Raw genomic sequence first — 57,671 nt, 5'->3', positions numbered from 1 at the left:
ATTAAATAAATGCTTTCATCTCTTCGCATTTCTTCACTCATGGCTTCAGCAATAGCCTCTCTAAATTGAATTGTCTTCATGTATCTGTTTTTAAACGAATAGCAAAAATAATAATTATTGGTTAAAAATTAAGCTAGAATGAAATAATCAATCTATTGTTATTGGTCTAAAACTTAATAGATGTGATTTTATAGATCTATATTCCACTTTTTAATGATAAAATTTTGAATAATTGATGATTTTAAACAAAATCACTGAAGATTTAATAATCAAAATGAATAAAAATCAAATTTTCACAAAAATTTATTATGCGCGCATAGTAAAATTAGAATTATTATAATTATCTTCGTGCACTAGAAAAAATATACACTCAAAATAAATAATTTCGATATGAAAATATTAGTATGTATTAGCCATGTTCCTGATACGACTTCAAAGATCAATTTCACCGAAAACGACACTAAATTTGACACCAATGGTGTTCAATTTGTTATTAATCCAAATGACGAATTTGGCTTAACTCGTGCCATGTGGTTTAAAGAAAAACAAGGCGCAGAAGTTACTGTAGTTAACGTTGGTGGCCCAGAAACAGAACCAACGCTTCGTAAAGCTCTAGCTATTGGCGCAGACGCCGCAATAAGAGTCAACACTCAAGCTAAAGATGCTTTTCAAGTAGCAAAAGAACTCGCAAATGTGGTTAACGAAGGTGGTTATGACTTAGTGATTGCAGGTCGTGAATCTATTGATTATAATGGTGGTATGGTACCAGGAATGCTAGCAAGTTTAACTAACGCAAACTTTGTAACCAATTGCATAAACTTAGAAGTTAACGGCACGAATGCTACAGCAATGCGAGAAATTGATGGTGGTAAAGAAACTGTTTCAACAAGTTTACCACTAGTTATTGGTGGACAAAAAGGGCTTGTTGAAGAAAGTGACCTCCGCATTCCAAATATGAGAGGTATCATGATGGCACGTAAAAAACCATTATCTGTCGTTGAGCCAGCAAATGCAACTGTAGAAACGACATCTGTTAAATTTGAAAAGCCTGCGCCAAAAGGTGCTGTCACTTTAGTAGAAGCAGATAATATTGATGAACTAGTTAATTTACTACATAACGAAGCTAAAGTTATTTAATTAACCTTAAAAAGAAAAAAGATGTCAGTTTTAGTATATACAGAATCAGAACAAGGAAAATTTAAAAAAGTAGCTTTAGAAGTTGCTTCTTACGCTAAGGCAATTGCAAACCAAATGGGGACTTCAGTTACTGCTGTTGCCATTAATGCTGAAAACACTTCAGAATTGGGCAATTATGGTGTAGATAAAGTGTTAAGCATAACTAATGATGATTTAAACACCTTTAACGCAAATGCATACGCAAGTGCTATTGCTCAAGCTGCAAAACAGGAAAATGCTAGCGTAGTTGTCGTAAGTTCAAGTGCAGACAGCAAATATCTAGCTCCAATGCTAGCCATACAATTAGAAGCTGGTTATGCTTCTAATGTTGTTGAAGCACCATCAAGCACAACACCTTTTACGGTAAAACGTACCGCTTTTACCAATAAAGCATTTAATATAACAACCATAGATACAGAGACCAAAATCGTTGGTGTATCAAAAAACGCATTTGGATTAGTTGAATCAACAGGAAGTGCGACTTCAGAAGAATTCTCACCTTCAATACCTTCATCAGGAGTCACAGTCCAATCTGTAGATAAAGCTACAGATAAGGTTACAATTGCTGATGCAGAAATAGTAGTTTCGGCAGGAAGAGGATTAAAAGGTCCTGAAAATTGGGGAATGGTAGAAGAGTTAGCTGACGTTTTAGGTGCAGCAACTGCATGTTCTAAGCCAGTATCAGATTTAGGATGGAGGCCTCATAGTGAGCATGTTGGACAAACTGGAAAACCTGTTGCTTCAAACCTATATATTGCCATTGGTATTTCTGGTGCAATACAACATTTAGCTGGTATTAATGCATCTAAAGTTAAGGTTGTGATCAATACAGATCCTGAAGCACCTTTCTTTAAAGCTGCAGATTATGGAGTCGTAGGTGATGCCTTTGAAGTAGTACCTACACTCATCGAAAAATTAAAAGCATTTAAAGCCCAAAACGCATAATTTTTTTTAAATTGTGTTTTGAAAAGAGCTGTTTCAATTAGTTCTTTATACATAAATCTGCTCAAGGCAGTTGGTAAAGTCCTAATTTAAACAGTTCTTTGTGTTTTATATATTATGAGTTTAGTTAGATTAAACATAAAAGGAATTTCATATAGTCAAACCCAAAATGGCGCATATGCTTTAATTCTAAATGAAGTTGATGGTGATCGTAAACTTCCTATCGTAATTGGTGCTTTTGAAGCACAATCAATTGCTATCGCTTTAGAAAAAGAGATCAGACCTCCTAGACCACTTACTCACGACCTTTTCAAGAATTTTGCAGACCGTTTTGATATTGTAGTCAAGCAAGTGATCATTCATAAATTAGTAGACGGTGTATTTTATTCAAGTCTCATTTGCGAACGTGATAAAATTGAAGAAATTATTGACGCCAGAACTAGTGACGCTATTGCTTTAGCACTACGTTTTCAAGCACCAATTTTCACTTATAAGAACATCTTAGACAAAGCAGGAATCTATTTAAAAGTCAACCCTAAAAAAGCCGACGAAGAGCAAGACAGTATTTTGGTTGATGATTTTGTAGCAGAAGAAATCGAAGCTAGTGTTCAGGAAAATTATAAAGATAAAAGTTTAAAAGAATTACATACCCTTTTAGACGAAGCTGTTGCTAACGAAGATTATGAAAAAGCAGCCAAAATAAGAGACGAAATCTCCAAACGTTAAACATTTTCAGATGAAACATTTTTTACTAGCTATTGCAGCTATTTTTTTTGGATTAATATTACACGCGCAAGAGCTAGAAAAAAAATGGCAATTTGCCTCTGTTGAAAATGAAAATGGAACTTCATTATTTGAAATTGATAATTCCGATGTTTTTCATTTAAACTCTGGAGAATTTAATTATTCACTCAAGGCAAAAAATAATCTAAAGGCTTCTGGTGACTATATGTATCAGAATAAATTATTAGTATTGTATTATTCTCAACCCAATGACACCATTAGGAGGTATAAAATTTCAGAACTTACAGATTCTACTCTGGTTTTTGTTGAAAACAATATCGCATATAAATTCAAAACATCACAACCAATTGAAACTACTGTAATTAAAACTCAAGCATCTACTATAATCCCAAGCCAAGGCTTTTCATTTAATAGCTTGTGGAGAGGTGTCTTAGGAATGGTAACCTTAATTGTAATTGCTTTTTTGTTTAGTAGTAATCGCAAAGCTATAAATTGGAAAACAGTTGGAATTGGTTTAACATTTCAACTACTAATTGCCATTGGTGTTTTAAAAATTGACTTTATTAAATCTGTATTTGAATTCGTAGGGAAAATTTTTATAAAAATTTTAGGTTTTACACAATCAGGAAGTGAATTCCTATTTGGTGGTTTTATGGATGTAAATTCGTATGGATTCATATTTGCATTTCAAGTATTACCAACTATTTTATTCTTTTCGGCCTTAACTTCTGTATTATTTTATTTGGGAATCATTCAAAAAGTAGTGAAAGCTATGGGATGGCTTTTGACAAAAATTTTAGGAATTTCTGGAGCCAAAAGTTTAAGTGTAGCCGGAAACATCTTCTTAGGCCAAACAGAAGCTCCCTTATTAATTAAAGCTTACCTAGAGAAAATGAACAAGTCTGAAATATTACTTGTCATGATTGGTGGTATGGCTACAGTAGCAGGAGCGGTATTGGCAGCTTATATTGGTTTTCTTGGCGGTGATGACGAAGCTTTAAAATTAGTATATGCAAAGCATTTACTAGCCGCTTCAGTGATGGCTGCTCCTGGCGCTATAGTAATTTCAAAAATTTTATACCCACAAACCGAAGATGTAAATACTGATGTTACCGTTTCACAAGAAAAAATAGGTTCAAACTTCTTAGATGCTATTGCAAATGGTACCACTGAAGGCTTAAAACTCGCTGTTAATGTTGGTGCCATGTTACTCGTATTTGTAGCTTTTATTGCAATGATTAATTATGGTTTACTAAAAATTGGAACTATTGGAGGCTTAAATGAATGGGTTAGTGCGAACTCACCTTACAGCGCATTCTCATTAGAAGCTATTTTAGGAACTATATTTTATCCTCTGATGTGGCTTATTGGTGTAGCTAAAGAAGATGCAATGCTCATGGGACAGCTCTTAGGCATTAAATTAGCAGCTAGCGAGTTTGTTGGCTATATACAATTAGCCGATTTAAAGAATGTTGCTAATGCAACTCACCTAAACTACGAAAAATCAATTATCATGGCAACCTACATGCTTTGTGGCTTTGCAAATTTTGCATCTATTGGTATTCAAATTGGTGGCATTGGTTCATTAGCACCTGGTCAAAGAAAACAACTTTCAAAATTTGGTATGAAAGCGCTCATTGGTGGCACACTTGCCTCGCTTATTTCTGCTACAATAGCAGGCATGATTATTGGCTGATTTTTAATTAACTATCGTTAATAACTTTTAATATTATAAAGGCCATAATCCTTAAAGATTACATGCTAATTTTTATTTTTATTTCTTGAAAAATTAATCTACAAATTAGAGTGTTTTCGCCTTAATAAATACTGAATTATGAAGCAATACCACGACCTAGTTAAGCACGTACTAGAACAAGGAAACGAAAAAGGAGATCGTACTGGAACTGGTACTAAAAGTGTTTTTGGATATCAAATGCGTTTTGATCTAAGTGAAGGATTTCCAATGGTGACCACTAAAAAACTGCATTTAAAGTCAATTATATACGAATTACTTTGGTTTTTAAAAGGTGATACTAACATTGACTATTTAACCGAAAATGGAGTACGTATATGGAATGAATGGGCCGATGAAAATGGAGATCTAGGACCAGTTTATGGTCATCAATGGCGCAATTGGAATAGTGATGAAATAGATCAAATCAAAGACGTTATCCATACATTGAAACACAATCCTAACAGTAGACGCATGCTCGTTTCTGCCTGGAATCCATCAGTACTACCAGACACCTCAAAATCATTCAGTGAAAATGTTGCCAACGGTAAAGCAGCATTGCCTCCTTGTCATGCTTTTTTTCAGTTTTATGTTGCTAATGGTAAATTATCCTGTCAATTGTACCAACGAAGTGCAGATATTTTCTTAGGTGTTCCTTTCAATATTGCATCCTATGCTTTATTCACTTTGATGATGGCTCAGGTCTGCGGTTATGAAGCAGGTGAGTTTATACATACATTTGGTGATGCTCATATTTACAGTAACCATTATGAACAGTTAGAGTTGCAATTGTCACGAGATATTAGACCACTTCCTAAAATGAAGCTTAATCCTGAAGTAAAAGATATTTTCGATTTTAATTTTGAGGACTTTACTTTGATTGATTATAATCCACACCCTCACATTAAAGGTATAGTTGCTGTATAAGTTATTTTATGAAATATATTAACAGCTATAATCTTAAGCTGTTCTGTTTATCCACAAGAATTTGCCTTAGATGACAAGCGTTTAAAATACTTTGTATACAGAAACTGTGAGAAAACCTCAACTAATGAAGAGCTTAAGAAATGTTCTCAAAAAAATTATGAGTTTTATTAAACTGAGTTTAGATTATGATATGGCAGATTGTCTTTTCCTTAGAAAAGTGCAGTAAAAAAAGCACGCTTTTATTGAACGTGCTTTTTAAAATTTTTAAAAACTTAGATCTTTATACATTTAGAACACTATTCTCAGCAGCAGCATAATCGCTCCATGCATAAGCGTCTGCTTGATCATCGTTTGTCCATTGACCATCAACAATATATCTAAACTCGTAGGAGTTGTCTTTTTCTAAATCTACAGTTCCTTTAAAAGTTCCGTTTTTTAATTTTTTCAATTGAACTGCTTTCTTTTGATTCCATTCATTAAATGTTCCAACAACTGCTACTTTTTTTGCCGTTTCAGTTGGCACAGTAAACGTCACTTTACAAACTGGTCTACTCTTTAAATATTGCTTAGTAATTGCCATAATAATTAGGTTTTTATTTTAAGCAAATGTATAAAAGAATACATGCTGTTCTCCGTATAATTTAATAATAAACTAAAGAATTATCAATTTAATAAAATCAAGTACCATTTATTTTAAACTATCAAAAAAAATCAATCAAAAATTAATGAATCATCAAATAAAAAATCATCCATTAAATACTGATTTTCAGTGTTTTTACAACGACAACGTTTGCGTAAAACCTCTAATATTTAACCCCGTAATTATTACAACGTTTGCGTTAAAAATACTAACTTTACATTTACATTATTTATAATCATGTTCGGAAAAAAGAAAGTAAACCCTCAAATAGATCAAGAGCAATTGGCTCTTATCAAAGCCGCCGAAAAACGCATCAAACAAAAAAGATATTTGTATCTTCATTTTGTAGTATTTTTAATAGGTGCTGTTTTTCTAATTTTAGCAAATACTGTATTAGGAATTGGTAAAGACACTACTTTTTTCAATATTGATTGGTTTGTATATGCCATTCTTATCTGGCTCTTCTTGTTTTTATACCATTTTATTAATGTTTTTATAACTCATAACTTTATGGGTAAAGATTGGGAAGATCAACAACGTGAGGCATTGGTTGCTAAACAACAAGAACGTATAGAACAATTAAAGCAAGAGTACTTAAAGGAAGAAAAGCACATTGCTAAAACACAAGCCTACAATGAAACTTTAGGTAACATCTCTAGCGATCAAAAAAAAAAGACTAAGCTTACAATAATTGTCGCAGCTGGAGAAAACAATGCCATAGGTAAAGACAATGATTTAATCTGGCACTTGAGTGATGATTTAAAACGATTCAAATCTTTAACCAATGGGCATCACATTATTATGGGCCGAAAAACATTTGAAAGTTTTCCAAAACCACTACCCAATCGCACCCATATAGTAATTACGAGACAAGAAGCTTATTCTGTTCCTGATGGTGTAATTGTTGTAAACTCATTAGAAGATGCATTAGATGCCGCTAAAAAAGATATGCAACCTTTTATAATTGGTGGTGGTGAAATTTATAAACAATCTTTAGCTTTAGCAGATAAAATTGAAATTACGCGTGTACATGCAACATTTCAAGATGCTGACACGTTCTTCCCTGAAATAAACACTTCTATTTGGAAAGAAACACACAGTGAATTTCATGAAAAAGATAATAAGCACCAATATGCATTTACGTTTATCACCTATGAAAGGCGATAGTATTTAAAACATACTTGAAACTCAAAAGCGCTAAACATTATAACTATTATAAAAACTGTTAAGAAGACACTTCAGTAGACTTAAAGAATTAAGATATTATTCCTATTTTTGTCGCGTAATATTGACATCAATGAACGCATACGTATTTCCAGGTCAAGGAGCACAATTCTCAGGAATGGGATTAGACCTCTATGAAAACTCTCCTTTAGCACAAGAATTATTTGAGAAGGCAAATCATATTTTAGGGTTTCCTATTACAGATATCATGTTTGAAGGTTCTGTAGAAGATTTAAAAGAAACCAAAGTTACTCAACCAGCAATCTTTTTACATTCAGTTATTTTAGCTAAAACTCTAGGAGATAATTTCAAACCAGATATGGTTGCTGGTCACTCTCTAGGTGAGTTTTCGGCTTTAGTTGCTAATGGAACATTAAACTTCGAAGACGGCTTAAGACTTGTGTCTCAACGTGCTCAAGCCATGCAAAAAGCTTGCGAACTTCAACCAAGTACAATGGCTGCTGTTTTAGGTTTAGATGATGATGTTGTTGAGAAAGTTTGCGCTACAACAGACGGTGTCGTTGTTGCTGCAAATTACAACTGCCCAGGACAATTAGTGATCTCTGGTGAAATAGATGCTATTAATAAGGCATGTGAGTCTTTAAAAGAAAAAGGTGCTCGACGTGCATTAGTGTTACCTGTTGGTGGTGCATTTCACTCGCCTTTGATGGAACCAGCTCGGGAAGAATTGGCTGCGGCTATTGAAAACACCATATTTAGTAAGCCAAATTGCCCAATATATCAAAATGTAACTGCAAATGCAGTACATGATGAAGATACCATAAAAGCAAACTTAATATCTCAGTTAACAGCTCCTGTGCGTTGGACACAATCTGTTCAACAGATGATTGCTGATGGCGCAACACACTTCACAGAAGTTGGTCCAGGAAAAGTATTACAAGGCCTTGTTAAGAAAATCAACAGAGAAACCGAAACAGCATCTGCAACTTTTGAAACTAACGCTTAAGAGAGTTTATGAAATTATCTAGAAATGTAGGAATCATTGTATTGATTGCGGTAAACATAGCTATTGATCAAATCTCTAAAGTATTAGTGCGAGCTAATTTTGCTTACAGAGAAGTCAAACAACTTATTGGAGATACACTTGTAATGCAATATGTTGAAAACGAAGGTGCATTCTTAGGCATGGGAAGTGATATGAATCCTACCCTAAAAGTTCTATTTTTATTAGTACTACCTGTACTAGTATTGGGCTACCTAATTTATTATATTATCACAAATAAAGGCTTAGATAAAATAAGCGTAATAGCTTTGTCGTGTATTGCAGGTGGAGGAATAGCTAATGTTTTTGATCGAATCGCTTTTGGGAAGGTGACAGATTTTTTCTTTATCGATCTAGGCGGCGTTTTTAAAACTGGCATCTTTAATGTAGCAGATATGTCTGTTACTTTCGGAATGATCGTACTTTTCTACGCCTCGTTCTTTTCAAAACATAAAAGTAAAATTAACAGTTAAAAAATCTTACGTAACTGCTTATAGATTTCTAATGCGTTTTTCCCACTGCCAAGCAGAATTTACGGCTTCATCAAGAGTAGATTGTGCTTTCCAACCCAAGATATTGTTAGCCTTATCAGTATTAGCATAAGCAGATATAACATCACCATCTCTTCGTGGAGCGAATTTATAATTTAGTGACTTTCCTGAAACTTTTTCAAATGATTTGATAACATCTAAAACTGAACTACCAACGCCAGTTCCTATATTAAAAGTTTCAAAATTTGATTCATTCTTATTTTCGATGAGCCTTTTTAAAGCTACAACATGGGCTTTAGCCAAATCTACAACATGAATATAATCTCTGATACATGTCCGATCGGGAGTTGGATAGTCGTTTCCAAAAACAGATAAACACTCACGAAGTCCCGCTGCTGTTTGTGTAATAAATGGCACTAAATTTTGTGGTATTCCTATTGGAAGCTCTCCTATTTTTGCGCTTGAATGTGCGCCAATGGGATTGAAGTAACGCAGTGCAATGGCTTGAAATTTATTCGATATTCTACAGGTATCTCTAATAATTTCTTCACCAATCTGCTTCGTATTTCCATAAGGCGATTCAGCTGGTTTAACGGGTGCGTTCTCTGTTATTGGCATCTCATCTGCTTGCCCATAAACTGTACATGATGAACTAAAAATAAAATTAGAGGTTTTTAATTGCAATACAGATTTTAGAACATATACCAATGTATTGATATTATTTTCATAATATAACAAGGGTTGTTCAACACTTTCGCCTACCGCTTTACTTGCCGCAAAATGAATAACACCATTAATATCATCATGCTTGGCGAAAAACGATTCAACAGATAGTTTATCCTTTAAATCAAGTTTTTCAAACTCAGGTATATTGCCAGTTATAGAAATAATGCCTTGTAAGACTTCAATTGTAGAATTTGATAGATCATCAATAATTACAACCTTATAGCCTTCATTTTGTAATTCAACGACTGTATGTGATCCTATAAAGCCTAATCCGCCTGTAACAAGAATTTTTTTCATCTTATTTAAGCATTTACAAAATTGATAACCGTAGACGTAATAAATTCTATTTGTTCATTATCTAACTCTGTATGCATAGGCAACGAGATCACCTCTTTCACTAATTGATTGGTCACTGTAAAATCAGCTTCATTATATCTAGAATCTTGATAAGCTTTTTGTAGATGTAACGGAATTGGATAATACACACCACATGGAATTCCTTTATCGTTCAAATGTTTAACCAAAGCATCCCTGTCTGTATTTAAAACGCGAAGTGTATATTGATGAAACACATGACAATCACAAACATCACATATCCCTTGACAGCTAGTTTTTCCTGTTGGTACAATGATATTTTCTATACCTCTAAAAGCAGCACTATATGCTCTTGCAGCATTTTGTCGTGCTTTATTATAATCATCTAAACGCTTGAGTTTGATATCTAAAATAGTGGCTTGAATAGAATCTAGTCTAGAATTAACACCAACCACATCATGGTGGTAGCGCTGATACATTCCATGATTCACAATTCCTCTTATCGTGTGAGCTAAATCATCATCATTAGTAAAAATCGCTCCGCCATCACCATAACAGCCAAGGTTTTTAGATGGAAAAAATGATGTCGAAGCCACATGACCAATGGTTCCTGCTTTTGCTGTTCTTCCATCGCTATATGTGTAGGTCGAACCTATGGCTTGGGCATTATCTTCAATAACAAATAAGTGATGCTTATTTGCAATTTCCATTATGGCTTCCATATTAGCACACAACCCAAATAAATGTACAGGGACTATAGCTTTTGTCTTAGGTGTAATTGCTTTTTTAATCGCATCGATATCTATGTTGAACGTAATAGGATCTACATCTACCAAAACAGGTGTTAGTTGTAATAAGGCAATGACCTCTACAGTTGCTGCAAATGTAAAATCTGCAGTGATAACCTCATCTCCAGGCTTTAACCCTAATCCCATCATTGCAATTTGCAATGCATCTGTACCGTTCGCACAAGGGATAACATGTTTGACGCCTAGATAAGCTTCTAAGTTTTTTTGAAAATCATGAACTTTTGGTCCGTTTATATAAGCTGTAGAATCTAAGACATCTAAAACCGATTGGTCAACGTCTTCTTTTATTTTGTTATATTGACCTTTTAGGTCAACCATTTGAATTTTTTTCATACTTGACGAAATTACAAAATTCGTTACCATTAAGCAATGAATTTATTACAAAGAACAGTATTTTAGCAAGAACTTAAACAGTACCTCATTGTATAACTTAGGAATATACATACTTGATTTTTTTCTGAAAACCCTAGCTCTATTTAATACTAAAATAAAATTAGGCGTTATAGGAAGACGTAACACCTTTTTGATTTTAAATAAAAACTTAAGTCCCAACGATAAAACCATTTGGTTTCATTGTGCTTCACTTGGCGAATACGAACAAGGGTTACCCGTATTTGAAGCTGTACGGAATAACTACAGATCACATAAGATCATATTGACTTTTTTTTCTCCTTCAGGGTATGAAATTCGAAAATGTACACCAATTGCAGATATTGTTACTTACTTACCATTAGATACTAAAAAAAATGCTCATCAATTTTTAAGTGTAGTCAACCCTGAGTTTACTGTTTTTGTTAAATATGATGTTTGGCCAAATTTTTTAAATACACTTAAGAAAAAGAAATTACGTGCCATTTTAATTTCTGCTTCATTCAGAAAAGAACAATCTTATTTTAAATGGTATGGTAACAACGTAAGAAATGCACTAAAAGCATTTGAGCATATCTTTGTTCAAAATGAACATTCAAAATCGCTGTTACATGAAATTGGAATTACTAATGTTTCTGTTTCTGGCGACACCAGATTTGATCGTGTTTCAAACCAACTGCAGCAAGATAATAATCTCGATTTTATTTCAAAATTTAAAAGCAATTCTATTTGTATTGTAATTGGGAGTTCTTGGCCCGAAGACGAAGCCATACTTTTACCATATATTAATAAGAAAGTCTCAAAAAAAATAAAATTCATTATTGCACCTCATGAAATTAAGAAAAATCACATCAAAGAGATTATTTCTAAATTAACTATAGCGCCTGTTTTATTTTCTGAAAAAGCGCAAAAGAATCTAAGTGAGCATAGCGTTTTAATTATTGACACTATTGGATTACTTAGTAAAATATATAGCTACGCAGATATTTCTTATGTAGGTGGAGCAATGGGTACGACGGGTTTGCATAATATTTTAGAACCTTCAGTTTTTGGTGTGCCAATTATTATTGGTAAAAATCATCAGAAATTCCCTGAAGCCTCTCAGATGATCAACCATGGTGGCGTGATTTCAATACGTAACGAAGCACAACTGGAAAGCCAACTTGATGATTTGGTTAATTCATTAGAAAAAAGACAAAAGCTAGGGAAACTTAATTCTGATTTTATTGAAAATAGTAAAGGTGCTGTCGTCCAAATCATGGATTATATACGTATATAATTCAGTAAAATTAAAAGGAAAGCCACTTAATGTTAACAAAAAGTTAATGTTTTTTAAGGACATTTCAATTTAAGTTATTAATTTCGTGGAATATAATTAACACTAAAACTATTACAATGAAAAAACTGATTTTAAACATTGCATTGGCATTGGCACTTGTTGTGTCTGTAACATCATGTAGAGAAACTAAAGAAGGTGCTGAAGCGGCGGCAGATAATATTGAAAATGCAGCTGAAGAAGCTGGAGACGCAATTGAAGATGCAGCAGAAGCTACAGGTGATGCTATCGAAGATGGTGCTAAAGCCGTAAAAGAAGGTGCTGAAGATGCGGTTGATGCTGCTGGAAATGCTATCAAAGATGGTGCTGAAGCTGTAAAAGAAGGCGCTGAAGACATGGCAGACGATGCTGAAAAGGCTGTTAACGACGCTGCTGATGATGCTAAAGACAAAGGTGCAAAAGCATTGAATGATGCAGCAGACAAGTTGAAAAAAGACAACTAATTTATGGTCTAATCAATAATCTAAAAAAAGCCTGATTTATAAAAATCAGGCTTTTTTGTTTTTACAACCCAACCTATTATATAAATTAACTTTTGTTTAAATCTACCATCTGTGTAAAACCTTTATTTTTATTGTATGGATAAACTTTACGAAGAATATAAACTTAATTATGAGCTTAACAAATATGTTGACTGTGTTTGGAAAGAACAACATTCAAATAGTATCTCAAATCACAACAAAGATTTCTTAATAGTTCCAGACAATACAGTTGAACTTGTATTTACATCAAATACAATGTACAGAAAGTCTTCAGACACTGAAAAGATCGTAAAAATTAAAAGCCATTTGTCTGGATTGAAAACAAAAGCTCAGAATATTAATGTTACAGGCAACATTCTTTTATCTGTAAGAATAAAACCATATAGTTTATATAAATTCACTAAACAGAATCTAAAGCATACTATAGATCAATCTATTCTAATACAAGATGTTTTTGGAACAGATATTAGTATTTTAGAACATCGGTTATTTGAAGCACAAAATGAAACCCAACAATTACAACTTATTCAAACTTTTTTGATGAAAAGACTAAGTCGTATTAATAAAAACGATATGGTTTTTGATTATACCATTCAAGAAATTTTAAAGACTAAAGGGCAAATAAATTTTAAAGATTTAGCGTTCAAAACTAATACTTCATTAAAAACCATTGAGCGAAAATTCATAACTAACTTAGGTTTAACACCTAAAAAATACTGCCGAATAATAAGGCTATTTCATACTTTAAAAATCACAAATAATCATATTAATACAAAATTATCTTCAATAGGATTTGATAATGGCTTCTACGACCAAACTCATTTGTATAAGGAAATAAAACAATTTACAAGTATGAAGCCTAAGGATTTTTTTAAATCTGATAGACGCTTTCAAATTCCAATTTTCTCTTCTTAAATCATTTCCATTTAACAGAGTTTAACTTTTTCTGACGATTTTTTACTATTTTAATGTATATCCAAAATTTATTTTTAAGGACTCATTTTAAATAAAAATTGTGTTAAAAAAATTGTCCTTATTTTTCGCTTTCGTATTAGTGTTTCAATGTCAATCTCCTGAAGAACAAATATTTCAATCTATAAATAATATCCTCTCTAGCACTGAGTTCAATGGAATAGTTTACATCGAACAGAATAATGTTAAACTGTATCAAAATAAAATAGCAAATACTAATGCTAACATTCCTATACCTAATTGGGATACTAAAGTTTATTTAGCTTCCATTACTAAATTATTTACCGAAATTGTAATCGTAAAACTTATCGAAGAAAAAAAATTAAGCTTAGAAGGCACCATCAACAAATATAGGAAAAACTTCAAGCCTTCTTTCGGAAGAAAAATTACTATAGGCCACTTGCTCAAAATGACTTCAGGGTTACCTCGCGAATTAGATAAAGACAACCTCATGTCTAGCATACTATTTGACATAAACGATTTTGCAGGCCATTATCTTGATACAATACAAGACTTCAAATTAAAGTTTGAACCAGGAAGTGATATGGAGTATAGTAATTTAAATTATTGGCTTCTTGGAAGCGTTATAGAAGAAGTTACAGGGCTTAACCTCAACGAAGCGTATTCAATATATATATTTGATCCTTTAGGCATGAAGAATAGCGGCTACACTAACGAAACACCTATAGCAGGCTATATCAAAGAAGGAAATCAATGGATTGAAGGTCATCAGAACTTTAAAGCTAGATATGCCTCTGGAGGTTGTTATTCAACTTTAGAAGACTTGATAAAACTGTCTAAAGCATTAAAAAAAGACCAGTTTTTAAATGCAAATTCAAAACACATACTTTATAATTCTTCTGAAGACAAAATCATTGAAATATATGGTGCTTTACCTAACTATACTAATATGATCTATTTTAATCACAAGAACAATATAACCTTAATCGCACTCAACAATATTGGTGTTCCAGACTTAAACAAAATGTCTGAAATTAAAAGATCTGTTGAGCATATATTTGAAGTCTACCCTTCAAACAAAAAAACCAAGAAAAAAAGTATCACTCTAGTTAATCCAAATAATCTTAATGATTCTATTCCTTTAGAAGCTGCAATGAAGGTTTGGATCAACGCTATAGAAAACGGAAACAAGGATGAAATGATTGATATATACATAAACAATTCAGTTAAAAATGCTATTGAAAGAGACGATCCAACTTGGGATGAAATATTGAAGCATCGCAATTCGTTACCAAATTTTAGAGCTCATGGTTACAGATGGGTTGAAGACAAAGATTTAAATGGTATAGAGGTTTGGTTTGTTTGCGATAATGATGATCGTATTGCTTTTTTATGGATTGTAGATGAAAAAACAACCAAAAATGTTTCTACCTCTTTATTTGTTATGCCAGATAATATGACTTGGTTAGGCAAAAAATTCAATTAATTTATAACCAAGTCATACAAATGACATCTATTAATAATCTGCAATAACTCCCAGATGATCAGAAATGAGATTAGTTATGGCTTCATTATTTAAAGCAGTACCAGCCAAAGCATTATTATTCGAAACAAAATAATCATATTCTTTTAACGTATTTAAATACGTAACACTACCGCTAGTATTTAAAACGCTACCTGCTGGAATTGGATGAGCTGCATCATAAAGTGTATTAGGCTCACAATTGAAATCACCACCAATTACATAATTTGGACCTCCTGCAAAAGCAGCATTTATCATTCCACTTATGTAGGTTCTTGAAAATCCTGAGGCAACTCCAGAAGGTGCATGCATTGTATAATATGTTGCGCCTCCATGTGTCACACCTAATATTGGGCGAGTGCCTGCGGCAGCGACTACTGGATTGTGGACAACTATATTAGCTGATAAATCTTGAGAAAATTGTTGATGAGTAGCAGGATTAGCTATAGCTGCTGTACTTATTAAAACTGCAAATGAGACACGACTGTTAGCTCCCCATGCATGGTGAGCAACAAAATAACAATTTGGGTTATGATAAGTTCCAAAATTTCTTGACCCTCTTGTAACATTTGGAGGAGCTCCTGGAATTGGACCCCAACCTGGAGGTGTTATCATATTAGGAACAGTAGAGCATTCTTGAAGAAAAATAATGCTAGGTGCAGCTGGGAAACCATAAAAACCTGGATTGTTTATTCTATTGGATAATTCTTGCCACTTACTCCCATAAGTGCCCATACCACCTTGCATATTCCATGTTAACATTACTGGCATAATTATATATTTTAAAGATTAATAAAAAATAAGAAACGGAACTACAATAATTAGATTATAGTTCCATTTTCTTATTAGAACCATTATTTAATTGGTGGTGCTGGAGGTGGAGGAAGTTCACCTTCAAAAAATGTCTTCGATCTTTCAATAGATGCTTTTCTACCACCCTTAATAAACTCCTCAAATTTTTCTTTAACTTCAGGATCTTCTAGAGCTTCATAATCAAAAATTGATGCAGAATAAAGGTAGTCAAAGTTGATATCTACCTTATTATAACTAGCGCAAAAGAGTGAAAATTTATAGTTTGAACGATCAAAATTAGCACCATACGTTTTAATTTTTGGTGTATATACTATAGTATCTCCTATTTCAACTACTTCTAGAGCGCATCCAAATGTAAATGTTTCGTAAGCATCAGCATTGGTTTCAACACCAGCTCTTAACGATTCACCTTGATTAGACAGAAATGTTCTAAACTTATCCATTGCATTAGACCCTTTATCAACTACTGTGTCTAAAATCAATTCAATAAAATCAGCAGCTATTTCAATTCCTTGTGAGTGTCTTGAGTATGTTTGATTTTGAGTAGTCATAAAAGACATTAATGGGATATTAGCAATAGCTCTCTCCCATAATTCAGCGTCAGTTTTATACTCCATTCCATAAGCTTTAGCATATCGAAAAACATAGTCTGTAACAATAGATCCTATACTAATAAGAATCTTCTTCTGCTCAAGTAATTTGTCCATTACTTCTTGATTGTCTATAAGCTCACTTGCTATTATAAATTCAATCAATCCATCTTTATCAGCATAAGGATCTTCACCATCCTCTAGCTCTAGAGTTTTAGGAAGGTTAGGGTCATTAAAGAATGCATCAGCTTTAGCTAACTGTACTTTAAAATCGTTTAGTGTTGTAATCGATTTTGGTTTTTTTTCTTGTGTCTTCATTTTGTAAAATATTTTGGTTAGAAAATTGCCCAACTTAATAGGCGCTTTAAAATTGTTAATCAAATATTGCCATTATTCTAGCCAAATTTTGTTTATCTTTAGTGAACGGAGAGTTTATCGGTATAAGCGGTTAAATTTCCATCATAAGTGGAAAACGTGATATAAATTGTTACTAGCTCTCCAAAGCGTAATTATAAATTTCAAAATGATGAGTATAGAATTCAATTCCGTAAAATCAAGTCAGTACAAACTTCCTGGCGGACCATATGAAGATATGAAATGGACTACTCCTTTGGTAACGTTTATACCTCAAGGAACAAAATTTATTGTTGAAATTATTGCTCAAATACCTAATGGTCTTACTCCTATAATTAATGGCCCAACTTTATCTAAAGGCACTTTTGATACAGGTTTGGGTAAAGGTAAATATTTACACATTATTGATATTGAGTTCCCACACAGGGCAAGTTATGAACCTCCAAATTTATACTTTTTTACAATTGAATATGAAATAGAAAATTCAACAGCTAATGAAGATCATGGTGTTTATGTAAAGTATGTTGTAATTGAAGGTAAAGATAAGGGCAGACCCTTTCCTGATCCAGAATTAGAACGAGGAACTGTAACAACATCTGGAATTCCTAACCCTTAATTCCAATAAAAACCCGAGAGGTAGTAATCACCTCTTAAGCTCTCCCTTTTTAAAATTATTATTCTTATGCACTATGAAATCAAACCAAAGTAGATTTGGTAGGTTTTTGGCAGTCATTGGCGTGAGCTTATTAGTCATTAACATACCTAAATGTTATTCTCAAGAGAAACTGTTTTCTTCAGAGTTTAAGACAGAAATCCGTAAAGCATGTAATAGTTGTAATTCGAAAGATGAAGATGTTTTTATGCAACTAAACAAGGATAAATTTCACAATGCGCATGTGTATTTTTCTCGAGGTCAAATAGATTCTTCATATGTGTTGATAGCAAGAATCAAAGAGAAGAAACAGATCAAAGACTCCAGTAAGCATTATATCATGCTCACACTGAAAAGCATTGTGTTAGATGAAAAGAAACTTTATAATGATGCTGTTAAAAGTTTAACTGAAGCTATTACTATAGGCAATAAAAAACAGTATAGCTCTGTAGGCAATCTCTATGCTATTTTAGGTCAGGTCTATTTAGAACAACGAGAATTTAAACTTGGTGCAGAATGGCTAGAAAAATGGAAGGCTAGATCAAAAGTAAACTCTGAAAAACAAAATGTTAATATTCATAACCTTGGTCTTTGTTATTTACACATGGGTGATTATGAAAATGCTGAGAGAAATCTTTTGCTAGGGTTTCAACTCAATGAAAAATTAAAAGATACTCTTGGGCTTGCAAGATCATCTTTAGATATAGCTAACTTATATTATACACAATATAAAGATGACCAAGCAATTCCTTTCTTTGAAAAAGGACTTGAGTATGCAAAGCAAGCTAACGATTTAAATATATTACAGAATGCGTATCTAAATTTAGCTGTTGTTAATGAAAATGCAAAGGATTATGTAAAAGCTATACACTATCGTAAACTATATGAAAAAATTCATGACAGTATATGGAATAGAGACAAAGTATGGCAGCTTGCTAAAAAGGAAAAAGAAGTGGCTTTAGCAGCTAGTAATGAAATTTTAAAATCTGAAACACTTAAGAAGAATCTTTATAGCATTATTGGATTTTCATTGCTATTAACTTTGATAATTGGCACTTATTTTTCGTATAAAACATTAAAGCAAAAACAATTGATAACGCATTTAAACAATACCAAAGACAAACTATTCTCTATCTTAACACATGATCTAAAAACCCCTATTCATCATATAAAACACAAACTTTTTCAAATTCTATCTGATTCAAATCTTCAATCAAATTCTCAAAACTCTAATTGGCAGCTTATTACAGAAAGCTATAGTCTTTCAAAAAAAACTTCACTACTAATGGACAATACGTTACACTGGGTACTTGAAAATAAAGATCAATTATTATTTACACCAAAAAAAATAGAATTGAATGCAATAGTTGATCAAGTACTTTATGATTACCTTCCAATAATTGAAGAAAAACATATAGTCCTCAATAAAGAAATAGAAACACCAAATTTCGCGTATGCTGATCTTAATTCTGTAAAAGTCATTTATAGAAATCTTTTAGATAATGCAATAAAATTTACTCCCGAAAAAGGAGAAATCCAACTTAAAAGCTATACAGACGGAGACTATATTGTGCTAGAAATTAAGGACACAGGAAAAGGATTTAATATTGAAATACAAAGATCAAATAACAATATCCTAAGACAATCCACGCCAGACACTTATGGAAATACAGGCACTGGCTTAGGGTTGGCGCTCTGCAATGAATTGGCACTTAAAAATAAAGGTAAGCTTATCATTGAAAGCAAAATTGGCAAAGGCACTAAAGTTGCTTTAAAATTACTTATCCACAAACAGTAAAATTATTATGGAAAAGATTAAAGTCTTAGCACTCGAGGACAATAAAAGAGATATTGCACTTCTTGAAGACGCGTTAAGCGATAAACACTTTGAAATTGTTGCTATTGATAGTGAACTCGATGATGCAATTCAACACTATCAAACGTTAGAATTTGATGTGGTTATTATAGATATTTTCATAAGTAACCAGCCATTAGGTATTAAATTTGCTGAAATCATTAATACATCAAACATAAAAAAACCTTTCATCTTCCTTACGTCTTCTATTGACAAAAACGTATTCAATACGGCAAAGACATTAGACCCTAACAATTATCTTATTAAACCATTTAATAGATCAGAGTTATTGTTTGCTATCGAATTGTCTTTAGAAAGTTTTTTACATACCGAAGGTGCTTTTGCAAATAAGCAACCCGTTTTTTATAATAAAGCTTTTTTTATTAGAGACGGAAAGTCCTTGGTAAAAGTAGGAATAGATGAGATTAAATATATCACTATTGAGGGTTCATATTCTAATATGGTTACTGAAAAAGGAGATTTTATCATTCAATCCTCGTTAAACCAAATGATGAATGGATTACCCACAGATACATTTATAAAAAGTCATAGAAATTATATTGTCAACATAGAAAAAATTGATAAAATTTACACAAATGACAATCTCATAATACTTACAACTGGTGAGAACATATTATTAAGTCGTCGTAATAGAGATAACCTCTTCAATAAATATAAAGTTCTTAAATAAACCTTTACAAAACTATTTAAGATAATTTATAGCCTCTTGAAATATTTGGTCTTTAGAATTCAATACATCTTCTAATGAACTGTTTACCTCAATATCTGGCAAAACACCTCTATTTGTGAAATTTGAATTAAAAAATGGCCGTTTGATACTAATCAAAGGTATATTAACATATACGCCCGAGTTTGGTAGTTTTAACGTTGGTATAAAACCACTAACATTACCAATATAACTACCTCCTGTTTCTTGACCTATAAAAATAGCTCTTTTATGAAAATGTAACATGGCTGCAAAGTCAGAACCAGCCGAAAATGTAAACCCGTTAATTAATACAATAACACGGCCTCTAAACCTATTGGAAAATGGTATAAACTCACCTAAAGTTGGGTGGTCTTTCCATAAATATTCTGTTGCATCGTAAGTACCTTTATCGTTTTTTTTAAAGCACTTAGGGTCTATGTCATAATGCTTACCATCTGGTAAAAATTTATAATTGTTTTGCATAAAGGTAATTTCAGCATTCATAGAAAATTTGCTTTCTAATAAATACCTAAGCAAATACATTTGATAGGAGTCTTCTCCACCAATATTATTACGTAAATCAATAATTAAATTCTTATAATTTCCTTTATCTAGATCGCTTATAATATCATCTATTCTGTTGTAAAATTCTCCTTTATCATAATATGATGGATTAAAAGTATTGATATCTAAAAGAGCTGTTGCATCTAAACTGTCTATTTCCTTGAATTGTAAAGGCTCAAATTTCACTGTTCTCTTTTTCTTTTTCCCTATATAATCTTGTTGACTTAACCCATTCAAACTGTACGATTTTATTTTACCATTATCACTCAAAGTGATATTATAGGTTTCTTTTGCCATATCGAGCGCTACCAGTACTCTAGTTAAGTATGTTGTGTTTTGCAATCTTTTATAACGTACAGTTTCAATATCTCCATCACGGTGCAAATACGGTATGATTTCATCAAAAAAATCTTTAGCCTCTGTTCCATTTATGCTAATTATTTTAGCGCCTAAATCAATTTGTTGATCTGAAAAGTTTTCAATCACAAAAGGTGTCTTATTTATAAAAACAAATTTTAGCGGAAAGAACACATTACCTTCTACCACATCTAAATCTGACAAAAAAACCTGCGCATGGCCATCTCTTAACTCGGCTATAATTGGCATAACAACACCTGCAAAGGAGTTTGACGTCATTAGTTTATTTTGCTTGATTTTTGTTTTTGCAATTGCAAATTGGTTTTTTAGTTTCTCTTTGGTAGTGAAACGATAAGGATCACCATGGGCTTTAGTAATCCATGCCTGAAGTGTATCTAAATCTTTTAACAACTCTTCCGCAGAAATTTGATTTGCTGGTATATTAGTTACACTATTCTGACTTCTAGAATTGGTGCAGGTTGTAATTAATAAAAATAAAATTATAAGTTTCATGTACTAGTTTACTATATAGACTTCTAAAATAAGTGTTTGTTGCAAAAATCTGCTTTGAATTTATGTCAATATAGACTTGTTTGAATTGAATAATCACACTTAAATACCAGAGCTAGTAATAACTTATTATTGAAACTTATATATTAGATTATTAAAAAACTGTTAATAGTCTAATTAGCACAATAAATTTGTTAATTGCTTGTATCTAAAAATTTAAAAAATGATTAAATAGAATAAAAAAAGCCTCTACAAGAAATCTTGCAAAGGCTTTAGTACTGAAGACGGGACTTGAACCCGTACGTCCTAAACGGACATTGGATTTTAAGTCCAACGTGTCTACCAATTCCACCACTTCAGCATGTTAGTCAGTCTGACTAAATTGGTATATTTTTAAGGTTTAGAGCGAAAGACGGGATTTGAACCCGCGACCCTCACCTTGGCAAGGTGATGCTCTACCCCTGAGCTACTTTCGCATTAGCAATCTATAAGAACGTTCTTGATTATTGCGAGGGCAAATTTAAGACTTTTATCAGAAAAGCAAAGCCTTTTTTAAAAAAAACTCACCTTTTTTTATGCATGCTTCTTTTTTAATAACATCCGTTTTATTTCGTTAAGTTTCATCAAGGCTTCAACTGGTGTCAATGTATCAATATCTGTATTCACAATTTCTTCCTTTATTTGCTCTAATAGAGGGTCATCTAAATTAAAAAAACTCAACTGCATGTCATTCTCAAGAGTCTTGACCTTGTTTGTTAACTCTTCACTCGAATGCGACTTTTCAAGCTGTTTTAATATTTTATTGGCACGATGGATAACCTGTTGTGGCATTCCTGCCATTTTAGCTACATGGATACCAAAACTATGTTCACTTCCGCCTTCAACCAATTTTCTTAAAAATAGAACATTATCTTTTAGTTCTTTCACTGAAACATTAAAGTTCTTAATACGCTCGAAGGTTTCAGACATTTCATTTAACTCATGATAGTGCGTTGCAAATAAGGTTTTAGCTCTACTAGGATGTTCATGTAAATATTCGCTAATAGCCCAAGCAATAGAGATCCCATCATATGTACTGGTTCCTCTTCCTATTTCATCTAGTAACACTAAACTTCGATCTGAAATATTATTCAAAATAGAAGCCGTTTCATTCATCTCTACCATGAAGGTAGATTCTCCCATCGAAATATTATCACTTGCACCTACTCGAGTAAAGATTTTATCGGTTAAACCAATTTTTGCCTCCTCTGCTGGGACAAAGCTTCCCATCTGAGCCAGTAATACAATTAAAGCTGTTTGCCGTAGTATAGCCGATTTACCAGACATATTAGGTCCAGTGATCATTATAATTTGTTGTTGATCACGATCTAAATACACATCATTAGCAATATAAGGTTCGCCATGTGGTAACTGATTTTCAATAACCGGATGCCTACCATTTTTAATATCTAACTCATAGGTATCTGTAAGTGTTGGTCGCACATAATTGTTATCAATAGCCAATTTAGAAAACCCACATAAACAGTCAAGCTGAGCTATTAGTGCCGCACTTTTCTGAACAGGTTGTATAAATGTTATCATCCAATTGACCAATTCAGAGAATAACTGTTGCTCTATAGCTAAAATACGCTCTTCAGCACCTAATATTTTAGTCTCGTACTCTTTAAGCTCTTCGGTAATATAGCGCTCTGCGTTAACTAAAGTCTGTTTTCTAATCCATTCATCTGGCACTTTATCTTTATGGGTATGTCTTACTTCAATATAATAGCCAAATACGTTATTAGATGCGATCTTAAGTGATGTGATTCCTGTGCGTTCACTCTCACGCTCAAGCATTTGATCTAGATAATCTTTCCCAGAGGCTGATAAACCTCTTAACTCCTTTAATTCTATTGAAAAATCTGAAGAAATGGTATTCCCTTTCAAGATATTTACTGGAGCTTCTTCATTCAATGTCGCTTTGATACGCTCACGCAATGTCTCACAAGTATCTATTTGTTCTCCAATATATTTTAAAGCTTTATTCTTTGATGCACTTGTGAGTGCTTTAATTGGTACAATAGCCTCTAAAGCATTTTTGAGTTGAATTACTTCCCTAGGACTTATCTTAACAGTAGCCACTTTTGAAATAAGACGTTCTATATCTCCAATTTGTTTGAGTTGATGCTGAATTTTACCTAAAAGCAACTTATCTTCATTAAGAAACGCTACAACATCGTGGCGCTTATCAATAGCACTTTTATTTACCAAGGGTAATGCCAACCAACGTTTTAGTAAACGTCCTCCCATTGGAGAAATGGTTTTGTCAATTACATCTACCAAGGTTACAGCATTTTGATTTGTAGACTGATACAATTCGAGGTTTTTAATGGTGAACCGATCCATCCAAACATGCTCGCCTTTTATTAAACGCTGAATTGAGGTGATGTGTTCCAATTTGTGATGCTGTGTCTCATTAAGATAATGCAAAACTGCTCCAGAAGCTACAATACCTTCATATAAATCATCAATACCAAAACCTTTGAGTGATTTGGTCTTAAAGTGTTTTAAAAGTGTTTCATTAGCATAATCATCTTGGAAAATCCAATCTTCAATATAAAACACATGAAAATCATCGCCAAAAGCTGCGTTATACTTTAATCTATTTGGTTTAGAAACTAAAACTTCACTAGGTCTAAAGTTTTGAAGTAATTTATCAATATATTCTTCATTGCCTTGTGATATAAAAAATTCTCCCGTAGAAATATCTAAAAATGAAACACCTAATAAGTTAGACGAAAAATGAACTGCTGCTAAAAAATTATTGGCTTTAGAGTGTAAAATGTCATCATTAAGTGCTACTCCTGGGGTTACCAGTTCTGTAACACCACGTTTTACGATGGTTTTAGTTTGTTTAGGATCTTCTAGTTGGTCACAAATTGCTACCCGACAACCAGCCTTTACTAATTTGGGCAAATAGGTGTTTAAAGAATGATGAGGAAAACCAGCTAATTCAGTTTCTGTTTCACTTCCAGCACCTCTTTTAGTTAAAATAATATCTAAGATCTTAGCTGTTTTTATAGCATCTTCGCCAAAAGTTTCATAAAAATCACCAACTCTAAATAGCAATAAAGCATCTGGATACTTTGCTTTAATAGCATTATATTGCTTCATCAACGGTGTTTCCTTTTTTACTTTTTTTGCCAATGGATTACTATATTTTAAATTGTATTTTTGCCCAAACGATAAGATTGCTAATGTACTTATAATTTGAATTTTTATAAAACTCTAAGCACAGAAGTTATTTACAAAAAGCATAAGATTTTAACATGCGAAAACTAAAAAACAGCGAACTAGATCGATTAAATGTATCTGAATTTAAATCAGCAAAAAAGACACCTTTAATCATAATTCTAGATAATATAAGAAGCCTTAATAATATTGGATCGGTGTTTAGAACAAGTGATGCTTTTTTAGTTGAAAAAGTATACCTCTGTGGTATCACTGCACAACCACCTCATAATGATATTAGAAAAACCGCATTAGGAAGTACCAAAACTGTTGATTGGGAATATATTGAACAAACCATAGATATTGTTAAGCATTTACAGTCTAAACGCACCAAAGTTATTTCTATAGAGCAGACAGAACATGCAACTATGCTTAACGATTTTCAACCCGAACCCAATCAAAAATACGCATTGGTTTTTGGTAATGAAGTAAAAGGTGTTGCTCAAAGTGTTGTTGATGCCAGTGATATGGTTATAGAGATCCCTCAATTTGGAACCAAGCATTCATTAAATATTTCTGTGAGCTGTGGTGTGGTAATTTGGGATGTGTTTAACAAATTAACACTTTCAATAATTGATTAACAAATCAAAAACTCCTTGGCCAACAAAAGCTGTTATGAATCAGATTTATGAACAACATCTTTGGGGTGGAGCTACATTTGATTTTTATTCCGGACAAGGTTCTCATGACCCAAAAATTATAACTCCTTACATAAATGCAATAACTACGTTTTTTGAGTCTCACCATAATACTTTAAGTGTTTGTGACTTGGGCTGTGGTGATTTTAATATTGGAAAACACTTAACTAAATACACCAAAAAATATATAGCCGTAGATATTGTTGATAACCTTATAACAAGAAACAAAGCTAAGTTTATAGAAGATCATCTTGAATTTCATTGTCTAGATATTACTAAAGACAAATTACCTATTGCAGACTGCATCCTACTAAGACAAGTGCTTCAACACTTATCGAATAAAGAAATCTTAAGTATTGTTCACAAACTAAGACAATACAAATACGTCATTTTAACTGAACATATTCCAACGGGAAGTTTCTTACCAAATAAAGATATTATTTCAGGACAAGGGATTAGACTGAAACACAATAGTGGTGTAGATTTATTAAACTCTCCTTTTAATTTAAAAATTCTTGAAACGTCAGTTTTAAACAAGGTTGTTTTACATGAAAAAAAAGGTCAAATTGTAACGACGTTATTCACACTGTAAAGCTAGTATCGTTTCTTAAAAAAGATTTTAATCTATTAGCGAAAAAAGTTAAGAACAAATTTCATCTAATAACCATAAATAATCTTCTCGATGTTTTACAAAATCTTTTTCAGAGATATCAATGATTTTGACATTAAGTTCGTTTTGATTTTTCAAAAAGTCTAAATATCCTGTGTTTATTTTTTCGAGGTATTCGCTATCAATACTTTGCTCGTAATCACGACCTCGTTTTTTGATGTTCTCCTGCAAACGTTCTGTATTTTGATAAAGATATACGTATAAGTCTGGTTTTGTGATATCCTTATACATCAAATAAAATAGTTTTCTGTAGAGTTTAAATTCATCTTCAGGTAAAGTGATTTTAGAAAAGATTAATGATTTATAGATGTCATAATCACTTACCATGAAATCTTTAAACAAATCCAGTTGCGATAAATCGTCACTAATTTGTTGGTATCGATCAGCTAAGAATGACATTTCTAACGTAAATGCATAACGTTTAGGTTCCTCGTAAAATTTTGGTAGAAATGGATTATCGGCAAAACGCTCTAATATAAGCTTGGCATTAAAATCGTTAGCAATTTTATGGGCTAAACTTGTTTTTCCAGCACCAATATTTCCTTCAATTGCGATGTAATTATAGTCAGAAAAATGATACTGTTTGATTGGATTCTTAAGCCAAATTTTAACAGGCAAAACTTCACTTTTATCTTCACATATTTCTAACAACTCAACCGTTGTCTTCTCCAGTAATGGATGCACTAATTTAGAAGCAATGTCATGTAATGGCTTTAATACAAACTTTCTGTGTTGCAACTCTGGGTGTGGCACTTTAAGTGTTTCCATATTTATAACCTCAGCGTTGAAAAACAAGATATCTAAATCAATTGTTCTGGCTTCATATATATTGGCATCATTACGAACACGACCTAATATTGTCTCTATATCTAATAGCTTTTTTAAAACCTTAGCAGCAGAAAAATGTGTTTCAACACGAATACACGTATTTAAAAAATCATCACCATCAAATCCGAAAGCAGGCGAATTATAGACTTTTGCAATACTGTTGATTTTACCAACATCTTTAAAAACAAGATCAACAGCATCTTGTATATGCTTAAGACGGTCACCTTTATTACTACCAAGTGCTATGTAAACGTGATTGGATATATTCATAATCAATGCCAAAATAATGAAAAGAAAATCACTTTAGCTTATATTTACAGTAAGTATTTATTCACAATTTATGACCTTAAAAGATAAACTTGTTGCACAAAAAATTTATTTATTCTTAGCTGCGCTTTTTATTACCTCTTTAGTGGTATCTAACCTTATTTTTCAGAAATTTTTTTATTGGCACCCTTTTGATATTGAGATTTTTGGAGCGAAACTTTTTGAGATTTCAGTTGGGTTACTACCCTATCCCTTAACTTTTCTAATAACCGATCTCATTAGTGAGATTTATGGCAAAAAAAGAGCTAATCAAGTGGTAGTGGCAGGTATTTTTGCTTCAGTCTTTTCACTACTAATCATTTTAATATCGAGTCATGTTCCAGCAACTTCGTGGTCGTATGTTAATGATGAGACTTTTACTCAAGTTTTTGGAAATTCTGCTATTGCTGTTTTTGCCAGTATGATTACATATTTATTTGCTCAATTTGTGGATATTCAAATCTATCATTTCTGGAAACGATTGACCAAAGGAAAGCATTTATGGTTAAGAAATAATTTTTCTACATGGTTTTCACAGTTTGTAGACACGTTTACTATTTTAATGTTATTGTGTTCTTTTGGAATTATTCCATGGGAAAATTTCAAAGGGTTACTTATAAGTGGTTTTATTTTTAAAGTTATCGTTGCTGCACTAGACACACCATTTTTATATCTAGGTGTATTTATGTTTCGGAAGCGATTCAATTTAAAAGTAAATGAAGAAATTGATTTATTGTAAAGGGTCAATTTCTCTACGAATAGGGTTAAAATTTTACTAAACTTTAATGTACTTTGAGCCAAAGTAGCACTAGCTTCGTATATATTTACGTACAGAATTGAACAGACATCACTATTTATGAAAAAAGCACTTAAAATTTTAGGTATTTCTATACTCATTATATTTTTTTTATTACTCGCTATCCCTTTCGCATTCCAGTCGCAAATTAAAGATATGGTCAAGCGTTTTATAAATGAAAATCTTAATGCTCAAGTTGAGTTTAGTGATGTTAGCTTAAGCTTTATTAGAAGTTTTCCTCAAGCTCATGTTGAAGTTGATGATCTTGTTATTACTAATTTCAAACCTTTTGAAGGTGAAACATTCGCAACAGCTAAGAACATCGCATTTACTATGTCTATCAATGAATTGTTTAAAACCGCAGATGAAGAGCCAATAGTTGTCAATTCAATAGCTATAGATGAAGCCTTGCTAACCCTTAAAACTGATGCATTAGGTAACAACAATTACGATATCACTAAAACTGATAACAACACCTCAGGAAAGGCTTCAGAAAATAATAGTTTTTCATTTGATATCGAAGATTATAAAATAAAGAATAGTGCTTTGACATATATAGATATAGCAACTGAAACCGAAATGTATGTTACAGAACTAAATCACTCTGGAAACGGTATATTTTCAGCAGAAAATTCTGAATTAAAAACTCAAACAACCGCAAATGTAAGTATGCAAATTGATAGCACTTCTTACTTAGATAATAATACCATTAAGCTAAATGCTTTAATTGGTCTAGACCTTAATGATCAAAAATATACATTTAAAGATAATACAGGTTACATCAATCAGCTCCCACTAGAATTTGAAGGTTATGTTCAACAGTTAGAAGATGGCCAAGAAATAGATATTACATTCGAAAATCCTGAATCTTCATTTAAAGATTTTTTAGCAGTTATACCTAAAAGCTATTCGAAAAATATAGAAGACGTTGAAACTACAGGAGATTTTAAAGTCAACGGAATCATAAAGGGCAAGATTACCGATGAGACCATACCAACTCTAGATATTAGCATAACATCTAACAACGCCTCGTTTAAATATCCCGATCTCCCAAAAAAAGTGAATAACATTACTATTGATACTTCTATTAAAAACACAACTGGGAATTCCGATGACACTTATGTCGACATTAAAACTCTCAACTTTAAAATAGATAATGATGTGTTTAAAGCTTCTGCTCTACTTAAAAACATCACCAAAAACATGTTGGTCAACGCAGATATCGATGGCACTTTAAATCTTGGAAATATTACTAAAGCCTATCCCATTGACTTTGATAAAGAGCTAAGCGGTATTTTGAAAGGAAAGCTTAACACACAATTTGACATGAATGCTATTGACACAAATGCATACGAACGTATAAAAAATAATGGTAGTGTTGATGTTAGTAACTTTGTGTTCTCTTCACAAGATATTGTAAACCCAATACAAATAAGCAAAGCTAATATGACCTTTAGTCCTGGAAACGTGAAACTTAATAGTTTAGACGCAAGGACTGGAACAAGTGACTTTAATGCCACTGGAAACATTAAAAACCTTTTAGGGTTTTTGTTAAGTGATAAAAAACTTCAAGGAAACTTTAATGTTAATTCTAATAATTTTGTGGTGAGCGACTTTATGGTTGAAGATGAAAACGTTTCAGGAGAATCTAAAAAAATAACATCTGATTCAGAATCTCTTAAAATTCCAGATTTTTTAGACTGTAGAATCAATGCTAATGCTAATACTGTAGTCTATGATAATCTAACTCTAAAAGATGTCGTCGGGACACTCACAATAAAAGATCAAGAAGCTAGCCTTCAAAATATGACCAGCAATATATTTGATGGTGTTTTAGCCATTAACGGGAAAGTATCAACACAAACAGATACTCCAGTTTTCGACCTAAATCTAGGTGCAGATGGATTTGACATTGCTAAGTCTTTTAAAGGTCTAGATTTATTACAAAACCTTGCTCCTATTGCAAAAGCGCTACAAGGAAAGTTAAATACTGCCATTAACCTACAAGGCACCTTAGATAGTGAATTCTCACCTAACTTAAATTCAGTCACTGGTGATGCTTTAGCAGAATTACTTACCACTAATATCGACCCAAAAGAAGGCTCAATAATAAGCAAGCTTGAAGGTGCTTTAAGTTTTGTTGACTTTAGTAAGTTAGATTTAAAAGATGTGAAGACCAAGCTTGAATTTGCTAACGGAAAAGTAAATGTTAAGCCATTTAAATTAAAATATGAAGATATAGGCATTGTCATTTCTGGAGCTCATAGCTTTGATAAAACACTAGATTATAAAGCCGTTTTTGAAGTTCCTGCAAAATACTTAGGTAGTGATGTTAATCGTTTAATAGGCAAAATAGATGATAGTGAAGTTGATAAAATAACTATTCCCGTAACTGCCAATATTACGGGTAGCTATACCAGCCCTAGTGTAAAAACTGATCTAACAAGTGGTGTTTCAAACTTGACAAAACAGCTTATTGAAATTGAAAAAGAAAAACTGATTAACAAAGGAACAGACAAAGTTAAAGGGTTGTTAGGTGGCTTATTAGGCGACAAAAATAATAGTAGCACACCTAAAGATTCTACCACAACAAAAACCGATACAACTAAAACATCAGAAACAGATGTGATTAAAGAAGGGGTCAAAGGCGTTATAGGGAATCTTCTTGGCGGAAAAAAGAAAAAGAAAGATTCAATAAAAAACTAGGTGAATACGCTATAGCAACAGACTAAGATTTAATAAAAAAAAGACCATATTCATTATTTTTTATAAAGAATTGCCAATTTATTTGCTTTTCTCGAATTAAAAGTTACATTATACGCTTGCAAACTTTTTAAACAGAAAAGAATATATGAGGCAATTAAAAATTACCAAACAAGTTACCAACCGTGAATCTAAATCATTAGACAAATACCTACAAGACATTAGTAAGTTACCAATGATCACAGCCGAAGAAGAAGTTGAACTCGCTCAACGTATAAAAGAAGGTGATCAAGCTGCTTTAGACAAACTCACGACTGCCAACTTACGTTTTGTGGTTTCAGTTGCTAAACAATATCAAAATCAAGGACTAACATTACCAGATTTAATAAATGAAGGCAATGCTGGTTTAGTAAAAGCTGCCAAGCGATTTGATGAAACTAGAGGGTTTAAATTTATTTCTTACGCCGTTTGGTGGATTAGACAAGCAATTTTACAAGCTTTAGCAGAACAATCTCGAATAGTTAGATTACCTTTGAACAAAATTGGTTCGATCAATAAGATCAATAAAGCGTTCTCATTTTTAGAACAAACCCATCAGCGTCCTCCTAGTGCTCAAGAAATAGCACATGAATTAGATATGACTGTTTCTGAAGTAAAACAATCTTTGAAGAATTCGGGAAGACATTTATCAATGGATGCGCCATTGAAAGAAGGCGAAACATCTAGTTTGTATGATGTTGTTAAATCTGGTGAATCACCAAATCCTGATAGAGATTTGATGAAAGAGTCATTAAACGTTGAAATTAATAGAGCATTAGACACGCTATCTCAAAAAGAGAGTGATGTGATTCGATTAAATTTTGGATTAAGTAATGAGCCACCTATGACCTTAGATGAAATTGGAGCTACATTTGACCTAACTAGAGAGCGTGTAAGACAAATTAGAGAAAAAGGAATCAAGCGTTTACGCCAAGATTCAAAAAGTAAAATATTAAAAACCTATTTAGGATAATCGATAACAATTAAAATAATTAGATGATTAAAATACTAGTTAAAGAAGGAGAAAGCATCGAACGTGCTTTAAAACGTTACAAAAGAAAACACAGAAACGTTAAAACAATGCAGAACATTCGTGAAAATCAATTTTTCACTAAGCCATCTGTAAAAAGAAGACGAGAAATTCAAAAAGCTTCATATATTCAAGGTCTTAGAGACCAAGAAGATATTTAATATACTCATTATCAATAAAATAATAGCACACCTCTACTAAGAAGTGTGCTTTTTTATGTCTTATCTGTAAGCTTTTAAAGTTAGACTCTACAAAGTCAGTATGGTGATTTTATATTTAATACTTGGTATTATAGCTAGTATTATTGGTGCTCTACCGTTAGGCGCATCAAACATAGCTGTCATAAATACAACCATAAAGCAAAACGCAAAGCAAGCCTTTAAAATTGCAGTCACTGCTGGAATTGCCGAAGTGATACTATCTTACTATGCTTTGCATTGTAATATGGTCGTTAAAGATTTTTTTGATCATAATAAATGGCTCCAAATTATAATAGTTATTGCATTGATGGCAGTTGGCAGCTATCTATTCTTCAAGAAAAAGAAAAAAGAAAGCACAGCAATTTCAAAACAAAAAAAGACATCAAAATACATAACTGGTTTTGTATTAGGCATTTTGAACCCTCCAGTACTTATCTATTGGATAGTTGCTTTTGGTATTATTAACAACAATAATTTAATGCTGTCGTTACAATCGCCATTAATCGTCTTATTCTTGTTTTTTGCTGGCGTATATTTTGGTAAACTATTCACACTTTACATTTATAGTAGATTTAGTGTTGCTATAAAGAATAAAGTACAAAACATTACTTTAGTCATCAATAAAGTTACTGGTATTTTATTACTTTTAATTGGATTGGTTCAAGCAATTAAGTTAAGCTTTTAAAGAATTGTCAACTTTACCACCAAGCCTTCATTTGCTCTTATATTGAAGACCCTGTCATCTTCAAAAATGAGATATTGTCCTTTTACTCCAACTAGCTTTCCAGTATATTCTTGTTCCTTTTGAATATTTAAACTATTAGGTTTTTCTGGGTAATGTATTACAGGAAATTCTAAATTGGTTTCTGTATTTGAAGCGATATAATAATCTTGTGCTTCTTCAGGAATATATGCTTTAAGTCGTTCTCGCCATTCAACTAAATTTTCATCTTCAACATCATTTTTAAGCATTTTTCTCCAATTGGTTTTATCTGCAACTTGTGCTTTAAGAGCAACCTCTGTAATTCCTGCTAGGTACCGATTTGGCACTTCAACAATTTCTATGGCTTCATGAGCACCTTGATCTATCCATCTTGTCGGTACCTGACTTTTTCTAGTAACACCAACTTTAACGTTACTTGAATTAGCAAGATAAACGATATGCGGTTGTAACTGTACTTTCTTTTCATAGTCTAGATCGCGATCCTCTTTACCCAAATGTGCGGTAGATAGTTCTGGTCGCATGATCCAATCTCCAGCTTGAGGAATATCAAAAAAATCCTCTTTACAAAAGCCTTGACGATAAATAGGCTTATCTAAGCCACACTTTAAACATTGGTATTTTACAAACTCTAAAGTAATTAACTTATTGAGTAACTGATTCATATTCAAGAAATCATTCTCAAGCACTAGATAATATTGAATTGGATGAGCAAACTCGGTTTCCATTTTTGTCAAAACACCTTGATAAAACATATAAAAAAAAGTATTATTTTTAAAGAATAAAGATACTATAAAAATGCCTATCCCTTTAGTTAATTCCATTGCATCTTGGTTCTTAAAAAAACGATTTCATCAGATAGAATTGTTTTTAAAGTATCCTAATGAAGTACAAAACGAATTGCTTTTCCAACTGCTATCAAAGGCTAAGGAAACAGAAATCGGCAAACAATACGACTTTAATTCAATTAAGAATTACCAAACATTTTCTGAGCGCATTCCTATCTCTTCTTATGAGGATTATCAAGATGTTATTGAGCGCTCAAGAAAAGGTGAGCATAACATTTTTTGGCCAAACCCTATTAAATGGTTTGCTAAATCAAGTGGAACTACCAACGCCAAAAGTAAATTTATTCCCGTAAGTAGTGAGTCTTTAGAAGATTGTCATTATGCAGCAAGTAAAGATTTATTATGCATGTACCTCAATAATAATGAAGATTCACAATTGTTTACTGGGAAAAGTTTGCGCCTAGGAGGAAGCAAAGAACTATATGAAGAAAACGGAACTGTATTTGGTGATCTTTCTGCAATACTCATAGACAATATGCCGTTTTGGGCTGAATTTAGTAGTACACCTAGTAATCGCGTGTCTTTAATGAGCGATTGGGAAATTAAAATGCAAGCCATTGTTGAAGAAACCATAAATGAAAATGTAACCAGTCTCGCAGGTGTACCATCTTGGATGTTAGTACTACTTAACAATGTTTTGGATGCTACTGGAAAAGACAGTTTATTTGACATTTGGCCAAACCTAGAAGTCTATTTTCATGGTGGCGTAAGTTTTATTCCGTATGTAGATCAGTACAAGGCTATTCTACCAAAAGACAATTTTAAATATTATGAGATTTATAATGCTTCTGAAGGCTTTTTTGCTATTCAAGACCAAAATAATAGTAGTGAATTATTACTGATGCTCGACTACGGCATTTTTTATGAGTTTATCCCAATGGGAACATATGGCACCAACTCTGAAAAAATAATTCCTTTAAGTGAAGTGGAAATAGGTGTTAATTATGCTGTTATTATTACTACCAATGCAGGTCTTTGGCGCTATAAAATTGGAGACACTGTAAGGTTTACTTCTACTAATCCTTATAGAATTAAAATTTCTGGAAGAACCAAACATCATATTAATGTTTTTGGTGAAGAGTTAATTATAGAAAATGCAGAAGACGCTCTTAGCATGGTATGTAAAACAACCAATGCCGAGATTGTAGATTACACAGCAGCTCCAATTTTTATGAAAGGGAAAGAAAAAGGGACACATGAGTGGCTTATTGAATTTAAAACAGCGCCTAAAGATATTACGCAATTCAATAATTTATTGGACGATGCATTACAATCATTAAATTCTGATTACGAAGCTAAACGTTATAACAACATGACACTTAATATGCCTAAAGTACATATTGCAAGAGAACGTTTATTTTATGATTGGCTAAAACAACACAACAAACTTGGAGGTCAACATAAAATTCCTCGTTTATCAAACAATCGCGAATATATTGATGAATTATTAAAACTAAACACTGCTACAAGCTCTTTTAGTCGATAAAATCTGTGAAATTTCTATTTTTGTCGGAAAAATCGCTTCTTAATCTAATAAAATAGTTTTATTGAACTATTTCAATATTGATAAACTAACTTTATAATATTATTAATCCTAAATCCCTCTTGTTATGAGAACCCTTATCCTCATGGCCTTTACCTTACTTTTTAGTGTGGTATCAGCTCCAACCGTTTCTAAAACCAATTCTAAAACCAAAACATCTGATCGCATAGATAAGTACAATAAAAGTGGGCTTGAATTTTATGTACACGACATCTCTGTAAACACAAAATATACTGAGTATGCGGCGACAACATTTAGGAATAAACTAATTATGGTTTCGTCTAAAAAAATTGGAGGTCTTGGAAATGGAATAGATAAAAATACAAATGAACCCTTTACCGAATTATTTTGCTTAGACATTGATGGTCATGGTAACATCTCTAACCCATTATTGTTTTCAAGAATTATAAACACCAAAGCTAATGAAGGTCAGGTTAGTTTTTCTCCTGATGAAAAGACGATGTATTTCACTAGAAGCACTAGAGAGAATTCTAAAAATTACAAATTATACAAAACATCTTTAAAAGAAAATTCAAATGGAAACTGGATTAATGAACAAGAGCTTCCAATAAGTAATGATAAGTACTCTATTGAAAACCCTCATGTAACTCGTGATGGCAAATTATTATATTTTTCTTCAAACATGCCAGGATCGATTGGAGGTTATGACATTTATGTAGCTAAAATCAAAGCAGATGGTTCTATTGGTGAACCTCAAAATCTAGGAACAACCATTAATACCTTAAAAGATGAAAAGTTCCCATATACTTCAACAGACTCCAAGAAATTATTCATTTCTTCTAATGGTCACGAAACCATAGGTGGTTTTGATATATTTGTAAGTTCAATTGTAAATAAAAATTACAAATCGCCAAGAAACTTAGGGGCTGAAGTTAATTCAACAAATGATGAAATAGCTTTTGTTTTCATAGATAAAGATACTGGGTTTTTCTCTTCAAACAAAAAAGATGGTTTAGGTAGTTTTGATTTGTATCGATTTAAAGCTAATGCAATATATCAACAATTACAGGGCATTGTAGTGAGTGATAAAAATCAACCTCTTTCAAATGCTACTGTTGTATTACTTGATGAAGAAGGAAACGAAATTGAAAGACAGACCACTGATATAGACGCACACTATAGTTTTAAGGTAAAAGCCTTTGAAAACTATTCTGTAAAAGCGCTTAAAGAAGGTTTTAATAATTTTGAATTTGCATTCACTTCCCAAAAAACTAGCGAAAATGTGTACAGAGCGATTGTAACCTTAACCTCAAAAGAGGTTAAAGAAGAGGTAGATGTTGCAAAGAAAAAATAGATTATCGATGAACAGCATCAGAATTTTACCACATAACGAGTATTTAATTCTCTTTATCCAAAACTACTAGATGTCGTTTTTAATCTCAATTAATTGCAACTATATTTACGACAAAGAAATAAAAAATACCTTTTCTAAAAGTTAAAAATATTGTTATAGCAATATTAGTTTTTAAATCCAGATAAATAAAAACCACTCTAAAAAAGAGTGGTTTTGTTTTTTACGTTCAATTAAAACTTATGAAACAGCTTTTAACTTTTTCAACGTTGTTTTTTCCAACTTACTTTCTGCATACGATTTAGTAACATTAAGCTTTTTATCATTACTACTCGGCAATTCAAACATAGCATCTGTTAGGATTTCTTCGCATAACGAACGCAAACCTCTTGCGCCTAACTTATATTCAATAGCCTTGTTAACTATAAAATCTAGAGCTCCATCTGTAATTGAAAATTCAATCTCATCCATCTGAAACAACTTCTTATATTGTTTAATAATAGCATTTTTAGGCTCAGTTAATATTGCTCTGAGTGTTTTGGCATCTAAAGGATCCATGAATGTTAATACTGGTAGACGACCAATGATTTCAGGAATTAAACCAAAATCTTTTAAGTCTTTAGGTATAATGTATTGTAATAGGTTGTCAGAATCTAATGATGCTCCATCCTTAACAGCTTTATAACCTATTGCAGCAAGATTTAATCGCTTAGATATTTTACGCTCAATACCATCAAAGGCTCCTCCAGCTATAAATAAAATGTTCTCGGTATTTACTTCAATGAACTTTTGATCTGGGTGTTTCCTTCCTCCTTTAGGTGGTACATTAACTGTGGTTCCTTCTAATAACTTCAACAAGGCTTGTTGAACACCCTCACCAGACACATCTCTTGTAATAGATGGGTTATCACTTTTACGAGCAATTTTATCGATTTCATCAATAAAAACAATACCTTTTTCAGCTTTCTCCAAACTATAATCTGCAGCTTGTAATAAACGGGTTAAAATACTTTCTACATCTTCTCCTACATAACCAGCTTCAGTTAAGACTGTAGCATCAACAATAGCTAGAGGCACGTTAAGCATTCTAGCAACTGTTTTGGCCATGAGTGTCTTTCCTGTTCCTGTTTGCCCAACCATGATAATGTTACTTTTTTGAATCTCAATATCATCATCACTTGGTGGTTGTAATAAACGCTTGTAGTGATTATAGACTGCAACAGACATCACTTTTTTAGTATACTCTTGACCAATGATATATTCGTCAAGAAAGGCCTTTATCTGTTGAGGTTTTCTTAACATTAATTCAGTTGATAGCTCAGCATTATCAGTCTGTTTAGACTCTTCTAAAACAATACCATGCGCTTGCTCAATACAACGATCACAAATATGCGCATCTAATCCTGCAATCAATAAATTGGTTTCAGGCTTTTTCCTACCACAAAACGAGCATTCTAGTTCTTCCTTTGCCATACATTTCAATTAAACTTAATCATTCAAGAGAATGCATTAAGTATATTATTTGTTTAACCTCTTGATAGTACCTCGTCTATCATTCCATATTCTTTAGCTTTGTCTGCTTTCATCCAATAATCACGATCACTGTCTTCATAAATTTTGTCGTAATCTTGCCCTGAATGTTTACTAATGATTTGATACAACTCTTCTTTAAGCGTTAAAATTTCACGTGCCGTAATCTCTATGTCACTAGCTTGACCTTGAGCTCCTCCTAATGGTTGGTGAATCATCACACGAGAATGTGTTAATCCGCTTCGTTTTCCTTTTTCTCCAGCACATAATAACACTGCTCCCATTGAGGCTGCCATACCTGTACAAATCGTTGCTACATCTGGCTTTATTAGTTGCATTGTATCATAAATTCCCAAACCCGCATATACACTTCCACCAGGCGAATTAATATAGATTTGAATATCTTTAGAAGCGTCTGTACTTTCTAAGAATAACAATTGTGCTTGAATAATATTTGCGACTTGGTCATTGATTCCCATACCAAGAAATATAATTCGATCCATCATTAACCTTGAAAACACATCCATTGCAACAGCATTCATCTGACGTTCTTCAATGATATTTGGAGTTAAAGCTGTTGGGTACATGCTACTAATAATCTTATCGTAATATGTACTACTTATTCCTTGATCTTTTATTGCGAATTTTTCAAATTCTTTTCCGTAATCCATAGATTTTTCTTAAATCATTTATTGTGAAACAAAAAGCGTAAGACCATACAGTCTTACGCTCAAATATACTAATTTATAATGTATTTACTTAGCTGTAAAACTCTTTTACAAAATCGTCGTAAGTTATCTCTTTTGTCTTTAAGTTTGCTTCTGCTTTGTAAAGGTTTAACAATTTTTGGCTCATCAATTGTTCAGATAAACGTTTAACCTCATCTTTATTAGATAGAATACGTGTAGCAATGCCATCTAACTCTTCATCAGAAGGGTTCATTTGCCCAAACTGTGCCATTTGTGCTTTAATCATCTCTCTAGCATGAGCCTTAAGGTCATCAAAAGTAACTTGTAGACCATGTTTTTCAATTAACTTACCTTCTATTAACTGATAACGCATGCTCTTTTCAGACTTTTCATACTCTTCTTTAGCTTGATCTGCATCCATTACTTCTTCGCCAGCAGTTTGCATCCATTTTTGTAAAAATGCAGCAGGTAAATCAAATTTTGTGCTCTCTACTAAATATTCAGTAACATCATTTAATAGTTTCTGATCGCCTTGTTGTCCAAATTGCTTTTCAGAATCTATCTTTATCTTTTCTTTCAACTCTGTTACAGAAGTCACTTCTCCTTTTCCAAAGAGCTTGTCAAACAATTCTTGATCAAGATCTGCCAATTCTCTAGTATTAATTTCATTGATTGTGAAATTAACTTCTATATCTAAACCATGAGCATCATCATGTGATATTTTCAAGAAAGTCATTAGATCGTGATCATCGTTAAATAACTTCTTTGTTTTTAATGTAATTACATCACCAATCTTAGCACCAATGAATTGCTTCTCAGTAGTTTTACCTTTGAATTTATCTAAAGTGATTGTTGTAGAGTTATTGATTCCTTTCTCTTCATTTTCAAATACACCTGTGATTTCAGAATCTTTAGCAACTGTATCTTGAGAAATAATCTTACCGTATTGCTTTCTGATATGCTCAACTTGACTGTCTAGCATTTTATCATCGGCTACAATATTATAATGCGTGATTGTTTTTTTTCCTTTTAATTTCACTTCAAATTCTGGAGCTAAACCTAACTCAAATTCGAAAGTAAATGCATCAGCATCCCAATCTAGATCATCTTGTGGCTTAGGTAACGGGTTTCCTAAGACATCCAATTTCTCTTCAGTTAAATACTTATTAAGCGCATCTTGTAATAACTTATTCACCTCATCTACTAGAACTGCTTTACCGTATTGCTTCTTCACCATGGTCATAGGCACGTGTCCTTTTCTAAACCCAGGAATATTTGCCGATTTACGATAATCGCTTAATATTTTTTCAACTTTATCGCTGTAATCTTCTTTTGCGATATCTACTTTTACCACTGCATTTAATGCATCAATGTCTTCTCTTGTAATATTCATTGCTTATCTAATATGAAAATTGGGCTGCAAAAATACGATATTTTTTACAACCCAACAATATTTTAAGTTACTGTATTTGAGACTATTTTTTATCTTCTTTTAAAAATGAATACGCAATAGATTGTGATATTGATAATAGAATACTAAACAGTAGTGCCGTAAAGAAACCACTAACACCAAAACCATCAATAAACTTATCTGCTAATAAAATAATGCAAGCATTAATAACCAATAAAAACAAACCAAGAGTGACAATGGTTATTGGTATGGTTAAAATAATAAGTATGGGTTTTAAAATAGCATTCAGTAATGCCAATACAACTGCTACAATTATTGCTGCAGTAAAACCACTTACAGCTACACCAGGTAAAAAATGTGCTAGCAATACAACAATAGCTGCTGTTATTAAAAGTCTTAAAATGAGATTCATTCGTTTGAGGTTTTAAGTTTTACTAAATTTACGCTTTTTATTGCACTTGAAAAAGAATAGGTAATGAGTAAGGCACAATAACTTCTTTTCCTCTTTGTAATCCTGGTGATAATTGTGGTAATAGATTAACAACACGAATGGCCTCGGCCTCAAGTTTTGGATGTGGAGCTCTAGCACGTGCTTCTATAACATTTCCAGATTTATCAATTTTAAACATCACATAAATTCTTTGTCTTCCTGAAAGATTCAAATCGTAAGCTAGATCTATATTGAATGTCACATTTACAAAACGTGCAATTTTATCGCTCATACAAAATTTCTTGGCCCTATTACCAATAAAATCTTCACAACCTGGATACACAGGTACGTTTTCTAAAACACCATCTGGAACTTGAGTTGGAGTTAACATAAAGTTCATCTCTGGTTCACTAGCAATTCCAGCTTTAAATTTAATCTTTTCTACTTTTTTACCATCAGCATTGTAGCGAATCCATGTTTTATTGAACATATCATTTTCATAATAACCCTTCCACTTTAGAAGTCCGTTTTCTGTAAAATGTTTTTCTTCACCATTCTTTTTATTTTCAGATATCTTACCTTCTATTTTGAGCGTCCCATTTTCATAGTAGTTTTTATAGGTGCCGTTTCGATAACCATTTACATAATCGACCTTCCATTCAATAGCATTACCATTATTGTAATATTGTATCCATGTTCCTGAAAGCTGATAATCTAGATAATTTGATTCAACCTTTAAGGTTTTATCTTTTCGGTATTCTTTATAATAGCCATCCTTTAGCATTTGTTCATAAAACAATTCTCCAGTTTTATAATAACCGAGAGTGACATGTCTACCATCTCTTTTTTCAGTTTTACTTTTTACATTTCCATTTTCATAATACCAAATGGCTTCTTTATCTTGTTTACCATCTGTATAACTATATTCGCGACGTATTTGTCCGCTCTCGTAATAATCTTTCCAACTACCAATAGGCTTTTTGTCTGAATATTGTCCTTCAGTTTTAAGTTGTCCATTGCTATAATAGTCTTTAAATTCTCGAGTATCTTGTGTCAAAACTATTTGACAACAAAATAAATAAGCAGCTATGGTTAATATTAATTTCATATCTAATCAATTATTTAGTTTGTAATAAACGTAATAACGGCCTGGTAAAAATCACTTGGGTTTTCGGCATGAAGCCAATGCCCAGCATTACTTATCGTTTTAATTGTTGCCAATGGAAAATGTTGTTTGATTAAGGCTTCATCGGCAGACATAACATACTCACTTTTATCACCTCTTAGGAATAGGGTTGGGCTTTCAAATTTTGAATGTACAGGTAACGCTTCTCCAACTTCATGAACGTTGTCTTTTAATACTTCAAGATTAATTCGAAGCGCCAATTGTCCTTTATCTACCCAGTAAAGGTTTTTTAATAAAAAAAGTCGGGTTCCAACTTCAGGCACATAGTTAGACAAAACCTTATCTGCGGCGCCTCGACTTTTAATTTCATTGAAGTTCAAAGCGCTCAATCCAGCTAAAATGGCATCGTGATGAATTGGGTAAAAACGCGGACTTATATCTGCAACCAACAATTTAGACACCAATTCTGAATACATTGTAGCAAAAAGCATTGCTGTTTTTCCACCCATAGAATGCCCTAAGAGGATAATATCTTTGAGTTGATGCACATCACAATAGTGCTTTAAGTCATCTGCTAGAACATCATAATTGAATTCAGAATCGTGAAAACTACGACCATGGTTACGCTGATCTACAAGATGAACTTCAAATCCAACTTCACTAAATCTATTTCCTAGTGTTTTCCAGTTATCACTCATACCGAGAAATCCATGAAGTATTATAAACGGTCGACCAGCACCTATTATATTAGAGTGTAATTGCATTATTTTAGTTTATGAAGATACATTTGTACTACATTTTCTATGCCTAGATACAAGCTTTCAGATACTAAAGCGTGACCAATAGACACTTCTAACAATCCAGGAATATTATTTTTGAAGAACTTAATATTATCTAATGATAAATCATGCCCAGCATTGACACCTAATCCTATTTTATTTGACAATTCTGCAGCTTTTGTAAAGGGCTCAATGGCATTTTTGTTACCCAAATTATATTGATGTGCAAAGGTTTCAGTATATAGTTCAATTCGATCTGTTCCAGTTGCTTTAGCACCTTCAATCATTTCTAAAACTGGATCAACAAAGATCGATGTTCTAATACCATTAGATTTAAACTCTGAAACTACCTCAGTTAAAAAATGTTTATACTTCAGTGTATCCCAACCTGCATCTGAAGTTAATGCATCAACCGTATCTGGCACTAAGGTAACTTGCGTAGGCTTTACCTCTAGCACAAGATCTACAAATGATGTTATAGGATTTCCTTCCACATTAAACTCTGTATAAACCACTGATTTTAGATCTCTAGTGTCTTGATATTTAATATGGCGTTCGTCTGGTCTTGGATGAACAGTTACTCCTTCTGCTCCAAAACGTTGTACGTCTTTAGCAAACTGCACCACATTCGGTGTATTGCCACCTCTTGAATTACGCAATGTAGCAATCTTATTAATATTTACGCTTAACTTGGTCATTTGTTCAAATTTCTATAGCAAAAATACAAAGTACTTAATGCTTTTTGTGGTTATTTTTAATTAATTTGCATAGAATATACATTGTAATTATGCCTTTACAAGAATACATTATAAGCGATATTAAACCACTTAGCATTGATGACAAGGTGAGTGACCTACAGATGTTATTTAATGAATTGACCTATTCGCATATTCCAATTCAAAATAATGGCACTTATCTCGGTTGCATTTCTGAAACAGATGCACATTGTTTTGATGGCAAAAGAACCATTGCAGACTGTAATTATGCTATAGAAGGCTTCTTTGTAAGATCTCACACAAATTGGTTAGATGTTCTCGAAACATTTGCTCAAAACTCTTGTAATATTATGCCTGTTCTGAGTAGTAAGAATGTGTATTTGGGTTATTACGAACTCAATGACATTATTGGTCTATTTAATGATACGCCTTTCTTTTCTGAACCAGGAGGAATTCTAATTATTGAAAAAGGTATTCAAGACTATTCATTTAGTGAAATTAGCCAAATCGTTGAATCTAATGATGCAAAAATTTTAGGCGCATTTGTTTCAAAGCTTGAAAGTGATGTTGTTCAGATCACTTTGAAAATAGGAAATTCTGGCCTTAATGATGTGATTCAAACATTTAGAAGATATAGTTATAACATTGTTTCTGGTCATGAAGAAGACACCTATGTAGAGAACTTAAAAGAACGCTCAGAATATCTTAAAAAATATTTAGACATTTAAAAGATTCATCATTTTACAGATACCATAGATGAAAATAGCAATATACGGTCAATATTATCACAATAATACCCAAGAAAGCATTGAGCGTCTTTTAGATATTCTGTTGCAAAAAAAAGTTGATGTTTGTATTGAAAATGATTTTTTTAATATTATTAAGCATGAGAGTGAAACCTTTTCAAGATTTGATGCATTTAATACTTTTGAAACCTTAGACAACTCTTACTCTTTATTAATAAGTATTGGTGGTGATGGAACCATCTTAAGAGCTATAACTTACGTTAGAGACTTATTAATTCCAATTGTTGGAATTAATACAGGTCGATTGGGCTTTTTAGCTACAATTCAAACCAATCAAATTAAAGCTGCCATTGAAGATATTTTAAATGGCAACTACAAAACCTCCGAACGCACATTACTTAGTGTTACAACTAATCCAATTAATACAGACCTAGAAGAAACAAATTTTGCGCTTAACGAAATTGCTGTTAGCAGAAAAAATACAACCTCGATGATTACGGTTGAAACAAATTTAAATAGTGAATATTTAACATCGTATTGGGCTGATGGACTTATATTATCTACTCCTACTGGCTCAACTGGGTATTCGCTTAGCTGTGGTGGACCAGTAATTACTCCAGACACAAATAGTCTTGTATTAACACCTATAGCACCTCATAATTTGAATGCAAGACCTTTAGTAATCCCTGACGATACAGAAATACAATTAAAGATTGACGGTCGGGAAGAACATTATTTAATATCTCTCGATTCTAGAATTGCTACACTACACAATTCAACTGTTGTTACTATAAAAAAGGCTAAATTTAAAATCAAAATGGTAGAACTCCTAAAAGAAAGTTTTATTGATACCCTCAGAAAAAAGATGCTTTGGGGTGAAGACAGGCGAAACTAAACAATAAAATCCTACAAAAACTGTTTATCTGTAATACTATTTGCCTCAAATTGTTATAGGCAAATCATATTTATTATATTTGCAAACTTTTAAAAATTTATGAGGTATTTTATCTTATTTTTATTGAGTATAAGTTTCGCACAAATAAGCCATTCTCAAATATATGAAATTGGTGTGTTTGCTGGCGGAAGTAATTTTATTGGTGATGTTGGTGCCACAAACTACATCTCACCCAATAGGCCTGCTTTAGGTGCTATTTTTAAATGGAATAGAAGTCCAAGACATTCTTGGCGTGTTTCTATAATTTATGCTGATTTAGTAGGTGAAGATAAAAATTCTGATGACCCAAGGCGAATTGCTCGTGATTACTCTTTTGACAGTAATTTATTAGAAATATCTGCAGGTATGGAATTTACATTTTGGGATTTTGACCTTCACACAACTGGCATAAAATTTACACCTTATTTGTTTTCTGGTATCACATCTGCCTACCATGACAACTTTTATTTCGACCAAACTGGTACTATAAGAAGTGAAGATACTAGCAGCTGGGCGTTTGGCATCCCAATGGTACTTGGAGTTAAAACCAATATTACAAATCATTTTGTTTTAGGCATGGAAATTGGTGCTAGATATACATTTTCTGATGAAATTGATGGAAGTGTTCCTGATGCAGATTTTAGAGAAAACCTAAGTTTTGGTAATACGAATAGTAATGACTGGTATGTGTTTTCCGGTTTTACATTAACTTATACATTTGGTCAAAGGCCTTGTTATTGTAATTTTTAAATGAACTCAAAAGATCAAATACAACTCAACAAACTACCAAATCATGTCGCCATAATTATGGATGGTAATGGTCGTTGGGCTAAACAAAAAGGAATGGTACGGGTTTTTGGTCATGAAAATGGAACTAAATCTGTCAGAGATATAGTTGAAGCCTCTGCAGAAATAGGGATTAAACATTTAACACTCTACGCTTTCTCTACAGAAAATTGGAAACGGCCTAAACTAGAAGTACAAACCTTAATGAAGCTTTTGGTTAAATCACTAAAAAAAGAAATCAAAACACTTCAAGACAATAACATAAAACTTTCTGCTATTGGAAATCTTGACGATTTACCAAAAAAAGCACATTCAGAGTTATTAGAGGTTATTGATAAAACAAAAAACAATTCGCACATGACCTTGACCCTAGCACTAAGTTACGGTTCTAGAGAAGAGATCATCAAGGCTGTAAAAAATATTGCTGCGAACGTTAAAAATAATATAATTTCTATTGAAAGTATTGACGAATCAATTATAAATAAGCATCTTTACACGCAAAATTTACCAGATGTTGATTTGTTAATAAGGACTAGTGGTGAACAAAGAATAAGCAATTTCTTATTATGGCAAATAGCCTATGCCGAATTATATTTTACAGATGTATTATGGCCAGATTTTAAGAAAGAAAACTTATATGAAGCTTTGATCAACTATCAAAACAGAGAACGACGATTTGGAAAAACCAGTGAACAACTTAGTTAACAACATACTTTTGAAAACATACATCAAGCAACTATTAACCGCATTTATTTTTATCTTTTCTTGTGTGTCAGTTGCACAACAACTTGACTTTAATAATGGTAAAACTTACACTTTAGAAGAAGTGACCGTTACTGGTAACACTAATTTTAGTGAACAAACTATTGTCTCCTATTCTGGTTTGCGTAAAGGTGAACAAATTGTCATTCCAGGTGAAAAAATCAGTAATGCAATAAAGAAGTTATGGAAAAGTAACTTATTTAGTAGTATTGATGTTTACCTAGTTAGAACAGAAGGTGATAAAGCATATATAGAAATTAACTTAGTTGATTTACCTGAACTTAATGAAGTAGATATACAAGGGGTAAAGAAGAATAAAAAAGACGTATTATTAAAAGACAACAACCTTTCTAAAGGTGTTAAGGTTACTGAAAACCTCATTACGACTACACGTAATTATCTTACAAACAAGTACAAAAAAAATGGCTTCCTAAATACTAAAGTTACGGTAAACACAAAAGAAATTACCAATGACTCTATAGAAAAAAGTCGTGTCAATATGTTGATTTATGTTGACAAAGGTGAGAAAGTTAAAATAGATAAAATTAATTTTACTGGTAACGAAAAGCTTTCTGGGAAGAAACTCAGAAAAGCCATGAAAAACACCAAACAAAAAAACCCTATACGTATTTTAAAACGTTCAAAATATATTGAAGAAGATTACAAAGAAGATTTAGTAAATATTATTGATAAGTATAAAGAAAATGGGTATAGAGATGCAAGAATAATATCAGACTCTATAATCTATAAAGACGATAAAACCATTACACTTAACATTCAAGTTGAAGAAGGTGAGCAATATCGATTTGGTAAAATTACTTTCGTTGGAAATAGTGTGTATACAGACGAACAATTGCATTCTATTTTAAGAATCAATGAAGGCGACACCTACAATGGTGTTGAATTACGTAAACGTATTGCTGATGACACTAGACCAGATGCTGTAGATATTACAAATGCCTATCAAGATACAGGATACCTTTTCTCAACGATTAACCCTGTTGAAGTTAGCGCTGATGGTAACGTAATTGATATGGAAATTAGAATTTCTGAAGGTAAACCTGCTTACTTCAATAACGTGACTGTTAGAGGAAACGATAAAACTAACGACCATGTTATATATAGAGAATTACGTACAAAACCTGGTCAGCTCTATAGCAAAAGTAACGTCGTAAGAACTATTAGAGAATTAGGTCAGCTTGGTTATTTTGATGCGCAACAAATATCTCCAGATTTTAAAAACATGAACCCTAACGATGGTACTGTAGATATTGAATATTCAGTAGTAGAAGCTGGTTCTAGTCAAATAGAACTACAAGGTGGTTATGGCGGTGGTGGCTTCATTGGAACATTAGGGCTTTCTTTCAATAATTTTGCTATAAAAGATCTTTTTAACAAAGAAGCTTGGAAACCAATTCCTACAGGAGATGGTCAAACATTAGCTTTACGTTTACAAGCGTCTCGTTTTTTCCAAACCTATAGCTTTTCATTTTCTGAACCTTGGCTAGGTGGAAAGCGTCCAGTACAATTATCTACTTCAATATCACACACAAGACAATTTTTATTTAATCCTGTTACAAGAGATGCAGATAAAGACCGTCGATTTAATATTACAGGTATTTCGGTTGGATTAGCGAAACGATTAAAAGTTCCAGACGATTATTTTACATTATCGCAATCTATTGGATTCCAACATTACGACCTTAAAAATTATAATACTGGATTATTCACTTTTGGTGATGGCTACTCAAACAACCTTTCATATACTGTTGGTTTAAGTAGAAATAATCTTTACACAGATCCAATTTATCCTGAAGGCGGATCAAGTTTTGCTGTAACGGCAAAGTTATCTTTTCCGTATTCTTTATTTAACAATGTAGATTATAAAGCATTAAAAGAAGAACGTGATGCACTTAATCCTGCAGACCCAGATGATTTTGAAAGAATCGGTGAAATAGATCAAGAGCGTTACAACTGGTTAGAATTCTACAAAGTTAAATTTAAAGGCGATTGGTATACGCGCATAGTGAAAAAACTGGTGGTAAAGTCTGGTTTAGAGTTTGGCTTTCTTGGCGCATATAACAATGATAGAGGTGTTATCCCTTTTGAACGATTTTTCCTTGGAGGTGATGGTTTAGGAAATTTTGCTTTAGATGGAAGGGAGATCATACAGCTTCGTGGTTATCCAAATCAGTCATTATCATCTCAAGATGGTGGAACTATTTACAATAAATTTTCGTTAGAATTAAGATATCCTATTACCTTAGAAGGTCAAGCAAAGATTTTTGTGCTTGGGTTTGCTGAAGGTGGAGCTTCATTTGATAATTTCAGAGATTACAATCCGTTTAACATCAATCGTTCTGCAGGTTTTGGACTTAGAATTTTCATGCCAGCTTTTGGGTTATTAGGTATTGATTTTGGTCACGGCTTTGATGCACTTCCAGGTCAAATCAATAAGAATGGATGGGAAACTCACTTTATTATTGGACAACAATTTTAATTTTGGCACGATATTTTCAATAAGCAATTATGACGATTTAATGCAGGTGTTAAAATTTTTCAGAATATATTTCGTTAATTTGAAAAATGAAACCCAATGGCAGTATCGTAATTATAATCTGTCATTTTAATATTTATAGTGATATCAATAAATTATAAAATAAAACAGATGAAACATAAAGTTCTTTTTTTAGTGACAGTATTGAGTGTAATGAGCTTTGTTTCCAATGCACAACGTGGAGTTAGAATTGGCTATATAGATACTGAATATATTTTACAAAATGTACCAGAATATCAACAAGCTACGACGCAGTTAGACCAAAAGGTACAGCAATGGAAAATAGAGATTGAGCAACGATTGAATGCCGTAGATTTAAAGAAAAAACAATTAGAAACTGAGCGTGTATTATTAACTAATGAATTGTATGAAGAACGTCTGGAAGACATTTCTTATGAAGAAACAGAAATCTTAGATTATCAACAAAAACGTTTTGGTCCTAATGGTGATTTAATGATTCAAAAGCAACAATTAATACAACCTATACAAGATCAAATTTTTGCAGCAGTTCAAGAAATTGCAGGTAACAAAAAGTATGATTTTATTTTTGATAAATCTGCAGACGTTGTTATGCTCTACTCTGCTGAACGTTTTGACATTAGTGAACTGGTTATTAGGAGTATTACTAGATCATCTAAACGTACGCAAGCCAAATCTAGAGCTGAACGCAGAAAAGCTGAACAAGAAGATGTTGTCCCAGTTGTGAATAAAGAATTAGATGAACGCGAAAAGGCTTTAGAAGACAAAAAGAATGCTCGTGACACTGCAGTAGCTAAACGTCAAGAAGATCAACAGAGACGTAGAGATTCATTAAAAGATGCAGCAGCAGCACGTCGTCAAAAAATATTAGATGACAGAGCTAAAGCAAAAGCTGAACGTGATAGTATAAATAGCGCTAAGCGAAATGTGCCTCAAGACACAATTGCCTCAAGAAAAGCAGGAGACAAAACAAGTCCAACAACTGGAAATACTGAAAAAACACCAGCACAGATCGCTGAGGAAAAGAAGCAACAAAAAATAAAAGACAGAGAAGCACGACAAAAAGCCTTAGACGAGAGAAGGAAAAAAATACTCGCTGACAGAAAAAAAGCCAAAGAAGAACGAGAAGCTAATAAAAAGAAAAAGGACAGTGTTCCTGACAATAATAACTAAAAACAATAATTATAACACGTAACAAATTTTAAAATGAAACATTTAAAAACCCTTTTATTTGCAAGTTTACTTTTCATTGGAGCTACAAGTTTTTCAGCTGCACAGTCTAAAGTAGCGCATATAAATACGACTCAGTTAGTTGATGCCATGCCAGAGATGAAAGCTGCAAAAGCTGAGATTGAAAAATTGACTAAGACTTACGAAGCAGAAATAAAGACTATGGCTACTGAACTTCAAACTAAAATGAAGCAATTCCAGTCTGAAGCAGACACAAAAACTGAAGAAGAGAATACAGCTAGAGTTCAAGAAGTTCAAACTATGGAGCAAAGTATTCGTCAATACCAAGCACAAGCACAACAAGACTTGCAAAAGAAAGAAACAGACTTACTAAAACCTATTTTTGAAAAAGCTAAAGCAGCAATTGATAAAGTAGCCAAAGCTCTAGGTTATGAGTATGTTTTAGATTCTACTACTGGTGGAGGAGTTCTAGTTGCAGATGGTAAAGATCTATTAGAAGATGTTAAAAAAGAATTAGGATTCTAAAAAAACATCTACTAAAATAATTGAACATGAAAGCCACTTTAATAAGTGGCTTTTTTATTTTTGTAATTCATTATGAGTAAAGCACCTATTGGCATTTTTGATTCTGGAATTGGAGGTACATCTATCTTTAAAGAGATGCATACACTCTTACCTTTTGAAAATTCTATTTATCTAGCTGATAGCAGGCATGCACCTTATGGTAATAAATCTAAACAAGAGATTATTAACCTCAGTATTAAAAACACAGAAAATTTACTTTCTAAAGGATGTAAGATCATTGTCGTTGCCTGTAATACAGCTACAACTAATGCCATTGGTTATTTAAGAGCGACCTATAATATACCTTTTATAGGAATTGAGCCTGCCATAAAACCCGCAGCATTAAATACAAAAACCAAAACCATAGGTATTTTAGCCACCAAAGGCACGCTAACTAGCAAATTATTTCATCAAACAACAGATCTCTATAGCAATGGTATTCGAGTGATAGAACAAATAGGAGATGGTATTGTTCCCTTAATCGAAACGGGTAAAACTGAATCTGAACAGATGAGAGAATTACTAAAAATATATCTTAAGCCTATGATTGAAGCCAATATTGACCATTTAGTGTTAGGCTGTACACATTACCCGTATTTAATTCCTCTACTTATTGAAATGTTACCTAAACAAGTTAAAATAATAGATTCTGGCTTGGCTGTTGCAAGACAAACAAAATCTATTTTAGATCAACATCAACTTCTAAATAAGACACTTATAAAACCCATCAATATGTTTTATACTAATGGTAGTGTTCAAGTGCTCAGAAGCATTATAAACCAAAAGTTTCCAGTAGAAGCATTAGACTTTTAAACTATTTGAACCAACTCGAATAGTTTACATAATTGTTTGCGATACGGTCAATTTCATTAGAAATTAATTCTTGACTAATATCTTTTATTTTCTTTGCAGGAACACCAGCATATATACTTCCAGATTCGACTCTGGTATTTGCTGTTACTACAGCTCCTGCTGCAATAATACAATTGCTCTCAACTATACAATCATCCATAATAATGCTTCCCATGCCAATGAGGACATTATCATGTACTGTACAGCCATGTACAATAGCATTATGACCAATAGATACATTATTTCCTATAGTAGTTGGTGATTTTTGATAGGTAGCATGTATAATTGCTCCATCTTGCACATTGACTTTGTTACCCATTTTTATGTAATGTACGTCGCCTCTAACAACTGCATTGAACCAAATACTACATTGGTTTCCTATAGTGACGTCACCTACAATGGTAGCGTTTTCGGCAATGTAACAATCCTCAGGGATTTGAGGTTGTTTCCCATTTACTGGTTTTATAACTGGCATATTGAATTATAATCTATAATTAATTTTTATTTATTGAACTATTTAAAAAACGCTAATAAATTAGCTTTCTTAGATGCCGAAACTATGATTTGTTTTCCACTACTTAAAATTACACTTCCGCCTTTTCCTTTCACATATTTGGTAACTTCGTTAACATTGACCAAATAACTTTTATGTACTCTAGCAAAACTACTGTCTGTAAGTGCTTCTTCAAAATATTTTAAAGTTTTACTAACTAGTTTTTTCTTATTGTTTTTTAAATAGATTTCAGTGTAGTTATCATCCGCTTTACAATATAATATATTAGAGGTGTCTAAGACTTCAAATCCGTCCTGCTGCGGTATCGTTATTTTACCATTAACGTGATTCGTTTTTGATACCAATACCTGATCTTGTAAAGCGTCTTCTTTAGTTTTTATATCAGTTACATAGTCTACAGCCTTAATTAGTTCATCTATAGAAATAGGTTTCATTAAATAATAGGAAGCATGGGCATTGAGTGCTTCAATAGCATAATGATTATATGCTGTTACGAATATCGTCTCAAAATCTATATCACCAACTTTATCTAACAAATCAAACGCATTTCCATAAGGCATCTCCACGTCTAAAAACACCAGATCTAAATCGTGATTTCTAATGAGCACCAATGCATCATCTATGTTAGCAGCTTCACCTAATATATCAAGATTAGGGCAGTATTTTTTAAGATAGTTCTTAAGAATTTCCCGACTAGTCTCTTCGTCTTCTACAATGATAGATTTAAGCTTCATGTTTCAAATATTGATATGATTAATCTTTTTTAAGTGTCACTACTACTTTTGTTCCTGTATCTTCTTCATTCTGAAAATCGTCAACAAAAACGTCAACTTTATCCTTATACATTTGATTTAAAATGGTTACTCTTTTCTTGATATTACCCATTCCTTTAGAGTTTTGCTTTTGTTGATTTTCGGTTTTTAGAGATTTTGAACGTTCTCTACCAATTCCATCGTCAGAAACTGTGATTGTGATTTCGGTAGTATTCTTTTTTTCTATACTAATGTTTAAATGCCCTTTTTGTTTTTTATAACGAAGTCCATGCCAAACCGCATTCTCTATATATGGCTGTAATAACATTGGAGGAATTTGATATTCTGAAATAGGTATAGCGTTATCTATTGTTATACTATAATCAAATTTATCTTGAAATCTAAAATGTTCTAACTTAGTGTATAGTTCTAGTAGTTCGATCTCCTTTTCAAGTGGAATGAAATCTTCTTCACTATTTTCTAAAACAGCTCGCATCAAATGAGAGAAATCGGAAAGGTATTTATTAGCGGTACGTTCATCATTAATTGCTATAAAACTATTTACAGAATTAAGTGCGTTGAAAATAAAATGTGGATTCATTTGGCTTCTCAACGACTTTAATGCTAACAGGTTATTAGCTAAACGCTGCTGTTTTATATACTTGAACATAAAAAAGCCAATAACAACCAATAATAACATACCAGTTATTAACGAATAGATAATTAATTGCTGGTTCTTATTACGCTCTGAGATCAAACTATTAGTTAATTGCCTATCACTTTCAAGACTAGTTATTCGGTTTTGTTTTTCGATAATATTACGTCTAAAGCGGTCTGCCTGAGAGAGCTCTTGCTCTCTTTTTATATAGAGTTCGTCTACAACATCTTTATAGGCCTCAAAGGCAACTTTGGCTTCTTCATAGTTGCCAGCATCAAAATGAACATCTGATAATTTCTTAGTGGCATCCTTTTTAACAACAAGATCTTCTTTTTCATTGGCCTCTTGAATACTTTTTTCAAAGTATGGTATTGCATTGAGATAATCTTTTTGTAAGAAATAAGCGTTTCCAATTTTATAATTTTGTTTTTGAGGAGTAAGTGCACTTTCATTTTCAATTAAAGAATCGTTTTCTACGTCCTCTACATCTTCAATAATCTCCTTTCTAAGTATAATTTCTTTATCATAATTTCTAGCTGTATTTTGAAAATCTGCAACGGTTACTTTCTCTTCTAACGCTCTTTTTTTAGTTTGTTGCTCAGCTAAATTCATTGTTCTATCAAAAGCCTCTTCTGCTGCAGCCGTTTTCCCAGATGCATTATAAACCTGGGCAATTTTTGAATTCAAATCTACTACTTTAGGCGATATTAAATGATTTTTAGCTACCTCAAGCCCTTTATTATATGCCTCTAAAGAGGCTTCAAAGTCTTTTATATGATAGTAAGTGTCTCCTAAGCCTTCATAAAAAGTGGCTTTTTGATAATTTCCCAATGAACTTACGTCAATGGCCTCATAAGTATCTATACTCTCTTGATAGTTTTTATTTAAGCCATAAGCATTAGCCAAACCTAATTTTGCCTCATTGGTTTCTAAATTCTGTAGACTGATTCTATAATTGGTTACGGCTAAATCGTATTGTTTCCAATACATGTAAACTTCTGCTAAAACTTGATAGGCTTCAGCATTTTGTTTAACTGAATTACTCTGCAATAAGGCTTCTCCAACGAATTCAATACTTTTGGCTACATCTTTTTTCTTGAATTTAGCTACAGAATCAATTAACGAGTTGAACAGTTTAATATCACGCTTATATTTTGAATTAGTTTTCTTTTTTATAATAACTGGTTCAACTTCAATGGTAATTCTATCATCATTGATTATCGTATAGTAAACAGTTTCAAAGTCTTTATGTCTAACAATAAGCTCATCTCCTTTTTTTACTCTAGTAATTAAGAACCTACCATCTGAATCAGTAATTGTGTATGCGCCTCCATTAACCTCTATATTCACTTTAGGTATTGGTTTATATGTATCGCTTTCGCGAACAGAACCTCGTATAGAAAAATAAGAATTGCTTTCCTGTGCATTCAAATTTAAAATTGGAAAACACATCAGAATTAATAGACTATATCTTAGAAGTAATGACATTTTAAAATTTAGTTGACTAAACATACATACTTTAATTGATTTAATAAAATGATGTCTTAGCAATATCAGCAGTTTAGTCTATAGAAAAGACATTCTTACTCATTAAAACGTACTAGTTACGCATTATAAAAAGTGGTTTGCTCATTATCGTTTTTAATTAACAAAAGACATAATTAGATTTACTATATCAATTTAAAAACGATTAAAAATGAAAATACTTTTAAAGGTAAACCTATTTACAATAGCAATGATGATATGTTTATCGTGTAATGCCAATAATAAAACCAATGAGGTAAGTTTGGCTAGAAATGGAGACTCAAAACATGAGCTTAATAAGCAATTCATAAAAGTGGCACTTTTATTAGATACAAGTAATAGCATGGACGGTCTTATAGATCAAGCTAAATCACAACTTTGGGATGTTGTGAATGAGTTATCTTATGCTAAGTGTGGTAATGATAAACCCAGCTTACAAATTGCTTTATATGAATACGGAAATGACAATTTGAATAGTGAAGAAGGCTATATTAGACAAGTCATAGCATTTAGCAGTGATTTAGATGAAATATCAAAACAATTATTTTCACTCACCACTAATGGTGGAAATGAGTATTGCGGTCAAGTAATCCAAACGTCATTAAACCAACTTAATTGGGGAAATAATCAAGATGATTTGAAGCTTATCTTCATCGCTGGAAATGAGCCCTTTTCGCAAGGTAAAATCAACTATAAAGATGCTGCAAAATTAGCTCACAGTAAAGATGTCACTGTAAATACTATCTTCTGTGGAGACTATAATCAAGGTATTTCTACTTATTGGAAGGATGGTGCTGATATTACTCATGGTGATTATATTGCGATAAATCATAACCAAGCTACTACTTACGTCGCAACACCATTTGACGACCAAATACTAAAGCTAAATCAAAAACTCAACAATACATATATTGCCTATGGACGTTTAGGGAAGTCCAAAATGCATGTGCAAGCTGAACAAGACGCCAATGCTCATGGTTATAGCAACGAAAATGCAGTGAGCAGAACAGTAAGTAAAAGTTCACATCTATACAAAAACGCAACATGGGATTTAGTTGATGCTGAAAGTGAAGAAAACTTCAGATATGAAGATTTAAAAGACAGTGATCTACCAGAAGAGCTAAAAGGAAAAAGCAAGTCTGAAATAAAAGCTTATGTTTCTAATAAACGAACTGAGCGTAATTCTATACAAGAAGAGATTCAAGCTTTAAATGAAAAACGTCGTAATTTTATCGCTTCCAAACAAAATGATAATACAAGGCTTGAAAGTGCTATGATTAAAGCTATAAAAACTCAAGCAAAACAGAAAAAGTATAAATGGTAATCTTAATAACAAACAAGCTTAAAATAAAAACATCTCGGAAATTCCGAGATGTTTTTATTTATATCATATAAGAAGAATTAATTAATTGCAGGACAATTACATTCGTACTTTTCTTTTCTACAATTAAAGTTGTATCCTAATGTTATTTGGTGGAAACCACCATTGTTAAAAACAACAGAATTTGCTTGGTATGAATAGGTATAGGCAAATACAAAATTGTTATAATCTACACCAACAAAAGGGGTAAAGTACTGTAGTTTTTGACTACTTACACCTGAACCATCTTGAAATTCTGCACCATCAAAACTTCTTCGGTAAGATAACCCTCCCCAAAGTGTACCAAAATCCATTTCTCTATAAACCTTAGCATTGATATCGATAGAAGACTCTTCTGTAGCATCTCTATACATATACATTATAGAAGGCTCATAACTCCAATCGCTATTATATTTACTAAATGTATTACCAGCTGAGAATAGGTATGTTCTCAAATTATCATAGCTTAATCCTTGTTCATTGAAATTAATACCATCATTATTAAGTACGTTCTTAACAGTAGCATGAGCGTAAAAATCTATCAAATGATATGAGAATCCAAAATCTACGTTGAAGTTTGTAGCACTTTGTTCTACACCAGCAATAATTGGATCGAATCCATCTGCTAAAAACTCTGTTTCATCTAATTTATACTGAATTAATCCAGCACTCAAACCAAATGATAACATATTTAAATCAATTTCATTTCTAGAAAACATCAAGTGATGCGCATAAGTTAAATATGCTCCTGTTTGTGAATGATAACCGTTTTTATCATTATAAACTATTGCTCCAACTGCAGAAGGAGAGTCACCAATTCTACTATTGACACTCAAGGTTTGTAAGTTTGGAGCTTCGTCTTGTCCGAACCACTGCTGTCTAGCAGTAAGTCTTACTTTAGCACAATTTGCTACACCAGCCATTGACGGATGGATTAAATAATAATTATCTGTTAAATAATCTGAATAAATGGGTAATCCTTCTTGAGCAGTACCAATTTGAGTAAACAATGCTATAATCGCTATTAAACAATACTTTTTTAAATTCATATCTTATTTATCTTTTCAGGGTAAAATGGGCTTTAAATTCTTTACGTTGACCATTATTAGGTTCGTTGTACTCTACCACAAAC

General features: G+C 32.4%; 54 protein-coding genes and 2 tRNA genes (1 of these 56 running past the window's edge). 33 read left to right on the top strand and 23 right to left on the bottom strand.

Translation table 11 applies throughout. The features are described 5' to 3' along the window. Positions 1-80: the beginning of a pyruvate dehydrogenase complex E1 component subunit beta gene (locus Q0876_RS09645; protein WP_299226912.1), read on the bottom strand. The gene continues 904 nt to the left of window position 1, outside the view; 80 of the gene's 984 nt are visible here — the first part of the coding sequence; it begins with the start codon at positions 78-80; its stop codon lies beyond the left edge, outside the window. A 310-nt stretch (positions 81-390) separates the two neighbouring features. Here Q0876_RS09645 and Q0876_RS09640 point away from each other — a divergent pair, with 310 nt between their 5' ends. From Q0876_RS09640 to Q0876_RS09620, 5 genes are all read left to right on the top strand, one after another. Beyond that, a complete protein-coding gene (locus Q0876_RS09640) occupies positions 391-1,137 on the top strand; it encodes an electron transfer flavoprotein subunit beta/FixA family protein (protein ID WP_299226910.1) in 747 nt (248 codons plus the stop codon). Between the two features lie 21 nt (positions 1,138-1,158). Then, complete coding sequence (locus Q0876_RS09635; RefSeq protein ID WP_299226907.1) at positions 1,159-2,121, top strand: electron transfer flavoprotein subunit alpha/FixB family protein; 963 nt, start codon at positions 1,159-1,161, stop codon at positions 2,119-2,121. A 114-nt stretch (positions 2,122-2,235) separates the two neighbouring features. Next, complete coding sequence (locus Q0876_RS09630; RefSeq protein ID WP_299226904.1) at positions 2,236-2,844, top strand: bifunctional nuclease family protein; 609 nt, start codon at positions 2,236-2,238, stop codon at positions 2,842-2,844. Between the two features lie 10 nt (positions 2,845-2,854). Continuing rightward, positions 2,855-4,558, top strand: coding sequence for a nucleoside transporter C-terminal domain-containing protein (locus tag Q0876_RS09625; RefSeq protein ID WP_299226901.1), 1,704 nt, complete (start codon positions 2,855-2,857; stop codon positions 4,556-4,558). A gap of 138 nt (positions 4,559-4,696) precedes the next feature. Beyond that, complete coding sequence (locus Q0876_RS09620) at positions 4,697-5,521, top strand: thymidylate synthase (protein ID WP_299226897.1); 825 nt, start codon at positions 4,697-4,699, stop codon at positions 5,519-5,521. Positions 5,522-5,801: 280 nt separating this feature from the next. Here Q0876_RS09620 and Q0876_RS09615 read toward each other — a convergent pair whose 3' ends face one another. Beyond that, positions 5,802-6,101 carry an isoamylase early set domain-containing protein gene (locus Q0876_RS09615; protein ID WP_299226894.1) on the bottom strand — a complete coding sequence of 100 codons (300 nt, stop codon included), beginning with the start codon at positions 6,099-6,101 and terminating at the stop codon, positions 5,802-5,804. Between the two features lie 297 nt (positions 6,102-6,398). Here Q0876_RS09615 and Q0876_RS09610 point away from each other — a divergent pair, with 297 nt between their 5' ends. The 3 genes from Q0876_RS09610 to lspA all read left to right on the top strand — a co-directional run bounded on the left by Q0876_RS09610 (position 6,399) and on the right by lspA (position 8,861). After that, positions 6,399-7,328: a dihydrofolate reductase gene (locus tag Q0876_RS09610; RefSeq protein WP_299226891.1), complete on the top strand. Its 930-nt coding sequence runs from the start codon at positions 6,399-6,401 to the stop codon at positions 7,326-7,328. A gap of 130 nt (positions 7,329-7,458) precedes the next feature. Beyond that, positions 7,459-8,352, top strand: a complete 894-nt coding sequence (gene fabD / locus Q0876_RS09605) for an ACP S-malonyltransferase (protein ID WP_299226888.1) — start codon at positions 7,459-7,461, stop codon at positions 8,350-8,352. Positions 8,353-8,360: 8 nt separating this feature from the next. After that, the gene (gene lspA / locus Q0876_RS09600) at positions 8,361-8,861 is read left to right on the top strand and encodes a signal peptidase II (protein ID WP_299226885.1); all 501 of its coding nucleotides are present in this window, start codon (positions 8,361-8,363) and stop codon (positions 8,859-8,861) included. Between the two features lie 18 nt (positions 8,862-8,879). On the opposite strand, the gene galE is transcribed toward lspA, so the two are convergent. Both galE and Q0876_RS09590 read right to left on the bottom strand, forming a co-directional pair. Continuing rightward, complete coding sequence (galE, locus tag Q0876_RS09595; RefSeq protein ID WP_299226882.1) at positions 8,880-9,902, bottom strand: UDP-glucose 4-epimerase GalE; 1,023 nt, start codon at positions 9,900-9,902, stop codon at positions 8,880-8,882. 5 nt (positions 9,903-9,907) lie between these two features. Then, the gene (locus Q0876_RS09590) at positions 9,908-11,062 is read right to left on the bottom strand and encodes a DegT/DnrJ/EryC1/StrS aminotransferase family protein (RefSeq protein ID WP_299226879.1); all 1,155 of its coding nucleotides are present in this window, start codon (positions 11,060-11,062) and stop codon (positions 9,908-9,910) included. An 88-nt stretch (positions 11,063-11,150) separates the two neighbouring features. Between Q0876_RS09590 and Q0876_RS09585 the strand changes: the two genes are divergently transcribed. The 4 genes from Q0876_RS09585 to Q0876_RS09570 all read left to right on the top strand — a co-directional run bounded on the left by Q0876_RS09585 (position 11,151) and on the right by Q0876_RS09570 (position 15,335). After that, positions 11,151-12,377 (top strand): glycosyltransferase N-terminal domain-containing protein, encoded by a 1,227-nt coding sequence (locus tag Q0876_RS09585; RefSeq protein ID WP_299226876.1) that lies wholly within the window; start codon positions 11,151-11,153, stop codon positions 12,375-12,377. Between the two features lie 116 nt (positions 12,378-12,493). After that, the gene (locus Q0876_RS09580) at positions 12,494-12,877 is read left to right on the top strand and encodes a hypothetical protein (protein ID WP_299226874.1); all 384 of its coding nucleotides are present in this window, start codon (positions 12,494-12,496) and stop codon (positions 12,875-12,877) included. Between the two features lie 135 nt (positions 12,878-13,012). Then, the gene (locus Q0876_RS09575; protein WP_299226872.1) at positions 13,013-13,831 is read left to right on the top strand and encodes a helix-turn-helix domain-containing protein; all 819 of its coding nucleotides are present in this window, start codon (positions 13,013-13,015) and stop codon (positions 13,829-13,831) included. Positions 13,832-13,943: 112 nt separating this feature from the next. Further along, positions 13,944-15,335: a serine hydrolase gene (locus tag Q0876_RS09570; RefSeq protein ID WP_299226869.1), complete on the top strand. Its 1,392-nt coding sequence runs from the start codon at positions 13,944-13,946 to the stop codon at positions 15,333-15,335. Between the two features lie 30 nt (positions 15,336-15,365). Here Q0876_RS09570 and Q0876_RS09565 read toward each other — a convergent pair whose 3' ends face one another. Continuing rightward, a complete protein-coding gene (locus Q0876_RS09565) occupies positions 15,366-16,142 on the bottom strand; it encodes a hypothetical protein (RefSeq protein WP_299226866.1) in 777 nt (258 codons plus the stop codon). An 83-nt stretch (positions 16,143-16,225) separates the two neighbouring features. Further along, positions 16,226-17,092 carry a hypothetical protein gene (locus tag Q0876_RS09560; RefSeq protein ID WP_299226864.1) on the bottom strand — a complete coding sequence of 289 codons (867 nt, stop codon included), beginning with the start codon at positions 17,090-17,092 and terminating at the stop codon, positions 16,226-16,228. Between the two features lie 205 nt (positions 17,093-17,297). Between Q0876_RS09560 and Q0876_RS09555 the strand changes: the two genes are divergently transcribed. The 3 genes from Q0876_RS09555 (at position 17,298) to Q0876_RS09545 (ending at position 20,326) form a co-directional block, all read left to right on the top strand. Then, complete coding sequence (locus tag Q0876_RS09555) at positions 17,298-17,744, top strand: hypothetical protein (protein ID WP_299226860.1); 447 nt, start codon at positions 17,298-17,300, stop codon at positions 17,742-17,744. Between the two features lie 73 nt (positions 17,745-17,817). Beyond that, positions 17,818-19,578 carry an ATP-binding protein gene (locus tag Q0876_RS09550; protein ID WP_299226858.1) on the top strand — a complete coding sequence of 587 codons (1,761 nt, stop codon included), beginning with the start codon at positions 17,818-17,820 and terminating at the stop codon, positions 19,576-19,578. A gap of 7 nt (positions 19,579-19,585) precedes the next feature. Continuing rightward, positions 19,586-20,326 carry a DNA-binding response regulator gene (locus Q0876_RS09545; RefSeq protein ID WP_299226855.1) on the top strand — a complete coding sequence of 247 codons (741 nt, stop codon included), beginning with the start codon at positions 19,586-19,588 and terminating at the stop codon, positions 20,324-20,326. A 12-nt stretch (positions 20,327-20,338) separates the two neighbouring features. On the opposite strand, the gene Q0876_RS09540 is transcribed toward Q0876_RS09545, so the two are convergent. The 4 genes from Q0876_RS09540 to mutS all read right to left on the bottom strand — a co-directional run bounded on the left by Q0876_RS09540 (position 20,339) and on the right by mutS (position 24,961). Beyond that, entirely contained in the window at positions 20,339-21,778 is a 1,440-nt protein-coding gene (locus Q0876_RS09540) for a S41 family peptidase (protein WP_299226852.1), read from the bottom strand. A 273-nt stretch (positions 21,779-22,051) separates the two neighbouring features. After that, a tRNA-Leu gene (locus tag Q0876_RS09535) sits at positions 22,052-22,136 on the bottom strand. A gap of 43 nt (positions 22,137-22,179) precedes the next feature. After that, positions 22,180-22,251: transfer RNA gene (locus Q0876_RS09530), tRNA-Gly, on the bottom strand. Between the two features lie 97 nt (positions 22,252-22,348). Next, positions 22,349-24,961: a DNA mismatch repair protein MutS gene (gene mutS, locus Q0876_RS09525; RefSeq protein WP_299226849.1), complete on the bottom strand. Its 2,613-nt coding sequence runs from the start codon at positions 24,959-24,961 to the stop codon at positions 22,349-22,351. Positions 24,962-25,083: 122 nt separating this feature from the next. On the opposite strand from mutS, the gene Q0876_RS09520 reads away from it, so the two are divergent. Both Q0876_RS09520 and Q0876_RS09515 read left to right on the top strand, forming a co-directional pair. Next, positions 25,084-25,626: an RNA methyltransferase gene (locus Q0876_RS09520; protein ID WP_299226846.1), complete on the top strand. Its 543-nt coding sequence runs from the start codon at positions 25,084-25,086 to the stop codon at positions 25,624-25,626. 34 nt (positions 25,627-25,660) lie between these two features. Continuing rightward, positions 25,661-26,275 carry a methyltransferase domain-containing protein gene (locus tag Q0876_RS09515; protein WP_299226843.1) on the top strand — a complete coding sequence of 205 codons (615 nt, stop codon included), beginning with the start codon at positions 25,661-25,663 and terminating at the stop codon, positions 26,273-26,275. A gap of 48 nt (positions 26,276-26,323) precedes the next feature. Here Q0876_RS09515 and folK read toward each other — a convergent pair whose 3' ends face one another. Then, on the bottom strand, positions 26,324-27,451 hold the full coding sequence (gene folK / locus Q0876_RS09510; RefSeq protein ID WP_299226840.1) for a 2-amino-4-hydroxy-6-hydroxymethyldihydropteridine diphosphokinase: 1,128 nt from the start codon (positions 27,449-27,451) through the stop codon (positions 26,324-26,326). A gap of 70 nt (positions 27,452-27,521) precedes the next feature. On the opposite strand from folK, the gene Q0876_RS09505 reads away from it, so the two are divergent. From Q0876_RS09505 to Q0876_RS09485, 5 genes are all read left to right on the top strand, one after another. Beyond that, a complete protein-coding gene (locus Q0876_RS09505) occupies positions 27,522-28,226 on the top strand; it encodes a queuosine precursor transporter (protein ID WP_299226837.1) in 705 nt (234 codons plus the stop codon). Between the two features lie 117 nt (positions 28,227-28,343). Further along, positions 28,344-30,989, top strand: a complete 2,646-nt coding sequence (locus Q0876_RS09500) for an AsmA family protein (protein WP_299226834.1) — start codon at positions 28,344-28,346, stop codon at positions 30,987-30,989. Between the two features lie 145 nt (positions 30,990-31,134). Next, positions 31,135-31,998 carry an RNA polymerase sigma factor RpoD/SigA gene (locus Q0876_RS09495; RefSeq protein WP_299226831.1) on the top strand — a complete coding sequence of 288 codons (864 nt, stop codon included), beginning with the start codon at positions 31,135-31,137 and terminating at the stop codon, positions 31,996-31,998. A gap of 23 nt (positions 31,999-32,021) precedes the next feature. Next, positions 32,022-32,216, top strand: coding sequence for a 30S ribosomal protein S21 (gene rpsU / locus Q0876_RS09490; protein ID WP_299226829.1), 195 nt, complete (start codon positions 32,022-32,024; stop codon positions 32,214-32,216). Between the two features lie 100 nt (positions 32,217-32,316). Then, positions 32,317-32,940 (top strand): LysE family transporter, encoded by a 624-nt coding sequence (locus Q0876_RS09485; RefSeq protein ID WP_299226826.1) that lies wholly within the window; start codon positions 32,317-32,319, stop codon positions 32,938-32,940. Here Q0876_RS09485 and Q0876_RS09480 read toward each other — a convergent pair. Next, on the bottom strand, positions 32,937-33,731 hold the full coding sequence (locus Q0876_RS09480) for a DUF2797 domain-containing protein (RefSeq protein ID WP_299227696.1): 795 nt from the start codon (positions 33,729-33,731) through the stop codon (positions 32,937-32,939). The two genes, Q0876_RS09485 and Q0876_RS09480, sit on opposite strands and share 4 nt — an antisense overlap. 43 nt (positions 33,732-33,774) lie before the next feature. Here Q0876_RS09480 and Q0876_RS09475 point away from each other — a divergent pair, with 43 nt between their 5' ends. Together Q0876_RS09475 and Q0876_RS09470 are read left to right on the top strand one after the other, a co-directional pair. Continuing rightward, positions 33,775-35,310: a GH3 auxin-responsive promoter family protein gene (locus Q0876_RS09475; RefSeq protein ID WP_299226823.1), complete on the top strand. Its 1,536-nt coding sequence runs from the start codon at positions 33,775-33,777 to the stop codon at positions 35,308-35,310. Positions 35,311-35,434: 124 nt separating this feature from the next. Continuing rightward, complete coding sequence (locus Q0876_RS09470; protein ID WP_299226820.1) at positions 35,435-36,682, top strand: carboxypeptidase regulatory-like domain-containing protein; 1,248 nt, start codon at positions 35,435-35,437, stop codon at positions 36,680-36,682. A 237-nt stretch (positions 36,683-36,919) separates the two neighbouring features. On the opposite strand, the gene clpX is transcribed toward Q0876_RS09470, so the two are convergent. The 7 genes from clpX to Q0876_RS09435 form a co-directional block, all read right to left on the bottom strand. Further along, positions 36,920-38,152: an ATP-dependent Clp protease ATP-binding subunit ClpX gene (clpX, locus tag Q0876_RS09465; RefSeq protein ID WP_299226817.1), complete on the bottom strand. Its 1,233-nt coding sequence runs from the start codon at positions 38,150-38,152 to the stop codon at positions 36,920-36,922. A 53-nt stretch (positions 38,153-38,205) separates the two neighbouring features. After that, positions 38,206-38,880 (bottom strand): ATP-dependent Clp endopeptidase proteolytic subunit ClpP, encoded by a 675-nt coding sequence (gene clpP, locus Q0876_RS09460; RefSeq protein WP_299226814.1) that lies wholly within the window; start codon positions 38,878-38,880, stop codon positions 38,206-38,208. Positions 38,881-38,968: 88 nt separating this feature from the next. Beyond that, on the bottom strand, positions 38,969-40,291 hold the full coding sequence (tig, locus tag Q0876_RS09455) for a trigger factor (RefSeq protein ID WP_299226811.1): 1,323 nt from the start codon (positions 40,289-40,291) through the stop codon (positions 38,969-38,971). A gap of 82 nt (positions 40,292-40,373) precedes the next feature. Next, a complete protein-coding gene (locus Q0876_RS09450; RefSeq protein ID WP_299226808.1) occupies positions 40,374-40,721 on the bottom strand; it encodes a phage holin family protein in 348 nt (115 codons plus the stop codon). A gap of 37 nt (positions 40,722-40,758) precedes the next feature. Beyond that, positions 40,759-41,847 carry an energy transducer TonB gene (locus tag Q0876_RS09445; protein WP_299226804.1) on the bottom strand — a complete coding sequence of 363 codons (1,089 nt, stop codon included), beginning with the start codon at positions 41,845-41,847 and terminating at the stop codon, positions 40,759-40,761. 14 nt (positions 41,848-41,861) lie between these two features. After that, complete coding sequence (locus Q0876_RS09440; RefSeq protein ID WP_299226801.1) at positions 41,862-42,629, bottom strand: alpha/beta fold hydrolase; 768 nt, start codon at positions 42,627-42,629, stop codon at positions 41,862-41,864. After that, the gene (locus Q0876_RS09435) at positions 42,629-43,342 is read right to left on the bottom strand and encodes a pyridoxine 5'-phosphate synthase (RefSeq protein ID WP_299226798.1); all 714 of its coding nucleotides are present in this window, start codon (positions 43,340-43,342) and stop codon (positions 42,629-42,631) included. The genes Q0876_RS09440 and Q0876_RS09435 overlap by 1 nt, the downstream gene beginning before the upstream one ends. Positions 43,343-43,431: 89 nt before the next feature. Here Q0876_RS09435 and Q0876_RS09430 point away from each other — a divergent pair, with 89 nt between their 5' ends. The 8 genes from Q0876_RS09430 (at position 43,432) to murI (ending at position 51,692) form a co-directional block, all read left to right on the top strand. Further along, positions 43,432-44,088: an acetoin utilization protein acuB gene (locus Q0876_RS09430; RefSeq protein ID WP_299226795.1), complete on the top strand. Its 657-nt coding sequence runs from the start codon at positions 43,432-43,434 to the stop codon at positions 44,086-44,088. A 28-nt stretch (positions 44,089-44,116) separates the two neighbouring features. Beyond that, positions 44,117-45,001, top strand: a complete 885-nt coding sequence (locus Q0876_RS09425) for an NAD kinase (RefSeq protein WP_299226792.1) — start codon at positions 44,117-44,119, stop codon at positions 44,999-45,001. Positions 45,002-45,124: 123 nt separating this feature from the next. Continuing rightward, entirely contained in the window at positions 45,125-45,790 is a 666-nt protein-coding gene (locus Q0876_RS09420) for a DUF6089 family protein (protein ID WP_367276649.1), read from the top strand. Beyond that, a complete protein-coding gene (locus tag Q0876_RS09415; RefSeq protein ID WP_299226786.1) occupies positions 45,791-46,531 on the top strand; it encodes an isoprenyl transferase in 741 nt (246 codons plus the stop codon). Then, positions 46,503-49,088, top strand: a complete 2,586-nt coding sequence (locus Q0876_RS09410) for a POTRA domain-containing protein (protein ID WP_299226783.1) — start codon at positions 46,503-46,505, stop codon at positions 49,086-49,088. The genes Q0876_RS09415 and Q0876_RS09410 overlap by 29 nt, the downstream gene beginning before the upstream one ends. A 168-nt stretch (positions 49,089-49,256) precedes the next feature. Then, positions 49,257-50,297 (top strand): OmpH family outer membrane protein, encoded by a 1,041-nt coding sequence (locus tag Q0876_RS09405; RefSeq protein WP_299226780.1) that lies wholly within the window; start codon positions 49,257-49,259, stop codon positions 50,295-50,297. Between the two features lie 33 nt (positions 50,298-50,330). Continuing rightward, entirely contained in the window at positions 50,331-50,840 is a 510-nt protein-coding gene (locus Q0876_RS09400; RefSeq protein ID WP_299226777.1) for an OmpH family outer membrane protein, read from the top strand. 72 nt (positions 50,841-50,912) lie between these two features. After that, positions 50,913-51,692 carry a glutamate racemase gene (gene murI / locus Q0876_RS09395; protein ID WP_299226774.1) on the top strand — a complete coding sequence of 260 codons (780 nt, stop codon included), beginning with the start codon at positions 50,913-50,915 and terminating at the stop codon, positions 51,690-51,692. A gap of 1 nt (position 51,693) precedes the next feature. Here murI and Q0876_RS09390 read toward each other — a convergent pair whose 3' ends face one another. From Q0876_RS09390 to Q0876_RS09380, 3 genes are read right to left on the bottom strand one after another with little or no spacing between them, the layout of a single operon-like run. After that, a complete protein-coding gene (locus Q0876_RS09390; protein ID WP_299226771.1) occupies positions 51,694-52,206 on the bottom strand; it encodes a gamma carbonic anhydrase family protein in 513 nt (170 codons plus the stop codon). Between the two features lie 38 nt (positions 52,207-52,244). Further along, on the bottom strand, positions 52,245-52,979 hold the full coding sequence (locus Q0876_RS09385; RefSeq protein ID WP_299226768.1) for a LytTR family DNA-binding domain-containing protein: 735 nt from the start codon (positions 52,977-52,979) through the stop codon (positions 52,245-52,247). A gap of 19 nt (positions 52,980-52,998) precedes the next feature. Beyond that, the gene (locus Q0876_RS09380) at positions 52,999-55,143 is read right to left on the bottom strand and encodes a histidine kinase (RefSeq protein WP_299226765.1); all 2,145 of its coding nucleotides are present in this window, start codon (positions 55,141-55,143) and stop codon (positions 52,999-53,001) included. 208 nt (positions 55,144-55,351) lie between these two features. On the opposite strand from Q0876_RS09380, the gene Q0876_RS09375 reads away from it, so the two are divergent. Further along, positions 55,352-56,503, top strand: a complete 1,152-nt coding sequence (locus Q0876_RS09375) for a vWA domain-containing protein (protein ID WP_299226762.1) — start codon at positions 55,352-55,354, stop codon at positions 56,501-56,503. Positions 56,504-56,580: 77 nt separating this feature from the next. Here Q0876_RS09375 and Q0876_RS09370 read toward each other — a convergent pair whose 3' ends face one another. After that, the gene (locus Q0876_RS09370) at positions 56,581-57,588 is read right to left on the bottom strand and encodes a type IX secretion system membrane protein PorP/SprF (RefSeq protein ID WP_299226759.1); all 1,008 of its coding nucleotides are present in this window, start codon (positions 57,586-57,588) and stop codon (positions 56,581-56,583) included. Positions 57,589-57,671: the final 83 nt, after the last annotated feature.

Origin of the sequence: uncultured Psychroserpens sp. (assembly GCF_947503375.1) — a bacterium.
In the GTDB taxonomy this organism is placed as follows: domain Bacteria; phylum Bacteroidota; class Bacteroidia; order Flavobacteriales; family Flavobacteriaceae; genus Psychroserpens.
The sequence above is the reverse complement of the archived record's forward strand: the minus strand, read 5'-3'. Positions and strand labels throughout refer to the sequence as shown.

Excerpts from the sequence above, each read along its gene's own strand:
- Q0876_RS09640 (WP_299226910.1), top strand. The coding sequence starts at position 391 with ATGAAAATATTAGTATGTATTAGCCATGTTCCTGATACGACTTCAAAG.
- Q0876_RS09635 (WP_299226907.1), top strand. The coding sequence starts at position 1,159 with ATGTCAGTTTTAGTATATACAGAATCAGAACAAGGAAAATTTAAAAAA.
- Q0876_RS09630 (WP_299226904.1), top strand. The coding sequence starts at position 2,236 with ATGAGTTTAGTTAGATTAAACATAAAAGGAATTTCATATAGTCAAACC.
- Q0876_RS09625 (WP_299226901.1), top strand. The coding sequence starts at position 2,855 with ATGAAACATTTTTTACTAGCTATTGCAGCTATTTTTTTTGGATTAATA.
- Q0876_RS09620 (WP_299226897.1), top strand. The coding sequence starts at position 4,697 with ATGAAGCAATACCACGACCTAGTTAAGCACGTACTAGAACAAGGAAAC.
- Q0876_RS09615 (WP_299226894.1), bottom strand. The coding sequence starts at position 6,101 with ATGGCAATTACTAAGCAATATTTAAAGAGTAGACCAGTTTGTAAAGTG.
- Q0876_RS09610 (WP_299226891.1), top strand. The coding sequence starts at position 6,399 with ATGTTCGGAAAAAAGAAAGTAAACCCTCAAATAGATCAAGAGCAATTG.
- fabD (WP_299226888.1), top strand. The coding sequence starts at position 7,459 with ATGAACGCATACGTATTTCCAGGTCAAGGAGCACAATTCTCAGGAATG.
- lspA (WP_299226885.1), top strand. The coding sequence starts at position 8,361 with ATGAAATTATCTAGAAATGTAGGAATCATTGTATTGATTGCGGTAAAC.
- galE (WP_299226882.1), bottom strand. The coding sequence starts at position 9,902 with ATGAAAAAAATTCTTGTTACAGGCGGATTAGGCTTTATAGGATCACAT.
- Q0876_RS09590 (WP_299226879.1), bottom strand. The coding sequence starts at position 11,062 with ATGAAAAAAATTCAAATGGTTGACCTAAAAGGTCAATATAACAAAATA.
- Q0876_RS09580 (WP_299226874.1), top strand. The coding sequence starts at position 12,494 with ATGAAAAAACTGATTTTAAACATTGCATTGGCATTGGCACTTGTTGTG.
- Q0876_RS09575 (WP_299226872.1), top strand. The coding sequence starts at position 13,013 with ATGGATAAACTTTACGAAGAATATAAACTTAATTATGAGCTTAACAAA.
- Q0876_RS09565 (WP_299226866.1), bottom strand. The coding sequence starts at position 16,142 with ATGCCAGTAATGTTAACATGGAATATGCAAGGTGGTATGGGCACTTAT.
- Q0876_RS09560 (WP_299226864.1), bottom strand. The coding sequence starts at position 17,092 with ATGAAGACACAAGAAAAAAAACCAAAATCGATTACAACACTAAACGAT.
- Q0876_RS09555 (WP_299226860.1), top strand. The coding sequence starts at position 17,298 with ATGATGAGTATAGAATTCAATTCCGTAAAATCAAGTCAGTACAAACTT.
- Q0876_RS09550 (WP_299226858.1), top strand. The coding sequence starts at position 17,818 with ATGAAATCAAACCAAAGTAGATTTGGTAGGTTTTTGGCAGTCATTGGC.
- Q0876_RS09545 (WP_299226855.1), top strand. The coding sequence starts at position 19,586 with ATGGAAAAGATTAAAGTCTTAGCACTCGAGGACAATAAAAGAGATATT.
- Q0876_RS09540 (WP_299226852.1), bottom strand. The coding sequence starts at position 21,778 with ATGAAACTTATAATTTTATTTTTATTAATTACAACCTGCACCAATTCT.
- Q0876_RS09520 (WP_299226846.1), top strand. The coding sequence starts at position 25,084 with ATGCGAAAACTAAAAAACAGCGAACTAGATCGATTAAATGTATCTGAA.
- Q0876_RS09515 (WP_299226843.1), top strand. The coding sequence starts at position 25,661 with ATGAATCAGATTTATGAACAACATCTTTGGGGTGGAGCTACATTTGAT.
- folK (WP_299226840.1), bottom strand. The coding sequence starts at position 27,451 with ATGAATATATCCAATCACGTTTACATAGCACTTGGTAGTAATAAAGGT.
- Q0876_RS09505 (WP_299226837.1), top strand. The coding sequence starts at position 27,522 with ATGACCTTAAAAGATAAACTTGTTGCACAAAAAATTTATTTATTCTTA.
- Q0876_RS09500 (WP_299226834.1), top strand. The coding sequence starts at position 28,344 with ATGAAAAAAGCACTTAAAATTTTAGGTATTTCTATACTCATTATATTT.
- Q0876_RS09495 (WP_299226831.1), top strand. The coding sequence starts at position 31,135 with ATGAGGCAATTAAAAATTACCAAACAAGTTACCAACCGTGAATCTAAA.
- rpsU (WP_299226829.1), top strand. The coding sequence starts at position 32,022 with ATGATTAAAATACTAGTTAAAGAAGGAGAAAGCATCGAACGTGCTTTA.
- Q0876_RS09485 (WP_299226826.1), top strand. The coding sequence starts at position 32,317 with ATGGTGATTTTATATTTAATACTTGGTATTATAGCTAGTATTATTGGT.
- Q0876_RS09480 (WP_299227696.1), bottom strand. The coding sequence starts at position 33,731 with ATGTTTTATCAAGGTGTTTTGACAAAAATGGAAACCGAGTTTGCTCAT.
- Q0876_RS09475 (WP_299226823.1), top strand. The coding sequence starts at position 33,775 with ATGCCTATCCCTTTAGTTAATTCCATTGCATCTTGGTTCTTAAAAAAA.
- Q0876_RS09470 (WP_299226820.1), top strand. The coding sequence starts at position 35,435 with ATGAGAACCCTTATCCTCATGGCCTTTACCTTACTTTTTAGTGTGGTA.
- clpX (WP_299226817.1), bottom strand. The coding sequence starts at position 38,152 with ATGGCAAAGGAAGAACTAGAATGCTCGTTTTGTGGTAGGAAAAAGCCT.
- clpP (WP_299226814.1), bottom strand. The coding sequence starts at position 38,880 with ATGGATTACGGAAAAGAATTTGAAAAATTCGCAATAAAAGATCAAGGA.
- tig (WP_299226811.1), bottom strand. The coding sequence starts at position 40,291 with ATGAATATTACAAGAGAAGACATTGATGCATTAAATGCAGTGGTAAAA.
- Q0876_RS09450 (WP_299226808.1), bottom strand. The coding sequence starts at position 40,721 with ATGAATCTCATTTTAAGACTTTTAATAACAGCAGCTATTGTTGTATTG.
- Q0876_RS09445 (WP_299226804.1), bottom strand. The coding sequence starts at position 41,847 with ATGAAATTAATATTAACCATAGCTGCTTATTTATTTTGTTGTCAAATA.
- Q0876_RS09440 (WP_299226801.1), bottom strand. The coding sequence starts at position 42,629 with ATGCAATTACACTCTAATATAATAGGTGCTGGTCGACCGTTTATAATA.
- Q0876_RS09435 (WP_299226798.1), bottom strand. The coding sequence starts at position 43,342 with ATGACCAAGTTAAGCGTAAATATTAATAAGATTGCTACATTGCGTAAT.
- Q0876_RS09430 (WP_299226795.1), top strand. The coding sequence starts at position 43,432 with ATGCCTTTACAAGAATACATTATAAGCGATATTAAACCACTTAGCATT.
- Q0876_RS09425 (WP_299226792.1), top strand. The coding sequence starts at position 44,117 with ATGAAAATAGCAATATACGGTCAATATTATCACAATAATACCCAAGAA.
- Q0876_RS09415 (WP_299226786.1), top strand. The coding sequence starts at position 45,791 with ATGAACTCAAAAGATCAAATACAACTCAACAAACTACCAAATCATGTC.
- Q0876_RS09405 (WP_299226780.1), top strand. The coding sequence starts at position 49,257 with ATGAAACATAAAGTTCTTTTTTTAGTGACAGTATTGAGTGTAATGAGC.
- Q0876_RS09400 (WP_299226777.1), top strand. The coding sequence starts at position 50,331 with ATGAAACATTTAAAAACCCTTTTATTTGCAAGTTTACTTTTCATTGGA.
- murI (WP_299226774.1), top strand. The coding sequence starts at position 50,913 with ATGAGTAAAGCACCTATTGGCATTTTTGATTCTGGAATTGGAGGTACA.
- Q0876_RS09390 (WP_299226771.1), bottom strand. The coding sequence starts at position 52,206 with ATGCCAGTTATAAAACCAGTAAATGGGAAACAACCTCAAATCCCTGAG.
- Q0876_RS09385 (WP_299226768.1), bottom strand. The coding sequence starts at position 52,979 with ATGAAGCTTAAATCTATCATTGTAGAAGACGAAGAGACTAGTCGGGAA.
- Q0876_RS09380 (WP_299226765.1), bottom strand. The coding sequence starts at position 55,143 with ATGTCATTACTTCTAAGATATAGTCTATTAATTCTGATGTGTTTTCCA.
- Q0876_RS09375 (WP_299226762.1), top strand. The coding sequence starts at position 55,352 with ATGAAAATACTTTTAAAGGTAAACCTATTTACAATAGCAATGATGATA.
- Q0876_RS09370 (WP_299226759.1), bottom strand. The coding sequence starts at position 57,588 with ATGAATTTAAAAAAGTATTGTTTAATAGCGATTATAGCATTGTTTACT.